The organism is Streptomyces sp. NPDC007088 (assembly GCF_042869355.1).
Taxonomy (GTDB): Bacteria; Actinomycetota; Actinomycetes; order Streptomycetales; family Streptomycetaceae; genus Streptomyces.
The window spans coordinates 1-45128 of record NZ_JBIAFO010000034.1; the positions used below are offsets into that span (position 1 = coordinate 1).

At 72.7% G+C, this 45128-nt stretch carries 41 protein-coding genes; 17 read left to right on the forward strand and 24 right to left on the reverse strand.

The features are described from left to right. Nucleotides 1-244: 244 nt before the first annotated feature. Nucleotides 245-1438, reverse strand: a complete 1194-nt coding sequence (locus ACFYMP_RS30830) for an RtcB family protein (protein ID WP_388863747.1) — start codon at nt 1436-1438, stop codon at nt 245-247. A gap of 334 nt (nt 1439-1772) precedes the next feature. On the opposite strand from ACFYMP_RS30830, the gene ACFYMP_RS30835 reads away from it, so the two are divergent. The 3 genes from ACFYMP_RS30835 to ACFYMP_RS30845 all read left to right on the forward strand — a co-directional run bounded on the left by ACFYMP_RS30835 (nt 1773) and on the right by ACFYMP_RS30845 (nt 5778). Beyond that, the gene (locus ACFYMP_RS30835; protein WP_388863749.1) at nt 1773-2771 is read left to right on the forward strand and encodes a DUF3558 domain-containing protein; all 999 of its coding nucleotides are present in this window, start codon (nt 1773-1775) and stop codon (nt 2769-2771) included. A 166-nt stretch (nt 2772-2937) separates the two neighbouring features. Continuing rightward, the gene (locus ACFYMP_RS30840; RefSeq protein WP_388863751.1) at nt 2938-3954 is read left to right on the forward strand and encodes a DUF3558 domain-containing protein; all 1017 of its coding nucleotides are present in this window, start codon (nt 2938-2940) and stop codon (nt 3952-3954) included. A gap of 195 nt (nt 3955-4149) precedes the next feature. Continuing rightward, entirely contained in the window at nt 4150-5778 is a 1629-nt protein-coding gene (locus tag ACFYMP_RS30845; protein ID WP_388863753.1) for a DUF2637 domain-containing protein, read from the forward strand. Nucleotides 5779-5858: 80 nt separating this feature from the next. Here ACFYMP_RS30845 and lysS read toward each other — a convergent pair whose 3' ends face one another. Further along, nucleotides 5859-7616, reverse strand: a complete 1758-nt coding sequence (gene lysS / locus ACFYMP_RS30850; RefSeq protein WP_388863755.1) for a lysine--tRNA ligase — start codon at nt 7614-7616, stop codon at nt 5859-5861. A 219-nt stretch (nt 7617-7835) separates the two neighbouring features. Here lysS and argS point away from each other — a divergent pair, with 219 nt between their 5' ends. After that, complete coding sequence (argS, locus tag ACFYMP_RS30855; RefSeq protein WP_388863757.1) at nt 7836-9620, forward strand: arginine--tRNA ligase; 1785 nt, start codon at nt 7836-7838, stop codon at nt 9618-9620. Nucleotides 9621-9959: 339 nt separating this feature from the next. Here argS and ACFYMP_RS30860 read toward each other — a convergent pair whose 3' ends face one another. Both ACFYMP_RS30860 and ACFYMP_RS30865 read right to left on the reverse strand, forming a co-directional pair. Then, the gene (locus tag ACFYMP_RS30860) at nt 9960-11222 is read right to left on the reverse strand and encodes a PLP-dependent aminotransferase family protein (RefSeq protein WP_388863759.1); all 1263 of its coding nucleotides are present in this window, start codon (nt 11220-11222) and stop codon (nt 9960-9962) included. Nucleotides 11223-11402: 180 nt separating this feature from the next. Beyond that, a complete protein-coding gene (locus ACFYMP_RS30865) occupies nt 11403-12968 on the reverse strand; it encodes a helix-turn-helix domain-containing protein (RefSeq protein WP_388863761.1) in 1566 nt (521 codons plus the stop codon). A 242-nt stretch (nt 12969-13210) separates the two neighbouring features. Between ACFYMP_RS30865 and ACFYMP_RS30870 the strand changes: the two genes are divergently transcribed. The 5 genes from ACFYMP_RS30870 (at nt 13211) to ACFYMP_RS30890 (ending at nt 16159) form a co-directional block, all read left to right on the forward strand. Further along, nucleotides 13211-14014 carry a DUF4232 domain-containing protein gene (locus tag ACFYMP_RS30870; RefSeq protein ID WP_388863763.1) on the forward strand — a complete coding sequence of 268 codons (804 nt, stop codon included), beginning with the start codon at nt 13211-13213 and terminating at the stop codon, nt 14012-14014. 266 nt (nt 14015-14280) lie between these two features. Next, on the forward strand, nt 14281-14979 hold the full coding sequence (locus ACFYMP_RS30875) for a DUF5753 domain-containing protein (RefSeq protein WP_388863765.1): 699 nt from the start codon (nt 14281-14283) through the stop codon (nt 14977-14979). Continuing rightward, entirely contained in the window at nt 14979-15176 is a 198-nt protein-coding gene (locus ACFYMP_RS30880) for a DUF397 domain-containing protein (RefSeq protein WP_388863767.1), read from the forward strand. Before ACFYMP_RS30875 ends, ACFYMP_RS30880 begins: the two co-directional genes overlap by 1 nt. 90 nt (nt 15177-15266) lie before the next feature. Next, the gene (locus tag ACFYMP_RS30885; RefSeq protein ID WP_388863769.1) at nt 15267-15782 is read left to right on the forward strand and encodes a cupin domain-containing protein; all 516 of its coding nucleotides are present in this window, start codon (nt 15267-15269) and stop codon (nt 15780-15782) included. 26 nt (nt 15783-15808) lie between these two features. Beyond that, nucleotides 15809-16159 (forward strand): VOC family protein, encoded by a 351-nt coding sequence (locus ACFYMP_RS30890; RefSeq protein WP_388863771.1) that lies wholly within the window; start codon nt 15809-15811, stop codon nt 16157-16159. A gap of 23 nt (nt 16160-16182) precedes the next feature. On the opposite strand, the gene ACFYMP_RS30895 is transcribed toward ACFYMP_RS30890, so the two are convergent. Next, nucleotides 16183-16506 (reverse strand): DUF4190 domain-containing protein, encoded by a 324-nt coding sequence (locus ACFYMP_RS30895; RefSeq protein ID WP_388863773.1) that lies wholly within the window; start codon nt 16504-16506, stop codon nt 16183-16185. A 187-nt stretch (nt 16507-16693) separates the two neighbouring features. Then, nucleotides 16694-18247, reverse strand: a complete 1554-nt coding sequence (locus ACFYMP_RS30900) for an MDR family MFS transporter (protein ID WP_388863775.1) — start codon at nt 18245-18247, stop codon at nt 16694-16696. Nucleotides 18248-18493: 246 nt separating this feature from the next. Between ACFYMP_RS30900 and ACFYMP_RS30905 the strand changes: the two genes are divergently transcribed. The 4 genes from ACFYMP_RS30905 to ACFYMP_RS30920 all read left to right on the forward strand — a co-directional run bounded on the left by ACFYMP_RS30905 (nt 18494) and on the right by ACFYMP_RS30920 (nt 22186). Further along, nucleotides 18494-19189: a TetR/AcrR family transcriptional regulator gene (locus tag ACFYMP_RS30905; protein WP_388863777.1), complete on the forward strand. Its 696-nt coding sequence runs from the start codon at nt 18494-18496 to the stop codon at nt 19187-19189. A 330-nt stretch (nt 19190-19519) separates the two neighbouring features. Then, a complete protein-coding gene (locus tag ACFYMP_RS30910) occupies nt 19520-20677 on the forward strand; it encodes an FAD-dependent oxidoreductase (protein WP_388863779.1) in 1158 nt (385 codons plus the stop codon). A gap of 69 nt (nt 20678-20746) precedes the next feature. Then, complete coding sequence (locus ACFYMP_RS30915; RefSeq protein WP_388863781.1) at nt 20747-21511, forward strand: alpha/beta fold hydrolase; 765 nt, start codon at nt 20747-20749, stop codon at nt 21509-21511. Nucleotides 21512-21616: 105 nt separating this feature from the next. Next, entirely contained in the window at nt 21617-22186 is a 570-nt protein-coding gene (locus tag ACFYMP_RS30920) for an NADPH-dependent FMN reductase (protein ID WP_388863783.1), read from the forward strand. 168 nt (nt 22187-22354) lie between these two features. Here ACFYMP_RS30920 and ACFYMP_RS30925 read toward each other — a convergent pair whose 3' ends face one another. Next, nucleotides 22355-22984, reverse strand: a complete 630-nt coding sequence (locus ACFYMP_RS30925; protein ID WP_388863785.1) for a histidine kinase — start codon at nt 22982-22984, stop codon at nt 22355-22357. Between the two features lie 179 nt (nt 22985-23163). Here ACFYMP_RS30925 and ACFYMP_RS30930 point away from each other — a divergent pair, with 179 nt between their 5' ends. Continuing rightward, complete coding sequence (locus ACFYMP_RS30930; protein ID WP_388863787.1) at nt 23164-24939, forward strand: BCCT family transporter; 1776 nt, start codon at nt 23164-23166, stop codon at nt 24937-24939. A gap of 34 nt (nt 24940-24973) precedes the next feature. Here ACFYMP_RS30930 and ACFYMP_RS30935 read toward each other — a convergent pair whose 3' ends face one another. From ACFYMP_RS30935 to ACFYMP_RS30975, 9 genes are all read right to left on the reverse strand, one after another. After that, on the reverse strand, nt 24974-25477 hold the full coding sequence (locus ACFYMP_RS30935; protein WP_388863790.1) for a GNAT family N-acetyltransferase: 504 nt from the start codon (nt 25475-25477) through the stop codon (nt 24974-24976). Between the two features lie 100 nt (nt 25478-25577). Next, a complete protein-coding gene (locus ACFYMP_RS30940) occupies nt 25578-26516 on the reverse strand; it encodes a hypothetical protein (protein ID WP_388863792.1) in 939 nt (312 codons plus the stop codon). A 41-nt stretch (nt 26517-26557) separates the two neighbouring features. Then, nucleotides 26558-27103 (reverse strand): DUF6932 family protein, encoded by a 546-nt coding sequence (locus tag ACFYMP_RS30945; protein WP_388863794.1) that lies wholly within the window; start codon nt 27101-27103, stop codon nt 26558-26560. Nucleotides 27104-27239: 136 nt separating this feature from the next. Beyond that, complete coding sequence (gene hemB / locus ACFYMP_RS30950; protein WP_388863796.1) at nt 27240-28232, reverse strand: porphobilinogen synthase; 993 nt, start codon at nt 28230-28232, stop codon at nt 27240-27242. Next, a complete protein-coding gene (locus tag ACFYMP_RS30955; RefSeq protein ID WP_388863798.1) occupies nt 28229-29893 on the reverse strand; it encodes a uroporphyrinogen-III synthase in 1665 nt (554 codons plus the stop codon). Before ACFYMP_RS30955 ends, hemB begins: the two co-directional genes overlap by 4 nt. After that, nucleotides 29890-30873, reverse strand: a complete 984-nt coding sequence (gene hemC / locus ACFYMP_RS30960) for a hydroxymethylbilane synthase (protein ID WP_388863800.1) — start codon at nt 30871-30873, stop codon at nt 29890-29892. The genes ACFYMP_RS30955 and hemC overlap by 4 nt, the downstream gene beginning before the upstream one ends. Beyond that, nucleotides 30870-32240 carry a glutamyl-tRNA reductase gene (locus ACFYMP_RS30965; protein ID WP_388863802.1) on the reverse strand — a complete coding sequence of 457 codons (1371 nt, stop codon included), beginning with the start codon at nt 32238-32240 and terminating at the stop codon, nt 30870-30872. The genes hemC and ACFYMP_RS30965 overlap by 4 nt, the downstream gene beginning before the upstream one ends. Next, on the reverse strand, nt 32237-33055 hold the full coding sequence (locus ACFYMP_RS30970; RefSeq protein ID WP_388863804.1) for a redox-sensing transcriptional repressor Rex: 819 nt from the start codon (nt 33053-33055) through the stop codon (nt 32237-32239). The genes ACFYMP_RS30965 and ACFYMP_RS30970 overlap by 4 nt, the downstream gene beginning before the upstream one ends. Before the next feature lie 390 nt (nt 33056-33445). Continuing rightward, nucleotides 33446-33727, reverse strand: coding sequence for a glutaredoxin family protein (locus ACFYMP_RS30975; protein WP_388863806.1), 282 nt, complete (start codon nt 33725-33727; stop codon nt 33446-33448). A gap of 84 nt (nt 33728-33811) precedes the next feature. Here ACFYMP_RS30975 and ACFYMP_RS30980 point away from each other — a divergent pair, with 84 nt between their 5' ends. The 3 genes from ACFYMP_RS30980 to ACFYMP_RS30990 all read left to right on the forward strand — a co-directional run bounded on the left by ACFYMP_RS30980 (nt 33812) and on the right by ACFYMP_RS30990 (nt 37578). Next, nucleotides 33812-34756, forward strand: coding sequence for an HAD family hydrolase (locus ACFYMP_RS30980; protein ID WP_388863808.1), 945 nt, complete (start codon nt 33812-33814; stop codon nt 34754-34756). A 452-nt stretch (nt 34757-35208) separates the two neighbouring features. Beyond that, nucleotides 35209-35982: an ECF subfamily RNA polymerase sigma factor, BldN family gene (locus ACFYMP_RS30985; protein WP_363146755.1), complete on the forward strand. Its 774-nt coding sequence runs from the start codon at nt 35209-35211 to the stop codon at nt 35980-35982. A 276-nt stretch (nt 35983-36258) separates the two neighbouring features. Beyond that, the gene (locus tag ACFYMP_RS30990; protein WP_388863811.1) at nt 36259-37578 is read left to right on the forward strand and encodes a DUF5667 domain-containing protein; all 1320 of its coding nucleotides are present in this window, start codon (nt 36259-36261) and stop codon (nt 37576-37578) included. A 90-nt stretch (nt 37579-37668) separates the two neighbouring features. On the opposite strand, the gene ACFYMP_RS30995 is transcribed toward ACFYMP_RS30990, so the two are convergent. From ACFYMP_RS30995 to ACFYMP_RS31030, 8 genes are all read right to left on the reverse strand, one after another. After that, entirely contained in the window at nt 37669-38721 is a 1053-nt protein-coding gene (locus ACFYMP_RS30995; RefSeq protein ID WP_388863813.1) for a lysophospholipid acyltransferase family protein, read from the reverse strand. Nucleotides 38722-38739: 18 nt separating this feature from the next. Further along, nucleotides 38740-39807: an NAD-dependent epimerase/dehydratase family protein gene (locus tag ACFYMP_RS31000; protein WP_388863815.1), complete on the reverse strand. Its 1068-nt coding sequence runs from the start codon at nt 39805-39807 to the stop codon at nt 38740-38742. Between the two features lie 254 nt (nt 39808-40061). Further along, entirely contained in the window at nt 40062-40160 is a 99-nt protein-coding gene (locus ACFYMP_RS31005) for a 30S ribosomal protein bS22 (RefSeq protein ID WP_003948845.1), read from the reverse strand. A 153-nt stretch (nt 40161-40313) separates the two neighbouring features. Next, nucleotides 40314-40526, reverse strand: a complete 213-nt coding sequence (locus ACFYMP_RS31010) for a helix-turn-helix domain-containing protein (protein WP_363146750.1) — start codon at nt 40524-40526, stop codon at nt 40314-40316. 128 nt (nt 40527-40654) lie between these two features. After that, nucleotides 40655-41530, reverse strand: coding sequence for a phosphatase (locus tag ACFYMP_RS31015; protein WP_388863818.1), 876 nt, complete (start codon nt 41528-41530; stop codon nt 40655-40657). Nucleotides 41531-41909: 379 nt separating this feature from the next. Then, nucleotides 41910-43082, reverse strand: a complete 1173-nt coding sequence (locus ACFYMP_RS31020; protein WP_388863820.1) for an acetoin utilization protein AcuC — start codon at nt 43080-43082, stop codon at nt 41910-41912. Continuing rightward, complete coding sequence (locus ACFYMP_RS31025; protein ID WP_388863822.1) at nt 43051-44268, reverse strand: MFS transporter; 1218 nt, start codon at nt 44266-44268, stop codon at nt 43051-43053. The genes ACFYMP_RS31020 and ACFYMP_RS31025 overlap by 32 nt, the downstream gene beginning before the upstream one ends. 41 nt (nt 44269-44309) lie before the next feature. After that, a complete protein-coding gene (locus ACFYMP_RS31030; RefSeq protein ID WP_388863824.1) occupies nt 44310-44954 on the reverse strand; it encodes an HAD family hydrolase in 645 nt (214 codons plus the stop codon). Between the last annotated feature and the right edge of the window lie 174 nt (nt 44955-45128).

A 45128-nucleotide genomic window follows, 5' to 3' on the forward strand; every position in this document is an offset into this window, starting at 1 on the left:
CCCGGCCCGCCCCGGGCCCCCCCCGGGGCCCCCCCCCCCCCCCCCCCCGGCCCGGCCCCCGGCCCCCGGGGGGCCCCCCGCCCGCCCCGCGGCGGGGGGGGGCCCCGCGCCCCCCCCCGCTCCGCCGGGCGTACGCACCGGAACCTCCCGGCCCGGCGCGCGCACCACACCACTCGGTCCGACGCGCACCGCACCCGAGGGGGCGCGCGCACCGCACCCGCCCGCCCCTCACCCCCCTGGCCCCTCACCCCTTCACACACACCACCTGCTTGAGCTTGGCGACGACCTCGACCAGATCGCGCTGGCGCTCCATGACCTGCTCGATCGGCTTGTAGGCGGCCGGGATCTCGTCGACGACGCCCGAGTCCTTGCGGCACTCGACGCCCCTGGTCTGCTCCTCCAGGTCCTTCGCGGAGTACCGCCGCTTCGCCGCGTTGCGGCTCATGCGGCGGCCCGCGCCGTGCGAGGCCGAGTTGAAGGCGGCGGAGTTGCCGAGACCCCTCACGATGTACGAGGCGGTGCCCATGGAGCCGGGGATGATGCCGAACTCCCCCGCGCCCGCCCGGATCGCGCCCTTACGGGTCACGAGCAGGTCCACACCGTCGTACCGCTCCTGCGCCACGTAGTTGTGGTGGCAGCTGATCTCCGCCTCGAAGGTGGGCTTCGCCTTCTTCAGCTCCTCGCGGACCGCGCCCTTGAACAGCGCCATCATCACGGCCCTGTTGTGCTTCGCGTACTCCTGCGCCCAGTACAGGTCGTTGCGGTACGCGGCCATCTGCGGGGTGTCCGCGACGAAGACCGCGAGGTCCCGGTCGACGAGCCCCTGGTTGTGCGGCAGCTTCTGCGCCACGCCGATGTGGTGCTCCGCCAGCTCCTTGCCGATGTTGCGCGAACCGGAGTGCAGGACGAGCCACACCGCGCCCGAGGTGTCGACGCAGACCTCGGCGAAGTGGTTGCCCGAACCGAGCGAGCCCATCTGCCTCATGGCCCGCTCCTCGCGGAAGCGCACGGCCTCGGCCACGCCGCCGAACCGGGACCAGAACGCGTCCCAGCCCGCCGTCGGGTAGCCGTGCAGCCGGCCGGGGTCGACCGGGGTGTCGTGCATCCCGCGCCCCACCGGGATGGCCCGCTCGACGCGGGCGCGCAGGCGGGACAGGTCGCCGGGCAGGTCGTTCCCGGTCAGCGAGGTGCGGACGGCCGACATCCCGCAGCCGATGTCCACCCCCACGGCCGCCGGGCACACCGCGTCACGCATCGCGATGACCGAGCCGACCGTGGCGCCCTTGCCGTAGTGCACGTCGGGCATCACAGCGAGGCCCTTGATCCACGGCAGCGTCGCGACGTTCTGGAGCTGACGCAGCGCCACGTCCTCGACCTGGGCCGGGTCGGCCCACATCCTGATGGGGACCTTCGCCCCCGGAATCTCCACGTACGACATACGTCCCCCCTGGGCTGGAAGTCGGCGACGGCCGGGCGGCGGGCGGACGCCGATTCCTCGTCCACCACCCGTTTCCGCACAAAAACGAAAGCGCAAATACCGGATCCATGGTCAACAAAGCGGACAGCGGACCAGCGTCCGGAGCGGCGCGTGCGGTACACATTGTCTGCATCGGCCGCATACCGGCGGCAACTGGATTACTGGACCGACGCACCACTGGACCTCCGGAGCACCGGACCACCCGGCCACCGGACCACCGGCGGGAGGACCCGGCGGCGCGGCCCGCGCACCGCGCCGGACGGCGGCGCGCGGCCACGAGGGGAGCCCTACCACCATGCGGCGAAAGGTCTACGTACCGGGCGCGGCGGCGCTCCTTGCCGCCGTCCTGTGCGGCTGCACCGGCGGGTCCGCCGACGGGGACGGCACCGCGGACGGCAAGCCCGGCACCCAGGGCACGACGGCCGCGGCCGCGCAGCCCGGGAAGTACGGAACGCTGCCGGAGCCCTGCGGGGTGCTCGACCACGGAACGCTGGACGCGCTGCTGCCCGGCCTCAAGGAGCTGGACGAGGACGAACGGGACGCGGCGTACCGGGGCACGATGGCGCTGACCTACGACAACGAGCGCCGGGTCGGCTGCCGCTGGAAGGCCGAGGACGCCGACAGCTCGGACGCGCTGCGGATCGGCTTCGAGCGGGTCGTGTCGTACGACGCCGACGTGAGCGACGACGATCGCGCCACCTCCGTCTACGAGAAGCTGGAGGACGCCGCGAAGCTGCCCGCGGCCCCCGGCACCGCCCCGGTCGTCACCCCCTCCCCGACCGGCGACGGCAAGAACACGGACACCGGCACGGACCCGGGCGCGAGCAAGGGCACGGACACGGACACGGACACCGACACGCGCCCCGGCAAGGACACCGGAGGGAACGGCGCCGCGCAGGGCACCGGCCCGGACGGCGCGCGGGGCGGCGAAAAGTCCCCGGGCACCCCCACCGGCTCCGGGACGAACGGGAACACAAGCCCCTCCTCCACCGTCAACCCCGACAACGGTGACGCCGGGGACAATACGGGTGATCCCGGCGCGCGGTCGCCCGAGCTGCGGCCCCGGCTGCTTACCGGACTGGGGAACTCCGCTTTCCTCGACGACCAGCTCGCGAAGGCCGGAGCGGCCACCGGGCGGCGCACGGTGACTGTGGTGTTCCGCACGTCGAACGTCGTGGTGAGCGTCGAGTACGAGCAGCAGCCGGCCCGCGCCGGGGAGCTGGCCGACAGCAAGGAAATGCAGGACAAGGCGCAGAAAGTGGCCCGGTCGGTCGCCGATTCCTTCGACGAGTGAGCGACCGGGCCGCCCCCGGGCCGGACCTTCGCGAGGACTCCGTCCCGCTCCGGTGGGCATCCGCTTCGGCGTACGGTGACTCACCGGACCTGTCGGCGGTGGCCCGCCGACACCTGCCCTGCCCGGGGCCCGTGGCCCCCGGCCGCACGACCTGAGCGAAGGAACCATGCACCGACCAGTACAGCGACTCTCCCGCATACTCGCCTGCGCGGCCGTTCCGGTGATCTTCGTGGCCGCCGGCTGCTCCTCGGACTCCGACGACTCCGCGTCCGCCTCGAAGAGCGGGAAGCAGAGCCCCTCCCCCTCCGCGAGCGCCGGCGCGAAGAGCGGCGGGGCCACCGTCAAGGAGGAGCGGACGCCGGAGGCGAAGTTCGCGAAGCTGCCCGAGGCGTGCAAGGCCCTGTCGAAGAAGACGGTGGAGGATCTGGTCCCCGCCGCCAAGGACAAGTCCGGCACGCCCGGCGCCTCGGACGAGGTCTCCACGCGCGGCACCTGCTCGTGGAACGGCCTCAAGAGCAACGGGGTCGACGGTTCGCAGTACCGCTGGCTGAGCGTGTCCCTCGTCCGGTTCGACTCGGACCCGACCCTCGGCACGGGCGAGAAGCGGGCCACCTCGTACCAGGAGAAGCAACTGCGCTCGACGCAGGCCACCGAGGGGGCCACCGGGCTCAAGACGTCGAGCGTCGCGGGCGTCGGGGACTCCGCGACGGCGGTGCGCTACGACCTGAAGAAGAAGGAGGGCTCCTTCAAGCAGCAGACGGTCCTGGCGCGCACGGCGAACGCCGTGATCACCGTGGACTACAACGGCGCCGGTCTGGCCGGGGACAAGGCCCCGGACGCCGACAAGCTGCTGAAGGACGCCGAGAACGCCGCGAAGGAGGTGGCCGCCTCGATCGCGGCCGCCAACGGTGCGGGTTCCGGCTCCACCGGCTCCGGTGAGGGCTCGGCCAAGGGCGGCGCCTCCGCCTCACCGAGCGGGAAGGCCGGCGACAAGCCGGACGACAAGTCCGGCGGTTCCGGGTCCGGCGACTCCAAGGGCGGCGACTCCAAGGGCGACGACGACAAGTCCGGCGACAAGCCCGGCGCGAAGCCCTCGGACGAGAAGTCCTCCGGCACCACGTCGGGCGGCGGCCCGGACGAGGGCAAGCCCTCGGCGAGCGCCTCCGCCGCCTCCGCCGAGTAGGCCCCCGGGCGCCCCGCGCCCGCCCCGCACCAGGCGTTTCCCGCCCGGTCCGGCTCTCCCACGGCCTCGCCGCGGACCGCCGGGCCGGGCTTCTCGCTGTCCGCCCGGCCCGTTCCCGTACGACCGCGTCCGTCACTCCCGTCCGCGTGTGCCAGTCTGGTGTCGCACGGAAATCGAACAGGGAGGGGATCGCGGGTGGCCGCGATGCAGTTGACACGGACTCACCGGATTCTGGTCGGTGTGGTCGTCGCGGGCGCGGTGGTCATCGCCGGTATCGGTTTCGCGGGGTCCTACGCGGCGGTGCGCGAGCTGGCGGTCGAGAAGGGCTTCGGGAACTTCAGCTACGTCCTGCCGATCGGCATCGACGCGGGCATCTGTGTCCTGCTCGCCCTGGACCTCCTGCTGACGTGGATTCGCATCCCCTTCCCGCTGCTGCGGCAGACGGCGTGGCTGCTGACGGCCGCCACGATCGCCTTCAACGGCGCGGCGGCCTGGCCCGACCCGCTGGGCGTCGGCATGCACGCCGTCATCCCGGTCCTGTTCGTGGTGTCCGTGGAGGCGGCGCGGCACGCGATCGGGCGGATCGCGGACATCACGGCCGACCGGCACATGGAGGGCGTGCGGCTGACCCGCTGGCTGCTGTCCCCGGTCCCCACCTTCGTCCTGTGGCGCCGGATGAAGCTGTGGGAGCTGCGCTCCTACGAGCAGGTGATCAAGCTGGAGCAGGAGCGGCTGGTGTACCGGGCGCGGCTGCGTTCCCGCTTCGGCCGGGCCTGGCGCCGCAAGGCCCCCGTCGAGTCGCTGATGCCGCTGCGGCTGGCCCGCTACGGGGTGCCGCTCGCCCAGACGGCCCCCTCGGGCCTCGCGGCGGCCGGTATCGAGCCGACGGTGATCCCGGGCCTGGGCGGCGCCCCCGGGCAGCCGGCGGACGGGGCGCGGCAGGAGGTTCCCGCGCGGGAGACCCGTCCCGAGCTGACCGGGCCCGCCGCCCCGCAGTCCGGGCCTCCCGCCCCCCGGCCCGCCGGGCAGCAGCCCCAGCCGCAGCCCCAGGCGCGGACGCAAGCGCAGTCCCAGGCGCGGGCGCAGGAGCCGCCGCACGCCGAGGTGCAGGACCCGGCGGCGCACACCAGCCCCTGGTTCGCGGCGCCGCTCCAGCCCGCCGAGGAGTACGCGGGCGGCTACGACCCGCAGTTCGAGCCGCCGTACGACCCGCGCGAGGAGCAGGGCGGCGAGGAGGACGGGGCCCGCTTCAACCCGCGCTTCGACGCCCCCTACCAGCCGCGCCAGTGGTACGAGCAGGAACCGCCGCAGGACCCGGCCGCCGAGGAGGAGCAGGCGGCGCGGGCCGACCGCGCCGGGGTCCGCGTCCCGGCGGGCCCGCACCGCACCCGTCCGCTCGGCGAGGTCGGCGCGCGGGGCCGTGTCCCCGGCCAGCGCGGCGAGCAGGACCCGGCGGAGCGGGCACAGCGGCCCGGGACCGGGCAGACCGCACAGCCGCTGCCCGAGGGGTACGGCGAGTACGGCGAGAACGAGGAGTTCCCCGGGCAGGACGAGGAGTCCGCGCCGGCCGGTGAGCAGACGGGCCGCACCGGGCTGCCGGAGGACATGTCGCGCGAGGAGGCGTACTACGGGGCGTTCCGGCAGTACCGCAAGGAGGTCGGCGAGTACCCGAACGCGCGTCAGTTCGGGCTCTACCTGATGGAGATGTACGGGGTGACGGGCCGCTCCGGCGACGGTCCGCTGTCGGAGTCCACGCTCGTCCCGCAGGTGAAGAAGTTCCGGCTGCGCCACCAGGAGGAGCTGGACACCGAGTTCTCGGCCTGAGCGCACCGCCGCACCGCACGCGTGGGGCCCGCCTCCCGGATCGCCGGGTGGCGGGCCCCACGTGTCGCGTACGTCCCCGGTCAGTGCCCCAGCAGGGCGCGGACCCGGTCGGCGCCCACGGCGAGCAGCAGGGTGGGCAGGCGCGGGCCGGTGTCGCGGCTGACGAGGAGCCGGTAGAGCAGCGCGAAGAACGTGCGCTGGGCGACCTTCAGCTCCGGGGTCGGCTTGGCGTCCGGTTCGAGTCCGGCCATGACCTTCGGGACGCCGTAGACGAGGGTCGTGAGCCCGTCGAGCGACCAGTGGTCGTCCAGTCCCTCCACGAGGCGGCGCAGCGACTCGCGGTCGGTCTCGCCGAGGGAGCCGAGGAGTGCGGCGTCGGGCTCGGCGCGGACGACGGTGCGCTGGTCGGCGGGGACGTACGTGCCGATCCACGCCTCGGCGCGGTCCAGGCGCGGCCGCACCTCGTCCAGGGAGTCCAGCGGGTGCGCCGGGTCCAGCTCGCTGAGGATGCGCAGGGTCTGGTCGTCGGCGCCCGCGGTGATGTCGGCGACGGAGGCCAGCGTGCGGTACGGCAGCGGGCGCGGGGTGCGCGGCAGCTCCCCGGCGGCGGTGGAGACGGCCCGGCTGTACGCGGCGGAGTCGGCGGGCAGCACGGAGCCCTCGGCGACCTTCGCGGCGAGCTTGTCCCACTCGTCGTAGAGCCGCTGGATCTCCTGGTCGAAGGCGATCTTGAAGGACTGGTTGGGGCGGCGGCGCGCGTACAGCCAGCGCAGCAGCGGGGCCTCCATGATCTTCAGCGCGTCGGCCGGGGTGGGCACCCCGCCCTTGCTGGAGGACATCTTGGCCATGCCGCTGATGCCGACGAAGGCGTACATGGGCCCGATGGGCTGCACCCCGTCGAAGATCTCGCGGACGATCTGCCCGCCGACCACGAAGGAGGAGCCCGGCGAGGAGTGGTCGACACCGGAGGGCTCGAAGACCACGCCCTCGTAGGCCCAGCGCATCGGCCAGTCGACCTTCCACACGAGCTTGCCGCGGTTGAACTCGCTGAGCTTCACGGTCTCCGCGAAACCGCAGGCGGCGCAGGTGTAGGCCAGCTCGGTGGTCTCGTCGTCGTACGCGGTGACGGTCGTGAGGTCCTTGCCGCAGTTCCCGCAGTACGGCTTGTACGGGTAGTAGCCGCCGGCGCCGCCGCCGTCGTCCTCGGCGGCCGCCCCGGAGCCCTCGGCGGCCTCCAGCTCGGCCTCGTCGACGGGCTTCTGCGACTTCTTCGCCTGCTGCGCGGGGTCCTTCTTGGTGCGGTACTGGTCGAGGATCGCGTCGATGTCCTTGCGGTGCCGCATCGCGTGCAGGATCTGCTCGCGGTAGGCGCCGGAGGTGTACTGCGCGGTCTGGCTGATCCCGTCGAACTCGACGCCCAGCTCGGCGAGCGCCGCGGTCATCGCGGCCTTGAAGTGCTCGGCCCAGTTCGGGTACGCGGAACCGGCCGGCGCGGGCACGCCGGTCAGCGGCTTGCCGATGTGCTCGGCCCAGCTCTCGTCCACCCCGGGGACGCCGCCCGGCACCTTGCGGTAGCGGTCGTAGTCGTCCCAGGAGATGAGGTGGCGCACGGTGTACCCGCGCCGCCGGATCTCGTCGGCGACCAGATGCGGGGTCATGACCTCGCGCAGGTTGCCGAGGTGGATGGGCCCGGACGGGGACAGCCCCGAGGCCACCACGACGGGGGCGCCCGGCTCCGTTTTCGCGCCCTTGGCACGACGCTCCGACTCGGCGATGACCTCGTCCGCGTAACGGGAGACCCAGTCGGTGGTCTCTGTGCTCTGAGCCACGATCGGCACGTCCTTCTTCCGGGGTGGGGTGTGGTTACCGTCCCCCCATTCTCCCAGTTCCGTAAGGAACTACGAAAACGGGTTTGAGCGGGCCGGGGGGAGGGAGCCCGCACACCGGCACCCCACCGAGGAAGCCCGCCCGCCGGATATCCGTTTCACGGGCGCCCCGTGCCTGATGGGATACTGGACGGAGTATCTGCACCCACGAGGAGAACGGCTCCCACCCCTATGGCCTCGGTCACGTCCCTCACCGCTTCCGTCGAGCAGCAGCTCAAGAACGCCCTCGTGGCCGCCCTGCCGGGCGCCGAGGGGGCGGACCCGCTGCTGCGCCGAAGCGACCGGGCCGACTTCCAGGCCAACGGGGTCCTCGCGCTCGCGAAGAAGGCCAAGGCCAACCCGAGGGAGCTGGCCGCGAAGGTCGTCGAGGCGCTGCCGGACGGCGAGGTGATCAAGGACATCGAGGTCTCGGGCCCCGGCTTCCTCAACATCACGCTGTCCGACCGGTCGATCCTGGCCAACCTCGCGGCCCGCGCCGAGGACGGCGCGCGGCTCGGCGTCGGCCACACCGAGCACCCCGGTACGACGGTCATCGACTACGCCCAGCCGAACGTGGCGAAGGAGATGCACGTCGGTCACCTGCGGTCCGCCGTCATCGGGGACGCCGTGATGCGGCTCATGGAGTTCACCGGCGAGACCGTCGTGCGGCGCCACCACATCGGGGACTGGGGCACGCAGTTCGGCATGCTCATCCAGTACCTGATCGAGCACCCCGACGAGCTGTCCGGCGGCCACGGCGACGTGTCCGAGGAACAGGCCGGCGAGGAGGCCATGTCGAGCCTCAACCGGATCTACAAGACCTCGAAGCGGGCCTTCGACGAGGACCCGGAGTTCAAGGAGCGGGCCCGGCGGCGGGTCGTGGACCTCCAGGCCGGGGACGAGGAGACGCTGCGCTACTGGCACCGGTTCGTGGACGAGTCGAAGATCTACTTCAACTCGGTGTTCGGCAAGCTCGACATGGACATCCGGGACGAGGACATCGTCGGCGAGTCCGGCTACAACGAGATGCTGGAGGAGACCTGCCGGCTCCTGGAGGAGTCCGGGGTGGCCGTGCGGTCCGAGGGCGCGCTGTGCGTGTTCTTCGACGACGTGCTGGGCCCCGACGGCAATCAGGTCCCGCTGATCGTCAAGAAGTCCAACGGCGGTTACGGCTACGCGGCGACCGACCTGTCCGCGATCCGGGACCGGGTCTTCCACCTGAAGGCCGACACCCTGCTGTACGTCGTGGACGCGCGGCAGGCCCTGCACTTCAAGATGGTCTTCGAGACGGCCCGGCGGGCCGGCTGGCTCAACGACGACGTCAGGGCCGTGCAGCTCGCCTTCGGCACGGTGCTCGGCGCCGACGGCAAGCCGTTCAAGACCCGGTCCGGCGAGACGGTCCGGCTGGTCGACCTCCTGGACGAGGCCGTGGAGCGGGCCACCGCCGTGGTCCGCGAGAAGGACGTCCGGGGGCAGCTCGGCGAGGCCGAGATCGTGGAGCGGGGCGCCCAGGTGGGCATCGGCGCGGTCAAGTACGCCGACCTGTCGACCTCCGCGAACCGGGACTACAAGTTCGACCTCGACCAGATGGTGTCCCTCAACGGCGACACCAGCGTCTACATCCAGTACGCCTACGCCCGTATCCAGTCGATCCTGCGGCGCGCCGGGGGCCAGTTCACGCCCGCCGCCCACCCCGGACTCGAACTCGCCCCCGCCGAACGGGCCCTGGGCCTGCACGCGGACGCGTTCGGCGCGACGGTCCAGGAGGCCGCCGAGGAGTACGCCCCGCACAAACTGGCCGCGTACCTCTACCAGTTGGCCTCGCTGTACACGACGTTCTACGACCAGTGCCATGTCCTGAGCGAGGACAACCCCCAGGCCGTGGTCGAGAACCGGCTTTTCCTGTGCGACGTCACGGCCCGGACGCTGGCGAAGGGCCTGTCCCTGCTGGGGATCAGGGCGCCGAAGTCGCTGTAACGGAAGCGGAAGCGGAAAGCGGAAAGCGTGCTGGTGGGGCGCCGCGAACACGGCGGCGCCCCACCGGCGTGACCTGGCGTCAGGCGGCGCCACCTTGCCCAGCCGGCGACCTGACGACCTGGCGACCTGGCGACCTGGCGACCTGCCCAGCCCACGCCCCGGCCCCCATCCAGCCCGTCCGGCGCTTGAGGACATCGGTAATCCGCGCCGCCCCACAACGGCCCAGGTCCCCCGGCTCCCGCTACCCAACCCGCACCCGGCCCCCATCCAGCCCGTCCGGCGCTTGAGGACATCGGTAATCCGCGCCACCCCACAACGGCCCAGGTCCCCCCGCTCCCGCTACCCAGCCCGTCCGGCGCTTGAGGACACTTCCACCGCCGAGAACCCGGCGGCGAGCCTCCGCAGCCCCTCCCCGATCACCTCTTCGTCCTGCGTGACAAAACACATCCGCAACGTCCGCCGGTCCCCCTCCCCCGCGAAGAACGGCACACCCGGCACATAGGCGACATCGTGCCGCACCACCTCCGGCAGCACCCGCCCCGCGTCCCAGCCCTCCGGGAGCCGGACCCACACGAACATCCCGCCCTCGGGCCGCGTCCACCGCGAGCCGGCCGGGAGCGCCCCGGGCAGACCGGCCAGCATCGCGTCGCGCCGCGCCCCGTACACCCGCGCCACCGAGGCGACCCGCGCGTCCAGGTCCTGGTCCGCGAGGTACCTCGCGGCGGCGAGCTGCGTCACCGTCGGCGTGTGCAGATCCGTGGACTGCTTGACCACCGCGCAGGCCCGCCGCAGCGCGGCGGGGGCCCGCAGCCATCCCAGCCGCAGCCCGGGTGCCAGCACCTTGGAGAAGCTGCCGAGCAGCACGGTGCGGTCCCGGGCCCCCGGGCAGGACGCGATCCACGGCACCCGTTCCCCTTCGTAGCGCAGCTCCCCGTACGGGTCGTCCTCCACGATCCACAGCCCGCGCCGCGCCGCGATCTCCGCGAGGGCCGCGCGCCGCGCCCCCGGCAGGGTCCGCCCGGTCGGGTTCTGGAACGTCGGCACGGTGTACAGCAGTTTGGGCCGCTCACGGACGACGGCCTCGTCGAGCGCCCCGGGCACGATGCCGTCCTCGTCGCACTCCACCGGCACGACGCGCGCCCCGGTGAACGCGAACACCTGGAGGGCCGCGAGATAGCAGGGGTCCTCGACCACGACGACGTCCCCCGGCTCCAGCAGCGCCGTGGCGACGAGGTGCAGCGCCTGCTGCGAACCGGTGGTCACGAGCAGGTCCTCGGCCGAGGTCGGCAGTCCGCGCGCGGTGGCCCGGTCGGCGAGCGCGGCGCGCAGCAGCGGCTCACCCTCGGTGGTGGAGTACTGGAGCGCCTGGGCGCCGCTGTCGCGCAGTACGGCGGCGAACGCCCCGGCGACCCCTTCCGCGTCGAGGAGTTCGGGCGCCGGCAGCCCTCCCGCGAAGGAGATCACCTCGGGCCGCGCGGTGAGCGCGAGGATGTCCCGTACGGGCGAGGACTCCACGGAACCGGCGCGTCCGGACAGCGGCGGCAAGGGCGCGGCCTGGGACGCCGGGAGAGGCGCGGGCGAGGACGGGACGGCTGACGACACGGCAGCGGCTCCTGACCGGCCGCCGTGCGCCACCGCCCCGGGGGTGTGCCGACGGCGCATCGGTTGAGACGGGGACCCGGGCAGCGTATTCCGGCGGCCCGCGCCGAAGACAGGGGTTTCACGGTGCGGACAACCGGGGCGGGGACACCGGTACCGCCCCGGTACGCGCCGCCGGGCCGCTCAGTAGGTCTCGGGCTTGCCCCACCCGCTGTCACCGGGCGGCCACTGCCACTGCGGCCGTCCTCTCGACCCGCTCGTACGGAACGGGGTCCCGGCGTTGTCGACGGTGAGCGTGCCGTGCCGGCCGCCGCTGGACCAGTCGAGTTCGAGGTACCAGAGGACGTCGTGGGAGCGCGCGTGCGCGGTGACGTACAAGACCTCGGGGTCGCTCTCGCTCACCTTGTACGGGAAGTCCCGCTGCCCGGACAGGGGCGTGGTCCGGGGCCGGGCCGCGTCGAGGTCCACGTCGAAGGACGCGGCCGGCACACCGCCCCCGCAACCGACGCCCATGGTGTACGAGTTCCAGGCGAGCGGCGCACTCGTACCGACGGTCCGCACGTGCAGCCCCTCCAGGACGACGGTGTCGTCGGTCAGCCCCTGCACGGTGACGGCGACCCGCTCGTAGTCGGCCGAGACGGCCCCCATGGAGCGCACCCACCCGGCGGCGTCCTGCTCGGTCGGCGGCGGCGACACCTTGTCCGGCCCGGCCTGGACGAGGTAGTGCTGCGTGCAGGGGTCGTCCCACACGTAGGGCCGGACGTTGACGGAGAGCGGGTCACCGGCGGGCGCGGGGCCGAGGTGCGCGCCACCGCTCCCGACGGCTGCGGGGGGACGGGCACCACCGGACCCGCTGGGGCCGGCCTTCGCGGAGGGGCTCGCGCTCCGTGAGGCGGAGCGGGAGGGCGAGGCGGAGCCGGAGGGCGAGGCGGAGGGCTTCGGGCGCGCGTCCGGCGCCGCCTCGCCGGACCCGGACGGCTCCACCGCCCGGGAGTGCGTCGCCTCCACCGCACGGGAGGAAGGCCGGTCCTCCGCACCCGCGAACCGGGTCAGACCGACCGCGCCCCCGGCGACCAGGACGACGGCGACCGCGGCGGCGAGCAGCGTACGGCGCCGAGGCGGCCGGGAGGACCGGGCGTCGGTATCGGCGTCCGGCGCGAGTCCGGAACCGGAATCAGGACCGGAACCGGAACCGGAATCAGGACCGGGACCCGGACCGGGACTGGGACCGGGACTGGGACCGGGGCCGGGTTCCTGGTCGGGCGCGGGTCCTGGGGCCGGGGACGGGCCGGGACCCGGACCGGGAACGGAAGCGGAGACGGCGACGGAGACGGAGACGGAGGCCGGGTCGACGACGGAAGCCGTACCCGGGTGGGACCCCGGCGCGGGGTTCGAGGCCGCACCCGGAGGCGAGTCCGAGGCCGCGTCCGGGGCCGCGTCGGAGGCCGCCCCCGGGTGCGCGTCCGGGACGGCGGCCGACCGCCCCCTATCCCCCCGCCCCCGGGCGGCGTCCGCGAGGAGCCAGCGCCGGTGCAGGTCCATCAGCTCCTCGGGCCGGGCCTTGCAGAGCCGGGCGAGGCGGTCGACGGGCGCGAACTCGGCGGGTACGGCGTCCCCGTTGCAGTACCGGTGCAGCGTCGAGGTACTGAGGTGGAGCCGCTTGGCGAGCACCCCGTAGCTGAGCCCCGACCGCTCCTTCAGCTCCCGCAAACGCTCCGCGAACGCGGCGGTCTCAGGTCCCGCAGCCACCCGTTTCTCCCCCTCCGTACCTCTCCGGACATGTCCGGGCGCTCTCGTGATGTCCCGGGCGGGCGTTCCAGGCTCCCCTTGTTCTCACAGGTCAGAGGTGGTGGAACCGTTCCAGCGTCCCGACCTGGCCGTGTCCGCTACCGCCTGGGACGCGCACCGGCACAAGCTTGGTTCATCCAAGCACGCCGCCCCGGCACCCCGCCGGGCGGTCGGCCCGCACCGCTGAGTGAAGGAAGACCCTGATGCGCCGTCACCCCACCTCCCGCCGCCTCGCCCTCCGTACGGCGGCGGCCGCGCTCACCGCCCTCGCCGGTCTCTCCCTCACGGCCTGCTCGGGGGCCGAGGACACCGTCGGCAAGGTCAAGGACAGTACGTACAGCGCCCCCGTGGACACGAAGACGAAGCAGGAGACGGGGACGAAGACGGCGACCCGCGGCGACGACCAGCCGGCCGGTGCGCCGGAGAACACCGGGGCGCGGCAGACCGGAGCGAAGGGGACCGCGGCGAAGGCGGCCGAACCGGAGGCCGCCTCGGGCAGCCACGCGCGGCCCGTCTCCGCGAAGCCGGTGAACGCGGCCCGTCAGGCGAAGGCAGCGGCCGCCGCCGCCCCGCCGAAGAAGCCCGCCGCGGCCGTCACCTGCACCGTGGCCAACAGCAAGATCCGCATGTCCGTTCCCTCCCGCCCCATCAACCACCTGCTCCTGACGCTGACGAACGAGTCCGGCAAGCGCTGCTACGCGTACGGCGCCCCGTACCTCGGATTCGACGGCGACCAGAGCAGCGCGCCGTGGATCGAGGACAGCCGGCCGCAGGCGGTCGTGACGCTGGAGCCGGGCGAGCACGCGTACGCCTCGGTCCTCCTGTCGGGCGACGGCGACCACGGCCGCAAGGCCAAGGAGATGAAGCTGGCCATGTCGGGCCGGGCCATGGCGGGCAGCGTCGGGGGCCTCGCGACCACCCCGGTCCCCGGCGGCAGCGTCTACGTGGACGACGACCTCGCGGTCTCCTTCTGGCAGACGGACGCGGCGACCGCGCTGATCTGGTAACCGCTGACCTGACCACCACGGTCGCGGACACGACGGGCGGGCCCCCAGCGGAGGAGGGGCCCGCCTCGTCGCGGTCCGCGCCGTCAGAGCGGCAACCGCCGGCTCGTCACGTCGAAGTACGCCACAGCGCGGGGAGTTCGTCACCCTGCCTCCACGGGACCGCCGTCCCAAGAACGGCTCCGCCATGAAGACGCTCGGCGCGCAGATCGCCACTCTCCGCATCGCCGCCGGACACACCCAGGAACGACTGGCCCGCCGAAGTCCCGATGGGCGCGGACCTGTTGGCGTCGATCGAGCAGGGCAGACGCGCACTGAAGCCGGAGCACGCGGCGCGGCTGGACGAGCTGCCGCACACCAACGGAGTCCTGTCGGCGGCGCTCGGACATCTGCCGGAGGTGGACCGCACACCGGCATGGGTCGCCGAGTACCTTGGGCTGGAGGCTACTGCGGTCTCCCTCTCCTGGTATGAGAACGGCGTACTGCCCGGCCTGCTCCAGACGACGGATTACGCGCGGGCGATCCTCAGCAATCGTGTCCCGCCCTTCGACTCGGACGAAATCAACGAACAGACGGATTTGCGGATCGAACGTCAGGCAGTGTTCAACCGGAAGCCGCCGCCCGCCTTGTCCTTCGTCGTCTGGGAACCCGTACTGACCCTCCGGCTGGGCACCTTGGCGCAACATCGTGAGCAGATCCAACACCTACGAACGATGGCGGATCACCCAGGTGTGACCATTCAGATCCTGCCACGAACAGCCACGGAGCACGCAGGGCTGGACGGTCCTTTCATTCTTGTGGAAACACCCGACTTCCAACACATCGGCTACACGGAAATTCAGGACAGCAGCCGGATCATCGTCGACCCCAATATGGTCAGCATCCTCACTCGGAGGTATGCCATGCTGCGCACGCAGGCCCTCAACGCCAAGGACACAAGGGGCCTGCTGGAGCGCCTGGGAGAGTAATGCGCACGGGACTACAGTGGTTCAAGTCGAGCTACAGCGGCAGCAGTGGCGGTGCCTGCCTCGAAGTCGCCCATGAACCGGCTGCGCACGGTGTGCGGTCCCCGGTACACGTCCGCGACTCGAAGAACCCCACCGGTCCGGTCCTCGCCTTCGCTCCCACCGCCTGGACCGCCTTCACCGCCACCACCAGTCGCTAGGCACGGAGTCAGGGAGTAACGGAGTCCAGGAAGTCCAGGGAGTCACGAAGTCTCGGAGTCACGGAGTCACGGAGTCAGGAAGGTACGGAGATGTCCCCGGCGCCCCGCCCCCTCGCGCACCTCCCCCAGGCCCTCTCCGAGAGCGACCCGGCCGAGGGCGGCGCGGTATGGCGACTGGCCGAGGCCGGGCGGGAGTTGGACGCCAATCTCGTACGGCTGCCGGCGGGTGAACAGGTCGGCGAACACCGCGAGGACACCCTCGACGTCCTCCTCCTGGCGGTGGACGGTACGGGCACGGCGGGGCCCGGGGCCGCCGGCCCCGGCGAACCGGCGGAACTCACCCCCGGCACCCTCCTCTGGCTCCCGCGCGGAGCGCCCCGCACGCTGGAGGCCGGACCGCGGGGCCTCGCCTACCTGACGGTGCACCGCCGCCGTCCGGGGATGTCGGTGGGAGGAACGGCGCCGGTGGCCGCCCCGGACCCCGCCGGAGGCGAACCCGCCTGCCTGCTCCCCCTGGTGTGCGAAGCGTGCGGACGCGTTTCCGCCGACCCCCGCCCGAGGTACTGCTCCCAGTGCGGGGAACCGTTCCCGGGCGCAGAGGCATGACCACGAGAGGGAAGAGGTAACCACCGATGTCCGTCCGCAGAATCGTCCCCGTACTGCCGTCGTCCTCACTCCCGCAGAGCCGCGCGTTCTACGAACTACTGGGCCTGGAACAGGTGATGGACCACGGCTGGATCGCGACCTTCGCGGAGCCGGGAAGTCCTTCGGTACAGCTCAGCGCGATGACGCGGGACCGCACGGCGCCGGTGTCCCCGGACGTCAGCATCGAGGTGGACGACGTGGAGGCGGCGTACGAGGCGATGCGCGAGTCAGGGGCGGAGATCCTGGTACCGCTGCGGGACGAGGAGTGGGGCGTGCGCCGCTTCTTCGTACGGGAGCCCGGCGGCAAGGTCGTCAACGTCCTTGGCCACCGGGCCTGAGAGCTTCCGTACGGGAGGCGGCGTCAGCCACCGACGTACCAGTGGAACCCGCCGTTGCTGGCCGCGAAGGCGAGCATCGCGCCGAACAGCAGCAGGTCGAGGACGCCGAGCACGATGGCGGCGGTGGACAGGCCCTTGCCGCCCTTGGCGGGGACGGCGCGCCGGCTGACCGCACCGAAGATGATCGCGAGCGGCCCGAGGACGATGTTGAAGACGAGAATCCCGACGATGCCGCAGACGAGCCCGGCCACCGCCAGCCCGTTGGTCCCGGTACGCGTCCCCGGCTGGGCCGAGTAGCCCTGCGGGGCCGGGTGGGACTTGTGCGTGGAGTCCTGGTAGCTCGACATGACTTCTCCCCAATGAGCCGATGTAGCGGGCTTGTGATGACATGCCGGTGCCCGCGAGGAGACCTCGTACGCCCGTTCCAGGGGGAGAGGAAGCGGAAGAACATCCTCCGTGGCACGGCCGGCTCCCGCCTCACCGGCACCTGGGTGAGCGGTGGTCCGGACGCGCGCCGAGCCCCCACCGCGCGGCTCAGCTCGCGGGCGCGTCCTCGGTCTTCGGGGCGGGTTCGTCGGCGGGGGCGGGGCCGGGCCTACCGCGCAGGGGGGTTTCCCTGAGGAACACGGCGGCGAGAAGGGCGGCCAGGGCGATCAGCGCTCCGGTGAGGAAGATGAGATGGGTCGCGTGCGCGACACCGGCGACGTAGGCGGCGGAGTGCGGTACGGCCGTACCGCCGCCGGATTCTTCACCGGACGCGTGGGCGGCCCCGGCGAAGAGGGAGGCGAACACGGCGACGCCGAGAGAACCGCCGAGGTTGCGGAACAGGTTGGTGGCGGCGGAGGCGGAGCCGATGTCGCGCAGGCCGACGGCGTTCTGGGCGATGGTGTTGGACATCTGCTGGGTGAAGCCGGTGCCCGCGCCGACGACGGCCATGTACGCGGCGGTCGCGAGGCGTGAGGTGTCGGTGCCCATCGTGGACAGGAGGCCCATGCCGGTCACGAGGAGCGCGGAGCCGAGTACGGGGAAGACCTTGTACCGGCCGGTGGCGGTCATGACCTTGCCCGCGATGTTCGACGTGATCAGCGTGGCGGTCATCATCGGCAGCAGGAGCAGCCCCGAGTGGGACGCGGAGGCCGACTGGACGTCCTGCTGGTACAGAGGCAGGTAGAGGGTGGCGCCGAACATGGCCACACCGGTGACGGTGATCAGGACGGCCGCGAGCGGGAAGTTGCGGTGGCCCCGGTAGATGCGCGGGGGCATCAGCGGCTCGGCGACGCGGCGCTCGGTGGCGACGAACGCGGCGAGCAGGCCGGTGGCGACGGCGGCCAGGGCGACGATCTGCCACGAGCCCCAGGCGTACGTGCTGCCCGCCCAGGTCGCGGCGGTGACGAACGCGGAGATCGCGCCGGTGAGGAAGGCGATGCCCCACCAGTCGATGACGGCCCTGCCCTGCCGCGCGGGCCCGGGTACGCGCAGCATGACCCAGCACCAGACGACGCACACCAGACCGACGGGCACGTTGACGTAGAAGGCCCAGCGCCAGCCGAGGTGGCCGGTGACGAAGCCGCCGACCAGGGGCCCGCCGAGCTGGCCGACAGCCATGACCGCCGCGACCATGCCCTGGTAGCGGCCTCGCTCGCGCGGGGGCAGCAGGACGCCGATGAGAGCGAACGCACCGGCCCCCATCCCTCCGGCGCCCAGGCCCTGGAGGACACGGAAGACGATGAGCCCGTCCATGGAGACGGCCGTGCCGCACAGCACCGAGGCCACCAGGAACAGCGCGATCGAGACCAGGAACATCGTCTTGCGGTGGAAGAGGTCACCGAGCTTGCCCCACACGGGGGTGGAACAGGCGGTGGCCAGGGTGTAGCCGGTGACGACCCACGACATGTGGTCGAGGCCGCCCAGGTCCGCGACGACGGTGGGCATCGCCGTGCCGACGATCAGCCCGTCCAGCATCGACAGGAGCAGAGCCAGCAGGACGCCGAGCAGGACCCAGCGGATGTTCCTGGGCACCTCGGCGGGGGCGGGGGCGGGCTTCGGGAGAGGAGCGGGCTTCGGGGCAGGGGCGGAGGGGCGCGGCATGCGGGTCACCCCTTTCAGGGCGGCGGGAGGGGAGGAGTTCCCCGCCACCGTAACGAACATGTTCGCCGCGAACAAGTTCGTTCACGCCCGGAGCCTCCCCCCGGAGCCTCCCCCTGGAGCCTTCGCCGGGGACTTGGCCGGGGCCTTCGCCGGAGCCTTGGCCGCCCACGCCCCTGGAACGAGCGGCCCCGCCCCGCGTGGAAACGGCGTACGACCGCGGCGAACGCGTTCGTTACGATCGGGGGCATGACTACCAGACGAGAGCCGCTGAGCCGCCGGGACCGCCCGGCGAAACCCGCCCTGTCCCGGCAGTGGATCGTGGAGACCGCCCTCCGGATCATGCGGGAGGAGGGGCTGGAGAAGGTCACGATGCGCCGCCTCGCCCAGGAGCTGGACACCGGCCCGGCCTCGCTCTACGTCTACGTGGCCAACACCGCGGCCCTGCACGCGGCGGTCCTGGACGCCCTGCTGGGCGAGGTCGACCTGTCGGGGGACGAGGGCGGCGAGGACTGGCGGGAGCAGCTGCGCGCGGTGATGAGGTCGTACACCCTGGTGCTGTTCGCGTACCCGCAGCTCGCGCGCTCCGCGCTCGTCGCCCGCCCGAGCGGGGAGAACTACCTGCGCCTGGTGGAACGCGTCCTCGGCCTGCTGTCCCGCGGCGGGGCCGCCCGCGAACAGGCCGCCTGGGGGGTGGACAAGCTGCTCCAGAGCGCGACGGCCACCGCCGCCGAGCAGTCGACGCGCGAGCGCGACCCGGCCTCCGCGGACGACTGGAACGCCACCGTGCACGCCCTGGCCACCGCGAGCGAGACCACGCATCCGGCGATCGCCGCGCATATGCCCGCGCTGATCGGGGGCACCCCGGAAGAGAGATTCCGCTGGGGCTTCGACGTCCTCGTCAACGGCATCACCCACACGCCGGCACCCCCCGTCGAGGGCTAGCGCCCCGGCGACCCCGCCGTCGCCGCCCCGGCGCGGGGAGCGGGCCCGCTTCCCGCCCCCGCCCCTGCCCCCGCCCCCCGGCCCCCCGCCACGGAGAGCGGTTCCACCTCCACCCCGCCCCCCGCGCACCGCGTGGACCGCGCAGACCGCGACGCTCCCTCCGAAGAACTTGTTCGTGACGAACGTGTTCGTTACAGTGGAGACGTCACCGTGGCCGCCGACCGGTCTCCCCGGTGTTCACGCCCCCGCCGAGCGCACTCGCGCCTTCCGGGCGGGCCCGCGGCGTTCGGCGAGCCTGTAGTCCCCCACGTTCTCTTCCGGAGGCACCCCATGACCACCACCAGCCATTTCCCCGTCGCGATCGTCGGCGGCGGTCTGGGCGGCCTGACCGCCGCCCGTGTCCTGCACGTCAACGGCGTCGAGTCGGCCGTCTTCGAACTGGAGGACTCGCCCGAGGCCCGTACCCAGGGCGGCATGCTCGACATCCACGAGGCGAACGGGCAGAAGGCTCTGCACGCCGCCCACCTGCACGAGGAGTTCCGCGCGATCGTCCACCCGGGCGGCGAGGCGATGCGGCTGCTCGGCCCCGACGGCACCGTGTGGGTGGAGGAGGAGGACGACGGCACCGGCGACCGGCCCGAGGTGGATCGCGGCGAGCTGCGCGACCTGCTGCTCGGTTCCCTGCCCGCCGGCACGGTCCACTGGGGGCGGCGGGTCACCGGCGTCCGGGCGCTCGGGGACGGCCGTCACGAGGTGGCGTTCTCCGACGGTTCCGCCATCACGACCGGTCTGCTGATCGGCGCGGACGGCGCCTGGTCCCGCGTCCGGCCGCTGCTCTCGGACGCCCGGCCGGTGTACACCGGTATCTCCCTCGCCGAAACCGACCTGTTCGAGGCCGACACCCGCCACCCGGACAGCGCGGCGGTCGTCGGCGACGGCTTCTTCATGGCGCTGGGCGACGAGCGCGGAATCCTCGCGCACCGCGAGAGCGACGGCAGCCTGCACGCCTACACGGCGCTCAAGGCCGACGAGGGCTGGGTGGACACCGTCGACTTCTCGGACCCCGTCGCCGCCAAGGCCGCGGTCCTCGCCCACTTCGACGGCTGGGACGAGGGGCTGCGCAGGCTGATCGCCGACGCGGACGCCATCACCCCGCGCCGTGTCCACGCGCTGCCCGTGGGACACCGCTGGGAGCGCGTACCCGGCGTGACCCTGCTCGGTGACGCCGCGCACGTGATGTCGCCGTTCGCGGGCGAGGGCGCCAACCTCGCCATGCTCGACGGCGCGCGCCTCGCCCTGGCCGTCGCCTCCCACCCCGGCGACACCGAGGCCGCGCTCGGCGCCTACGAGAAGGAGCTCTTCCCGCGCAGCGAGGAGACCGCCCTCGACTCCGCGACCAGCCTGGACACGATGTTCGGCGAGCGGGGCCTCCAGGAAATGGTCGCGTTCTTCACCTCGGGCCCGGCCGGGAACGCGGACCGCTCCTGAGGCGTGGGGCCCCCTCGGCGCCCCACCGGAACCGCCCGAAACCCGACCCACCAGAAGGAGGCGGCGACCATGCTCACGCCCCGCTCCGTTCCCGTACGCCCGGGACTCCACCTCGACGTACGCGAAGCCGGCCACGGCAGCCCGGTCCTCGTCCTGCACGGCGGCCCCGGGCCCGCCGGCATCGCACCCCTCGCCGACCACCTCGCACGGGACCACGCGGTCGTGGCGCCCACCCACCCGGGCTGGGAGGGCTCGGTACGGCCCGACGACCTGGACTCCGTGCCCGCGCTCGCCGCCGCCTACCTGGACCTGCTCGGCCACCTCGCCCTGGACGACGTCACGGTCATCGGCACGTCCTTCGGCGGCTGGGTCGCCGCCCAGGCCGTCCTGGACGACCACGAGGGCCGTGTCTCGCGGCTCGTCCTCGTGGACGCCATCGGCCCCGTGGTGCCGGGCGAGCAGGTCACCATGCCGACCGGGCCACCGCCCTCGACCACCCCCTCCGCCCCCGCCCCGGGGCCCGGCCCGGCACCGCGCCGCGGGCCCTCGCCCGCGGCGACGGCCGCCCTGCTCACGTACACGGGACCGGCCATGGCCGACGCCGGTCTGCTGCCCCGCCTCGCGCACGTCACCTGCCCGGTGCTGGTCCTCTGGGGCGGGAACGACACCGTCGTCAGCCCCGGCTTCGGCCGTGCCTACGCCGCGGCCTTCCCCCACGCGCGGTTCGAACTCATCCCCGACGCGGGACACCAGCCTTTGCGGGAGAGGCCCGGGGCGGTCTACGCGGCCATCGACGACTTCCTCGCGCCCCAGGACCGGGCCGCCCGCCCCTGACCAGGCCCGTGTCCATGCCCAGCGGGCGGTGCGGTCCGCACGCCTCACCCGCCACAGCCCCCCTCGCCCCATCCGCCGGCCACCCTTCCAGCCACCGGAGACGTCATGACGAAGATCGCGGTCGTACTCGGCAGCACCCGCACCGGACGAGCCGGCGAACGCGTCGCGCGATGGGTCGTGGACCAGGCACGACAGCGCGGCGACGCCGACTACGATCTGGTCGACCTCGCCCAGGTCGACTTGCCACAGATCGACCAGCCGTCCCCGCCCGCCCGGGGCCACTACGCCGATCCCGACACCCAGCGGTGGGCCCGCACCGTCGCCGCCTACGACGGATACGTGATAGTCACCCCGGAGTACAACCACTCCTTCCCCGGCGTCCTGAAGAACGCCCTCGACCGCGTCTACGCAGAGTGGAACAACAAGGCAGCCGCCCTCGTCTCCTACGGCATGAACGGCGGCGTACGGGCCGTCGAAGCGCTGCGGCCGGTCCTCGGCGCCCTCCAGCTCGCGGACGTCGCCGCGCAGGTCACCTTGGACATGCGTACCGATTTCACCGGCTTCGGCGCCGAGTTCACCCCCGGCGAGCACCAGGGCGCCGCGCTGGAGGCGATGCTCGACCAGCTAGTGTCCTGGAGCGACGCCCTCGCGCAGACCCGCCCCGCCAACGCGTGACCGGCGGCCGGGCGCCCCGTACCGGCCCGGCCCGCAACCCCGGTGCCGGCACCAGCACCGGCACCGGCACCGGCACCCACGGAAAGCTGACCGCCAGGCGGCGCCCCCGACAGGGAACGCCGCCCGCACCCGCGGCACACGCGTCACGGGTGCGGGCGGTGCCCGCGCTCAGGTGGGCTGCCCGCCGGCCCTCTCGCCGTGCCGGCGCCCCCCGAAGAACTCCGACACCCGCTCCCTGAAGTCCTCCGCCTTCTCCCGCACCTCGTCCCCGCGTTCCGCCCGGACCCTGGCGCGGGCCTCGCGGGTCGCCTCCTCGGCGGCCTCCTGGGCCGAACGGACCTCCTCCCGCACCACCCCGGCCGGGACCCGCAGGACGGAACCGCCGTACTTGGCGGCGAGCGCGTCGGCGGTGGCCGGGTCCTTCTCCTCGTTGACGGCGACGATGAGGACGTTGCCGCCGTCGGGGACGCCCCGGCTCAGGACGGTCAGCGCGTCCACGTCGCCCGCCTCCTCCTCGCCCTGCGCCGCGAGGCCGAACAGCGTGCCCGCCGTCCAGCCGAAGAGCACGCCCACCGGGCCGGCCAGGACGCCGAGCAGCGCGCCCACCGCGCCGCCCGCGCCGAGGGTGAGTCCGCTCTCCGGCACGTAGGTCTCGGTCACCGAGAGGGTCCCGTCGCCCGCGCGCTCCAGGACCGCCGCCCGGCTGGTCTGCTCCGTCTCCTCCGCGTCGTGGAAGGCCGCGTAGGTGTCGCTCGGGTCGGGGAAGCTGAAGAACAGGACGTTCGCGTTCCATGCCATGGCCTGGGGCTCCGTTTCGTTCCGCTCGGCGGCCGCTCCCCCTCGACGGTAGTCAGCCCGCGCCCCGGCCGCCCCCGGAGCGGTCCCGCGTGAGCGCCCCCGCCACACGCCCGCGCCCGGCGTGGCGGAAGACGACAGGTCCGGGCATCGGCGGATAGACCCGTCCATAGTGGGACTTCATGAGCACCGAAACGCCCCCCGCCGCGGACCAGTCCGCCCCCGAACCCCCGGAACCGGGGCTGGACTCCTCCCCCGACCGGGTGGTCGTGGCGATCGGGGCGGCCGGAATCCTCGCGGTCGTCCTGTGGGCCTCGCTCGCCCAGGGCTCCTTCGAGTCCACCTCGGACGCGGCCCTGCCCTGGGTCCTCGACAACTTCGCCTGGCTCTTCGTGATCGCCGCCGACGTGTTCCTCGTCCTGTGCGTGATGATCGCGTTCAGCCGCTACGGCCACATCAGGCTCAGCCGGGACGACTCCCCGCCCGAGTTCCGCAACTTCTCGTGGATCGCGATGATGTTCAGCGCGGGCATGGGCATCGGGCTGATCTTCTACGGCGTCGGCGAACCCGTCGCGCACTACCTGAGCCCGCCGCCGTCCAGCGGGGCGCGGGCGCAGAGCGACGCGGCGGCCTCGGCCGCGATGCAGTACTCCTTCTTCCACTGGACGCTCACCCCGTGGGCGATCTACGGCATCGCGGGCCTCGCGCTGGCCTACGCGAGCTTCCGCAAGGGCCGCGGCAACCGCCTCAGCGCCGTGTTCGTCCCGCTCATCGGGCAACGCGCCGCGAACGGGGTCCTCGGCAAGCTCCTCGACCTGCTCGCCGTCTTCGCGACCGTCTTCGGCACCGCGACGAGCCTGGGCATCGGCGCGCTCCAGATCGCCAAGGGCCTCGACCTGACCGCCGGGGTGGACGACTCAACGGCCGTGGAACTCCTCATCGTCACCGTGCTGAGCGCGGCCTTCGTCGTCTCCGCCTTCACGGGGCTGCACGGCGGCGTCAAGTGGCTCAGCTCGGTCAACCTCGTCATCGCCGCCGTCCTCATGGTCTTCGTGTTCTGCGCGGGGCCCACGGTGTACCTCCTCGACGCGCTCCCCTCCTCCGTCGGCGGCTACCTCGACCAGCTCGTCCCGATGGCCTCGCGCACCGGCGCCTTCGGGGACGAGGCGTGGCTCGGCACCTGGACGATCTTCTACTGGGCGTGGTGGCTGTCCTGGGCCCCGTTCGTCGGCACCTTCATCGCGCGCATCTCCCGGGGCCGTACGATCCGCGAGTTCCTGCTCGCCGTCCTGCTGGTACCGAGCGGGGCGACCGCCGTGTGGTTCGTGGTGCTCGGCGGCACCGGCATCCGCCAGGCGCGGACCGGGGCGGTCGACATGGCCGCGAAGGCGAAGGAGGGCACCGAGGCCACGCTGTTCGCGATGCTCGACGGACTGCCGGCCGGGACGGTCACGGCCTGGGTCGCGATGGTCCTGATCATGATGTACTTCGTGACGAGCGCCGACTCGGCGTCCCTGGTCATGGGGTCCCTGACCAGCCGGGGCGCCCTGCATCCGCGCCGCTGGCTCGTGGTGACCTGGGGCATCCTCATGGCGGCGGTCGCGGCGGCCCTGCTGGTGGCGGGCGGCCTCGAATCGCTCCAGAGCGCGACGATCCTGGTCGCGCTCCCCTTCGTCGTCGTGATGGTCTTCCTGTGCTGGTCGCTCCTGCGCGAACTGCGCACCGACCCGGGGGCCGGGCCCAGACGCAGCGAGGGCCTGCACGGCATGCGCGACGCCGTCCGCGTCATGATCGGCCAGGAACTGGACAACCGCCCGGCCCCGCGCCACCGCCACCCGCGCCGCGCGGCACAGGGCGGGACGAGGACGGACGAGCCCGAGGAGAGGGGCGGGAGGGGGAGGGACGGGACCACCGGGCCGGGGCACAGCGGAAAGGGCGACGCCCGCGACGCGACGTGACCCCCGGCCACCGCGCGCCGAAACCCCCGCGCCCTCAGTCCACCAGCGGCGCCCGGTAGAACCGCAACGCCCCCTCCTCGCGGTCGAAGACGAACCCGGCGGCCAGCAGCACCCGCTGCGAGGCCACGTTCGACAGGTCCGTGTCGGCCCGCACCCCGGCCGCCCCGCGCTCGCGCGCGAACACCAGCAGCCCGCGTACGGCCTCCGAGGCGAAGCCCTGCCCGCGCACCGACTCGATCAGGTCGTACCCCAGCTCGACCCACCCCTCGGGGTCGGCCGGCCCGTGGAACCCGATCCCGCCCACGGCGGCCCCGTCGGTGCGCCGCCGTATCTCGTACGCCGGGAAGTCCGGCGGGTACCCGTACTTGTCCAGCGCCGTCAGATAGTGCCGCGCCCCGACCCTCGACCCCGGCGCCGGATACCCCTCGGCCCACGGCACCGCCGAGGGCCCCTCCCCCGGCACCCCGGCCGCGATCCGCTCCGCCTCGGCCACCGACAACGGATGCAGCAGCAAGCGCTCCGTCACAAGATCATCCATGGGTATGGCTTATCAGAGGCACGAGGCGAGCGCGCCCCCCTTTCCCCTATCGCAACAGCAGGGTGACCACGGAAAAGGAGGCCGCACCGCGCAGCACGCCTCAGACCCCTTGTTCCGCCTCCCGCAGCGAAAGCACCGTGTAGACCCGCCTCTCCCGGCCTGCCGACAACACCCGAGTGACCTCGGTCTGCGCCTCCACGCGTCTGCCGAGAAACTCGGGCAGGCGTTGGGACCACTCCTCGTCGACGCCGGCACGCACCCGCTCGGCAGCCTCCGTCACGATCTCCACAGAGCCTCGCAGCATATCGGCAGCGGCAAGCCTGCCGGTCACCGTCATCTGTTCCGCCTCGGCGAACTCGCTCTGCTCACAGATCAGTCGTACTCGCTGCATGGCACCCGGCGACCACTCGGTGAGGCGGGTCTGCCCCTCACGCGGACGCCACGAAAGACGCAGCCCCAGCCCCTCGTCCGACAGCGCACCGGTCAGCGAACCGAGATGCTTGAGCGCACGCCGCCCGAGGCCCACCAGTTCCTCCGCCAGATCATCGTCCAGCGCCCTCGGGCTCTCGGAGAGTTCCGCCAGGTCGAGGAGCACCCCTAAAGCGTCGTCCAGGGTCACCTCGGCCCGGGGGAACAGGGTCTGCTGTTCGGGCGCGGCCTCGCGTTCCCCGGGCCCGTACAAGGTCAGCCCGAACGACGAGGGGAACACAGCGGCGGCGCTCAGGGCCGTCTCCTCTTTGATCCACCGCGGCACGGAGGCAAAGCTGGTCGGACGCCCGGTGAGAGCTTGGGCGACCGCTTGTACGGATTCCTGAAGGTTCTCCAGGAAAGGGCCCAGTACGCCGATTCTCACCGTGTGCGTCTCGGTCGCCGTCCCGGTGAGGGCCACGTCAAGACGCTGCACGGGAACGTCGTCGACCTCCACGCCGAAGCCGCGCAGCAGCTTCGCTCGCTGAGCGGCCGCGAACTCGGCCGCACTCGCGGGAACAGGCCGGTCCTCGCTGCGCTCACCACGTCGAGCGCGCAGCCAGGCCCGCACCGCTTCCCGGTCCCCCCTCTCCGGGAAGGGGGTAGCAGCTGTCATCGCAGTACCTCCACGTAGCCTCGGCGTCCCTCGGAAACCGGACCCAGGGACCGGCGCGGACGCTGCCACACCTCGTCGTACAGACCGATACCCCGCAACGAGTCTTCCTCAGCGGCGGACAGCGCGCCTTTCGTCATCCGGTCGTAGGGCGTGCCGTCCAGCAAGGGAACCAGATAGGCATCCACCCGCATCCCGTTCGAGCGGCACCACGCGACCTCGGTGAACTCCACGAGGTCCGCGACGTCCGCCCGGCTCAGCTCGTTGTACCTGCCCAGACCGATGAAGTAGGTGACGTCGATGTCCCGGGGATCGAGCTCCGCGCTGACGAAACTGCCCGCCAGCCAGATCCGGTCCACTCCCCCCGCGGTCAGCTCGATGACGGCACGGTGGCTTTCCCACTCCGCCCACAGATCCCGTCGCGTACGAGACGCGTCGAACACCTCAGCATGAACGAACTCGTCCGCCAGCTCCTCCAGGCTCGCGCCGTAACGCCCTGGTGGAAGCAGGCCCGTCCGCTGGTCCAGGCAGTCAAGTAGCCGCATCCCCGTCCCTCCCGAACGGCATCGTAGGGACTGGATCACCACCGCGACAGCCGCTTCACCCCATCCAGTGACCACCTCATGGCCAAAGGGCCCGGCCCCCCGAAGGGAACCGGGCCCGGCGCTCAGTACGGGAGGGTCACCTCAGGTTCCGGGCGACCTCCACCGCCCAGTACGTGAGGATGTTGCGCGCCCCGGCGCGCTTGATGCCGAGCAGCGCCTCGTGGATCGCGCTGTCGCGGTCGATCCAGCCCTTCTCGGCGGCGGCCTCGATCATCGCGTACTCGCCGGAGATCTGGTACGCGAGGACCGGTACGTCGCTGGCCTCGGCGACCTTCGCGAGGATGTCGAGGTAGGGGCCGGCCGGCTTGACCATGACCATGTCGGCGCCCTCCTGGAGGTCGAGCGCCAGCTCCCGCAGGGACTCCGAGGCGTTCGCCGGGTCCTGCTGGTACGTCTTGCGGTCACCCCGGAGGGAGGAGCCGACGGCCTCGCGGAAGGGGCCGAAGAAGGCCGAGGAGTACTTCACGGTGTACGCGAGGACCGACACGTCCTCGTGGCCGGTCTGGTCCAGCGCGTCCCGGATGACGCCGACCTGGCCGTCCATCATGCCGCTCGGGCCCACCACGTGGGCCCCCGCGTCCGCCTGGACCTGCGCCATCTCCGCGTACCGTTCCAGGGTCGCGTCGTTGTCGACCCGGCCCTTCGCGTCGAGGACCCCGCAGTGGCCGTGGTCGGTGAACTCGTCCAGGCACAGGTCGGACATGACGAGCAGCTCGTCACCGACCTCCGCGCGCACGTCCCGCAGCGCCTGCTGGAGGATGCCGTCCGGGTCGGTACCGGCCGAGCCCGTCGCGTCCTTCTTCGACTCCTCCGGCACCCCGAACAGCATGATCCCGGAGACGCCCGCCTCGACCGCCTCGACGGCGGCCTTGCGCAGGGTGTCGCGGGTGTGCTGGACGACGCCCGGCATCGCCGCGATCGGCACCGGCGCGTCGATGCCCTCGCGGACGAAGGCCGGCAGGATCAGGTCCGCCGGGTGCAGCCGCGTCTGCGCGACCATACGGCGCATCGTCGGCGTCGTCCGCAGCCGGCGCGGCCGCACCCCGGGGAAACTTCCGTACTCACTCATGACGTGCTGCGCCTCCTACGTGAACCCGGGCGCCGCTCGCTCGGGCGAGTGACCGTTTCGCCGGCCTCGACGGCGGCGAGTCTGCGCCGCGCCCCGAAGTCCGCGAGCGCCGCCGCCAGCTTGGCCACCGAGGGCTCCGGCGCCATGACGTCGACCCGCAGCCCGTGCTCCTCCGCCGTCTTCGCGGTGGCCGGGCCGATACAGGCGATGACGGTGACGTTGTGCGGCTTGCCCGCGATCCCGACCAGATTGCGCACGGTGCTCGACGAGGTGAACAGCACCGCGTCGAAACCGCCGCCCTTGATCGCCTCCCGCGTGTCGGCCGGCGGCGGCGAGGCGCGCACGGTGCGGTACGCGGTCACGTCGTCGACCTCCCAGCCCAGCTCGATGAGCCCGGCCACCAGCGTCTCCGTGGCGATGTCGGCGCGCGGCAGGAACACCCGGTCGATCGGGTCGAAGACCGCGTCGTAGGGCGGCCAGTCCTCCAGCAGCCCCGCGGCCGACTGCTCGCCGCTCGGCGTCAGGTCCGGCTTCACGCCGAAGGCGATGAGCGCGTTCGCGGTCTGCTCGCCGACCGCCGCGACCTTGATCCCGGCGAAGGCCCGCGCGTCGAGCCCGTACTCCTCGAACTTCTCCCGCACCGCCTTCACCGCGTTGACGGAGGTGAAGGCGATCCACTCGTAGCGCCCGGTGACCAGGCCCTTGACGGCCCGCTCCATCTGCTGCGGGGTACGCGGCGGCTCGACCGCGATGGTCGGCACCTCGTGCGGCACCGCGCCGTAGGAACGCAACTGGCCGGACAGCGACTGCGACTGCTCCTTGGTGCGCGGCACCAGGACCTTCCAGCCGAACAGCGGCTTCGACTCGAACCACGACAGCTGATCGCGCTGCGCGGGCGCCGAACGCTCCCCGACGACGGCTATCACCGGCTGGCCGCCGTCCGGGGAGGGCAGCACCTTCGCCTGCTTGAGGACCTGCGCGACCGAACCGAGCGTCGCCGTCCAGGTCCGCTGCCGCGTCGTCGTACCGGCGATGGTCAGCGACATGGGGGTGTCCGGCTTGCGGCCGGCCGCCACCAGCTCCCCGGCGGCCCGCGCCGCCGAGTCCAGCGTGGTCGAGACGACGACGGTGCCGTCGCTCGCGCCGACCTCGGTCCAGCAGCGGTCCGAGGCGGAGGCGGCGTCCACGAACCGGACGTCGGTGCCCTGCGCGTCACGCAGCGGCACCCCGGCGTAGGCCGGGACCCCGACGGCGGCCGCGATGCCCGGCACCACCTCGAAGGGGATGCCCTCGGCGGCGCAGGCCAGCATCTCGTCGGCGGCGTTCGTGTCCAGCCCCGGGTCCCCGGCGACCGCGCGCACCACCCGCCTGCCGCCGCGGGCGGCCTGCATGACAAGATTGGCGGCGTCACCGATACCGGGCACACCGGCGGCGGTTGACGCCTCGTCGGACAGGTGCGGTGCGTCCGCGTCGCCGCGCGCGTGCGCCCGTACGACATCGAGTACCCGCGGCTCGGCGATCAGTACGTCGGCCGCGGCCAGCGCCTCCACGGCGCGCAGTGTCAGCAGTCCCGGGTCCCCGGGACCGGCACCGAGGAAGGTGACGTGCCCGGATGCCGCCTGCACGGAGGCGACCGGAAGTGCGGAGGTGGTGGGGCTCAAAGTGCTCGCTCCCCCATCAGGCCGGCCGCGCCCTTCGCCAGCATCTCGGCGGCGAGTTCCGCGCCGAGCGCCGTCGCCTCCTGATGCGTGCGGGGGACGGGACCGGTGGTGGTCAGCTGCACCAGCTCGGAGCCGTCGGTCGTGCCGACGACGCCGCGCAGGCGCATTTCGGTGGCAGTGGTGGTGGATTGCTGCCCGTCGGCCAGCAGGTCGGCCAGCGCGCCCACGGGGGCGCTGCAACCGGCCTCCAGGGCGGCGAGCAGAGCGCGTTCGGCGGTCACGGCGGCCCGCGTGAACGGGTCGTCGAGCCGCGCCAGCGCGTCGGGGAGCGAGAGGCCGTCCACGGTGTGTCCGGCGGCGCACTCCACCGCGAGGGCCCCCTGGCCGGGGGCGGGCAGGACGGTGTCGGCCGGCAGGTACCCGGTCACGTCCCCGGACCTGCCGATCCGGTTGAGCCCGGAGGCGGCGAGTACCACCGCGTCCAGCTCCCCGTTGCGGACGAACCCGATGCGCGTGTCGATGTTGCCGCGGATCGGGACCGTCTCGATGGTGAGGCCGTGGCTGCGCGCGTACGCGTTCAGCTGGGCCATGCGGCGCGGCGAACCGGTCCCGATCCGGGCGCCGCGCGGCAGCTCGTCGAGGCGGAGTCCGTCGCGGGCGACCAGCGCGTCACGCGGGTCCTCCCGCTTCGGCGTCGCCGCCAGGACCAGATGGCCGGGCTGGGCCGTCGGCAGGTCCTTCAGCGAGTGCACGGCGAAGTCCACGTCACCGCGCAGCAGCGCGTCGCGCAGCGCGGTGACGAAGACCCCCGTACCGCCGATCTGCGCGAGGTGCTCGCGCGAGGTGTCGCCGTACGTCGTGATCTCCACGAGTTCGACGGGCCTGCCCGTCACCTCGCGCACGGCATCGGCCACGAGTCCGGACTGCGCCATGGCGAGTTTGCTCCGCCTGGTGCCGAGCCGGAGTGGCTTGTCGGTCATGACCGCCCTCGATTCGGGTCGTCTGTACTGCTCGCGTCGGCCCTGCTGACGGCGGCCACCGTCTGCGGGTCGAGGTCGAAGAGCGTGCGCAGCGCGTCCGCGTACCCGGCGCCGCCGGGTTCGCTCGCGAGCTGCTTCACCCGCACGGTGGGTGCGTGCAGGAGCTTGTCGACGACGCGGCGCACGGTCTGCGTGATCTCCGCGCGCTCCTTGTCGTCGAGTCCGGGCAACCGGCCGCGCAGACGCGCCATTTCGGCGTCCACGAGATCGGCGGCCATGGTGCGCAGCGCCACCACGGTGGGCGTGATGTGCGCGGCTCGCTGGGCGGCGCCGAAGGCGTCCACCTCGTGCGAGACGATCGAGCGGACCTGTTCCACGTCGGCGGCCATCGGGGCGTCGGCGCTCGCCGCGGCGAGCGACTCGATGTCCACGAGGCGGACGTGGTCGAGGCGGTGGGCGGCGGCGTCGATGTCCCGGGGCATGGCCAGGTCGAGCAGGGCGAGGGGCCGCGTGGCGCGGCCGGCCGTCGCGGCCTCGATGGCCTGCGCGGGCAGGACGAGCCCGGTGGCCCCGGTGCAGGAGACCACCACGTCGACCCGGGAGAGTTCGTCGACCGCCTCGGCGATGGGCACCGCGCGGGCCAGGACCCCGGTGGAGCCCGGCTCGGTGAGGATCGCGACGAGCCGTTCGGCGCGCCCCGGCGTCCGGTTGGCCACGACGACCTCGTCGACCCCGGCGCGGGCCAGGGTCGCGGCGGCCAGCGAGGACATCGACCCGGCGCCGATGACCAGTGCCCGCTTGCCCTTCGCCCAGTCGGCCACGGAGACGCCCCGCGGGTCCCCGGCCGCCAGCTGTTCGAGGCCGAAGGTCACGAGGGACTGCCCGGCCCGGTCGATCCCGGTCTCGCTGTGGGCCCGCTTGCCGACCCTGAGTGCCTTCTGGAACAGGTCGTTGAGCAGCCGGCCCGCGGTGTGCGTCTCCTGGGCGCGCGCGAGGGCGTCCTTGATCTGCCCGAGGATCTGCCCCTCGCCGACGACCATCGAGTCGAGCCCGCAGGCCACCGAGAACAGGTGGTGGACGGCCCGGTCCTCGTAGTGCACGTAAAGATAAGGAGTCAGCTCGTCCAGGCCCACGCCGCAGTGCTGCGCGAGCAGCGTCGACATCTCGGCGACGCCCGCGTGGAACTTGTCCACGTCGGTGTACAGCTCGATGCGGTTGCAGGTGGCCAGGACGGCGGCCTCGGCGGCCGGTTCGGCGGCGAGCGCGTCCTGGAGCAGCTTGGACTGGGACTCCGCGTTGAGCGAGGCGCGTTCCAGCACGCTGACCGGGGCGCTGCGGTGGCTCAGTCCGACGACGAGGAGGCTCATGCCGGCATCACGGCGGGTACGTCCCCGTCGGGTCCCTTGCGGTCGGCGTCCTCGTCCGCTCCGGCGGACGGGGCGCGGGTCTCCTTGGCGGCGACCCCGCTGACCGCGGTGGTGGCACCGTTCTGCACGGCGGCCTCGACGTCGGCGTGCTCCTCACCGGCCTTGCGCTGCTCGTGGAAGGCGAGGATCTGCAACTCGATGGAGAGGTCGACCTTGCGTACGTCGACGCCCTCGGGGACGGCGAGCACGGTGGGCGCGAAGTTGAGGATGGAGGTCACTCCGGCGGCGACGAGCCGGTCGCACACCTGCTGGGCCGCGCCGGCCGGGGTGGCGATGACACCGATCGAGACGCTCTGGTCCCGGACGATGGACTCCAGTTCGTCGATGTGCTGCACCGGCATCCCGGCGACCGGCCTGCCGACCAGGGCGGCGTCGGCGTCGACCAGGGCGGCGACGCGGAACCCGCGCGAGGCGAAACCGCCGTAGTTGGCGAGCGCGGCGCCGAGGTTGCCGATACCGACCATCACGATCGGCCAGTCCTGGGTGAGCCCCAGCTCACGGGAGATCTGGTACACGAGGTACTCGACGTCGTAGCCGACCCCGCGGGTGCCGTAGGAGCCGAGGTACGAGAAGTCCTTGCGCAGCTTCGCGGAGTTGACCCCCGCGGCCGCGGCCAGTTCCTCGGAGGAGACCGTGGGTACCGAGCGTTCCGACAGTGCGTTGAGCGCTCGGAGGTACAGCGGAAGCCTGGCGACGGTGGCCTCGGGAATTCCTCGGCTGCGGGTCGCCGGTCGGTGAGTTCGGCCAGTTGCCACGGTGCTCCTGCGGGTAGAGCGGGGCTCTGGGCGGTCAGATGTCCCAGGACCGCCCCGTCGAAAGCAGGCTATGTCTTTGTGAACGCGTGCACAAAGATGGTGTCCGTTTTGTCCACCCAAAGTGATGGGGGTCACGCACCGATTCCGCCCACGCGGGGAACCGGCGGAGCGCGGGCTCACCAGGGGACCGAGGGGGGCCACGACCGACACCTTTCCGAAGGATTCGCGCGTTTTGCACCCCCGAGCCAAACGTATCCATGGTACCGGCATCGCCTGTGCCTCCAGCCCGTCGCGCGGCCGCGGACGGGCTGGAGGCGGCCCCGTCGAGTACGTCCGCGCACGGGGACAGCGCCCGGCGCGCCCCGCGCCCGCGCCCCCCGTGCCCGTGCCCTACCCCAGCGCCCGCCGCAGCCGCTCCGCGTCCACCTTCCAGAACGTGTGCTGCTCCCCGTCCACCAGCACCACCGGGATCTGCTCCCAGTACTTCCGGTACAGCTTCTCGTCCTGAGAGATGTCCCACGTCTCCCACCGTGCCCCACTCTCCGCGCACACCTCCGAGACGACCGCCTCCGCGTCGTCGCACAGATGGCACCCCGGCTTCCGTACGAGGGTGACCACGTGCTCGGCGGCGGCGGGACGGGACGGGCGGGAACGGCCGAAGAGAGGACTCATGCCGTCCATTCTGACCGCGGGCCCCGGCGGCCCCCGCTTCTCCCCGTCGGCGCGACACCCCCGCGACTGGCTATGCTCGACCGCATGGCCGCTTTCGGATGGCTCACCCATCGCAGGCGCCCCGCCACGGCCCGCAGCGTACTGGCAGGCGAGGCCGCGGCCGAGGCGGCCCGCAAGAACGAGCAGGCCGCCGGACAGGCCGCCCGCGGGACGGCGCCCGAACCCGCCGCGGACGAACCCGTCTTCCCGGTCGTCGGGGACGAGAGGGCCGCCGCGTTCTTCGACCTCGACAACACGGTGATGCAGGGCGCGACGCTCTTCCACTTCGGCAAGGGCCTCTACAAGCGCCGCTTCTTCGAGCGCCGCGAACTCGTCCGCTTCGCCTGGCAGCAGGCGTGGTTCCGGATCGCCGGCGTCGAGGACGCGGGCCACATGCAGGACGCCCAGGACAGCGCGCTCTCCATCGTCAAGGGGCGCCGGGTGGCCGAACTCACCTCCATCGGCGAGGAGATCTACGACGAGTACCTCGCGGACCGCATCTGGCCGGGCACCCGGGCGCTCGCGCAGGCCCATCTCGACGCGGGCCAGAAGGTGTGGCTCGTGACGGCCGCCCCGGTCGAGACCGCCACGATCATCGCGCGCCGCCTAGGACTGACCGGCGCCCTCGGCACCGTCGCGGAGTCCGTGGACGGCGTGTACACCGGGCGCCTGGTCGGCGAGCCCCTGCACGGCCCCGCGAAGGCCGAGGCGGTGCGCGCGCTGTCCGCCGCCGAGAACCTCGACCTCGACCGCTGCGCCGCGTACAGCGACTCGTACAACGACGTCCCGATGCTCTCCCTCGTCGGACATCCGTATGCGATCAATCCTGATGCGAAACTGCGCAGGTACGCCCGCGAGCACGAGTGGCGACTGCGTGATTACCGCACCGGCCGCAAGGCCGTCCGGGTGGGCATTCCGGCGGCCGCCGGAGTCGGCGCGGTGGCCGGCGGAACGGCCGCCGCGATCGCCCTGCACCGCCGCCGCGCCTGACCCGGAACGCCGGCCGGGGCGCCCGGAACCCTCTCCCGCACCAACGGCCCCGCACGTCAGGGGCCGTTTTCCGGGTCCGCTCCCGGTCTCGTCACGGAGCGTGAAGCCCGCCCCGGAGCAGGCCAATCGGACGTCATACCCCCGCCCGCCGCCGGCCAGTCGCCGCACGCCGACTCGGCCACAACACGAACCCGGGGCTGACCGAAAACGCACTGATCCTGTCAACATCCGTGCAGTTCATGGCCATTGACTGGTGCCCACTCGGTAAGAGAAACGACGTAACCGGTGATTTGAGCAACTCGGTGTAGCGCTGCCTGTACGAAGCGTTATTCTCCTCAGACGCAAACCGGGCCCCTGCCATCAGCACGCTGAGTGAAGAGACTGAGTGACGGATGACGCTGACGACAGAGCCCCGGACTGCACGTGTTGGAAGCTCTGCCTCTGGGAGTCCCGTGTACCCACACGTCGGGGTTGACGCCTCGGGCCTGGCTACGCTCCGCGCCTCGGTCGTCGACCGTCTGCGCGGTTTCGTCCCCACCGCGTTCGCCGCGCCCGTCTTCGCCACCCCAGCGCCCGCCCGCCCGTGCTACGCCCTGGCCGAGGGGAGCACCGCCGTCGGGAGACGAGGCCGGTCCGCCGCCCCGAGCGCCACCGCCAGGCGCCCCGCGGCCGACAGCGACAGTGCCCGCATGATGGAGCTGGTGGAGCGCGCCCAGGGAGGGGAGGCCGACGCCTTCGGACGCCTCTACGACCAGTACAGCGACACCGTCTACCGCTACATCTACTACCGCGTCGGCGGCAAGGCGACCGCCGAGGACCTGACGAGCGAGACCTTCCTGCGCGCCCTGCGCAGGATCGGCACCTTCACCTGGCAGGGCCGCGACTTCGGCGCCTGGCTCGTGACGATCGCCCGCAATCTGGTCGCCGACCACTTCAAGTCCAGCCGCTTCCGCCTGGAAGTGACGACGGGCGAGATGCTCGACGCCAACGAGGTGGAGCGCAGCCCCGAGGACTCGGTCCTGGAGTCGCTCTCCAACGCCGCCCTCCTGGACGCCGTGCGCCGCCTCAACCCGCAACAGCAGGAGTGCGTGACCCTGCGCTTCCTCCAGGGCCTCTCGGTCGCCGAGACCGCCCGGGTCATGGGCAAGAACGAGGGCGCGATCAAGACGCTCCAGTACCGTGCCGTGCGCACCCTCGCCCGGCTGCTCCCCGAAGACGCCCGCTGACCCGGCCCCCCGGGCCGTCCCCAGGACCGTGATCCCTCACCCCCGGCGGTCCGGCGGCCCCGCCGGACGCGCACCCACGGCGACCGTTCCGGCACGTTCGGTGACGCTCACCGATTCGGGGCCGCAGGTTCGCGCTCCGTCCGTAACCCATGTGCCGAGACCGTCGTTGTCCGGGATGCAGGCTCCCCGCGGTCACGCCGCCTCCGCACCCGCGGGGGCAGCCCCCACCAGGACCTCCTGGGGAGCCGATCGTCATGACGAGAGGAGGTGCCGCCAGTGATCGCGAACGTATCGGCGCATCGGCGGGCGAACGCCTTCGCCCAGGCTCTGGACGAGCGGCCCGACCCGGGCCTCGCGGCACAGCAGGGCACCGATCCGGCCGAGACGGGCGAGCGGAGCCGGATGCTCACGCTCGCCACCGGACTCGGCGAGCTGCCGTCCCCCGAGATGGACCCGGAGGTCAAGGTCGTCCAGCGAGCGCAGCTCGTGGCCGCGATGGAGGCCATGCTGCGCGAGGGCACCGTCCCCGAGGCCCGGAGCGCGAGCCCCGCGGTCCCCGGGCAGCGTTCCCGCAAGGGCGCCCACCGGGCCAACCCGCTCAGCAAGCTCAAGCCCCGCACCCGGCTCTCCAAGCGGCTCGCCGCCGGCGGGCTCACGGTCGGGGTGGCCGCGGGTGCCTTCGGCGGGGTGGCCGCGGCGAGCGGTGACGCCCTGCCCGGTGACTCGCTCTACGGGCTCAAACGCGGCATGGAGGACCTCCAGCTCGGACTCGCGGGGGACGACGCCCGGCGCGGCGAGCTGCTGCTCGGCCAGGCCTCCACCCGCCTGTCCGAGGCGCGCAGACTCATGGAGCGCGACCGGGCGGGCCGCCTCGACCACGAGCAGCTGAGCGAGGTCAGACGCGCCCTGTCGGGGGTGAGGTTCGACGCCGGTGAGGGCCACCGGCTGCTCAGCAGGGCCTACGCCGAGGACAAGTCGATCGGCCACATGCAGGCCCTGTCCTCGTTCACCCGCTCCCACCGCGAGGCGTGGAGCGCGCTGCGCGACCGGCTGCCCCCGCAACTGCTCGACGTCAGCGACGAGGTCACCTCGGTCTTCGCCGCCATAGACGATGCGGTCGACCCCCTGCGTTCACTGCTCCCGCAGTCCCCCGACGAGAAGCGCGGCACCCCCGAGCAGCCGCGCTCCCCGTCCGGCCGGGGCAGCGGCGGCGGCCCCGAGGAGTCCCGGCGCGGACCGTCCTCCCCCGAGGAGTCCGGCAAGGACGAGGCGGAGTCGGGCGGCGGGCCCTCGGGCTCGGCGGACGCCTCCGAGCCCTCCGACGGCTCCCGCAAGGACAAGGACGGCGGCCTGCTGGGCGGCGGCGGTCTGCTCGACCCGCTCGGCAAGGACCCGCACGCGTCCAAGGAGTCCCCCTCGAAGGGCTCCGAGGGCTCCGGCGGCGAGAACACCGGCCAGGGCGCGGAGGGCGGCGGCTCGGGCAAGGGGACCGGCCCGCTCGACAGGGCCCCCTCGGTCCCGGAGGTCACCCTCCCGCCGTTGCTGCCCGGGATACTGCCGGGGCTGGGCGTCAGCGCCGAGGACGAGGACTCCTAGGTCTCCGCTCAGCGGTTCCGTACCCCGGCGAGGGCCGCACCGATCCACTCGGTGCGGCCCTCGTCCGCGTACCCGCCCCCACAAGGCGGGTCAGAAGAACACCGAGCGGCGTCGCACGAGCAGCTCGTACAGCGTGTGCTGGATGCGTTCGCGAACCTGATCGGTGAGGTTGAACATGAGCATCGGGTCGTCGGCGGCCTCGGGCGCGTAGCCGCTGGTGGGGATCGGCTCCCCGAACTGGATCGTCCACTTCGTGGGCAGCGGTACGGCGCCGAGCGGCCCGAGCCAGGGGAAGGTGGGCGTGAGCGGGAAGTAGGGGAAGCCGAGCAGCCGGGCCACGGTCCGCGCGTTGCCGACCATGGGGTAGATCTCCTCGGCGCCGACGATCGAGCAGGGCACGATGGGCGCCCCGGCCCGCAGCGCCGTGGACACGAAGCCGCCCCGGCCGAAGCGCTGGAGTTTGTACCGCTCCGAGAAGGGCTTGCCGAGCCCCTTGAAGCCCTCGGGCATCACCCCGACCAACTCGCCGGCGTCCAGGAGCCGTTCCGCGTCCTCGGCGCAGGCGAGGGTGTGCCCGGCCTTGCGGGCCAGTTCGTTGACGACGGGCAGCATGAAGACGAGGTCGGCGGCGAGCAGCCGCAGGTGCCGGGCGGCGGGGTGCTCGTCGTGGACCGCGACCTGGAGCATCAGCCCGTCCAGCGGCAGCGTCCCGGAGTGGTTGGCGACGATGAGCGCGCCGCCCTCGGCCGGGATGTTCTCGATGCCCTTGACCTCGACCCGGAAGTACTTCTCGTACACCGGGCGCAGCAGCGACATCAGGACCTGATCGGTGAGTTCGGCGTCGTAGCCGAAGGCGTCGACCTCGTACTCCCCGGTGAGGCGCCGGCGCAGGAAGGCGAGCGAGCCCGCGAGTCTCCGCTCCCAGCCCCCGGGCTCCCCCGCCTCCCCGTCCTGCCGGGCGGGTCCGGGCTCCGGCGCGGGCCCCGCCTGCCGCGGGGGCAGGACGGTGGCCGGGCGCGCCACCGCGTCCTGGCGGGGCTCGGCGGCGGACGCGGGCCGCCGGGGGCCGCTCCTGCGCCGCCCCGGGCGGGCCGGGCCGCGCGAGCGGTCGTCGTCGAAGGGGATGACCTTGGCGTCCGCCATCGTGCTGCGCTCCTCAGCTCAGGTGTTCTCGCGGCCGGCCGGGCCCCGGCCGCGTACGAGCCGGCCGCCCACGGCCGCCATCCCGTCCACGGCCCGGCCCACGGCCTCCGGCGGCAGCAGCCCCGGGCCCCGCACCCGTACGTAGTCCAGGAAGGTCTCCAGGGAGGAGTACGCCGGGGCGAACCCCAGTGTCTCGCGCATCAGCGCGGTCGCGGCGACCCGGCCGTGCGTGAGCAGCCTGATCTGCTCGGGCGAGAAGTCCGTCACGCCCACGGTACGCAGCGCGGAACCCACCCAGTTCACGGCGGGCAGCAGGACCGGCACGGTGGGCCGCCCCAGGCGCCGCGCGCACTGCGAGAGCAGCACCACGCCGTCGCCCGCGATGTTGAAGGTGCCGCTGCCGCGCGCCGAGCGCTGCGGTTCCCGGCTCACCAGGCGCAGTACGGCGACGACGTCGTCCTCGTGCACGAACTGGAGGCGCGGGTCGTAGCCGAGGACGGTGGGCAGCACGGGCAGCGCGAAGTAGCCGGCCAGCGGGGAGTCGGCGCTCGGGCCGAGGATGTTCGCGAAGCGCAGCACGCACACGGCGACGTCGGGGCGGCGCCGCGCGAAACCGCGCACGTAGTTCTCGACCTCCACGACGTCCTTCGCGAAGCCGCCGCTGGGCAGCGACTTGGGCGGGGTCGACTCGCTGAACACGGCCGGGTCGCGGGGCGCCGCCCCGTACACGGTGGTCGAGGACTTCACGACGAGCCGCCGCACCGTCGGCGACTTCTGGCACGCGCCGAGCAGCTGCATGGTGCCGATGACGTTGGTCTCCTTGACCCCGGCCCGGCTGCCGCCGCCGAGCGCCGTCCCCGTCACGTCCATGTGCACGACGGTGTCCACGCCGTGCTCGGCCAGCACCCGGCCGATGGAGGGGCGCCGCAGGTCGGCCCGGACGAACTCGGCCCTGCCGAGCGGGTGCTCGGGCTCCACCGCGTCGACCGCGACGACCCGCTCCACCGCCGGATCGCGCTGTATCCCGCGCACGAACCGCCCGCCCAGCCGCCGGGCCGCCCCCGTCACGAGCACGACCTTGCCCACCTTGAGCCCGCCTGCCTTCCCGCGCCGCCGAAAAGCCTGTGGGCGCCACCGTAGCGGGTGGGGCCGGGGAGACGGAGCCGCGAGCGGACACACCACGGCACCCGGGCCGCCGCCACGGCGTGCGGACACACCACGGCCCTCCCGCCGCCGGAACGGTGGGAGGGCCGGGTTCACGCTTCGGCGCGTGCCGCCTCAAGTGACGGGAGCCGCCGCGCGGGCGGCCCCCGGACGTTCCCCGCTCACGCGGGGCACGCTCACTTCTTGTTGCGACGCTGAACGCGCGTGCGCTTCAGCAGCTTGCGGTGCTTCTTCTTCGCCATCCGCTTGCGCCGCTTCTTGATAACAGAGCCCACGACAACCCTCGCTCACTTCTCGGATCACCCCCGCAGAGGGCGGGGGCACTTGGTGCGGGGCTGCATGGGCCCACACGACCTACGTCGGCCTAGCCTACCCGTACCGGCTCCGAGGCCGTAATCGAGGCTGCCGGGACCGCCCTCAGGCGGTCCTCAGGCTGTCTCCACCCCCACATAGGACTCGCGAAGGTACTCGTGGACCGCCTGCTCGGGGACCCGGAAGGACCTCCCGACCCGGATGGCGGGCAGATGACCGCTGTGCACCAGGCGGTACACGGTCATCTTCGACACTCGCATCACCGAGGCGACCTCGGCGACCGTCAGGAACTGGACCTCGTTCAGAGGCCGCTCGTCAGCAGGAGCCATCACTCACCTGAACCTTCCGCACGGGACGGGCACCGGCTTCCCCTCCGGTGACTCCTCGTCGCTATGCGCTCACTCCCCAGACTAGGGGCGGGTGATGCGAGTGAGGAAGAGGAGATGTCATCCGCCGTTTACTGTGACAGACACGCTTGATTGAGTACATAGCGCGTCAGCGGCCGGTAGTAAGCGGACCGCACGGCGTCGTCGAGGGGCACGGCCACGGACACCAGCCCCTCGGCCTCCCCGACGAACAGCGCGGGGTCGTCGGCGTCCGCCGGGCCCATCGCCTCACACCCCAGCTGACCTGCGCCGCACACCCATCCGTGGTCACCGATCACCAGCCCGGGAGGCGGCCCGCCGGCCTCGGCGAGCGCCGCCAGAGCCGTCCGTACGGGCAGTGGGGAATGGGTGTGTACGCCCGGCTCACCACCGGCGCGCGGGCTGGTCGCCTCCCGTAGCGTCGCGACGCCCCGGACGTAGTCGAGGTTGTGGGTGCGTAGACCGAACCGGGTCGTCATGTCGACACGTCTCCCCCGCGCCGGGGTGAGGACTTCACATCCCGCCGCCGACAGGGCACTCGCCAAAGTGACGTAGAACTCCAGCAACCGGTGCGGGTGCCCGGTCCCGATGAGTACCGGAATCCGCCGGTCTGCGGCTTCCCGCAGCCGCCCGGCGAAGGCCCGCAACGCGGCGAGCGTACGGTCCGGGTCGATGGTGTCGGTGCCCTCGGTGTACGAGGGGTCGGCGCGTACCCCGCACCGTTCGGCCATCAGCTCCAGGATCTCCGGTACTCCCCACCGCCCCCGCGGATCGAGCCCGAGCAGCGCCCGCGGGTCCCTGGCGGCGAACTGCCGGTACCGCCGCAGACTCCCCTCCCGCCCGGTGGCCACCGCCCCGGCCAGCCGCACCCGCATCAGGTACTCCCGCAGCCACTCCTCCTCCGCGGGCCCTCCCGCACGCGGCAACTGCCGCGGAATGAACGGCTTTCCGGGACACGACGACGCCATCGACACCCTCCGATGCTCCCGCAGGCCCCCACCCCCCGCCGGGCATACGGCAGGCGGTCCCCCGCATGGCCCAACGGAACACCGCCTGCCTGCCGGGAGAGCAAGCCCCTCGGCTTCAGGTACGGGGCCCAGATCCAGCTCGTACGGCGCTTGAGGAGCGGGGCCCAGATCCAGTCCCTCGGCTTCAGGTACGGGGCCCAAAATCCAGCCCGTCCGGCGTTCGAGGAGCGGGACTTTCAAGTACGGGGCCCAAAATGCAGCCCCTCCGGCGTTTGAGGAGCGGGGCCCGGGGCGGAGCCCCGAGACGCCGGCCCCGACGACCCGCACCCGCGCACGGCCTCGGCCCGGCCCCCGGCCCGGCCCCCGCCTCGGCCCCGCCTCACGCCAACAGCCCCCGCAGGGGAAACACCGCCCCCCGCACAGCCCGTACCGCCTGGTCGATCCGGTCGGCCGGGTCGTACCCCTCCTCCCACGGCCGCCACCGCACCGGCCACCTCCCGTCCGTCATCCGCCCCGGCCCGGCCTGCCGCGTCGCCGCGTACACCTGATGCCGCCACTCCTCCGGCACCAGCTCCGCCGGGTCCACCGGCCGCCCCGCCGCGATCGCCGTGAGATGGGCCCAGGAGCGCGGTACGACGTCCACGACCGAGTAGCCGCCCCCGCCCAGCGCGACCCACTTCCCGTCCGCGTGGGTGTGCGCCAGATCGTGGCAGGCCACCTGGACGGCGCGCTGCGCGTCGAGGGAGACCGCGAGGTGCCCCAGCGGGTCCTCGAAGTGCGTGTCGGCCCCGTGCTGCGAGACGAGGACCTGGGGCCGGAAGTCGGCGAGCAGCTCCGGTACGACCGCGTGGAAGGCCCGCAGCCAGCCCGCGTCCCCGGTACCCGCGGGCAGCGCCACGTTCACGGCGGACCCCTCGGCCTCGGCCGCCCCGGTCTCCTCGGGCCAGCCGGTGTGCGGGAACAGGGTGCGCGGATGTTCGTGCAGCGAGATCGTCAGGACCCGCGGGTCCTCCCAGAACGCCGCCTGCACCCCGTCCCCGTGGTGCACGTCTACATCGACGTACGCGACCCGTTCGGCGCCGAGTTCCAGCAGCCGGGCCACGGCGAGCGCCGCGTCGTTGTACACGCAGAACCCGGAGGCCGCGCCCGGCATGGCGTGGTGGAGCCCCCCGGCGAAGTTCACCGCGTGCAGCGCCTGCCCGCCCCACACCGCCTCGGCGGCGCCCACCGACTGCCCGGCGATGAGCGCCGACACCTCGTGCATCCCGGCGAAGGCCGGGTCGTCGAGGGTGCCGAGACCGTACTCACCCCGCGCCGAACCCGGGTCTGCCGAGGCGGCCCTGACCGCGTCGAGGTAGTCCTGCCGGTGCACGAGCCGCAGCGTGGACTCCCCGGCGGCCTTCGCAGCGACGACGTCGAGTCCGCTGTCGACTCCCAGGGCGGAGACCAGCCCCCGGGTCAGCGCGAGCCGTACGGGGTCCATCGGGTGGTCCCGCCCGAAGTCGTATCCCGTGACTGCGTCATCCCACATCAACTGCGCGCGGCCGCTCATGCCCGTCACCGTACCGGGCGGGCCCCGGCGCGAAGGAACGGGCGTAGCCCAGCGTCAGCAGCACCAGGACGAGCGGCACGAGCATGGCGCCGCGGTAGCTCCACGCGTCACCGAGCGCCCCGACGAGCGGGGAACCCACCAGGAAACCGACGTAGTTGAAGATGTTGAGCCGGGCCACGGCCGCGTCCGAGGCGTGCGGGAACATCCGTCCCGCGGCCGCGAAGGTCTGCGGGACCAGGACGCACAGGCCGAGGCCCAGCAGAGTGAACCCGGCCATCCCCGTCCAGGCGCCGGGCGCGAGCGCGACCACCCCGAAGCCGCAGGCGGCGAGCAGCGTGCCGGCCCGCACCACGAAGACGGGCCCGAACCGCCGCACCCCGAAGTCCCCGAGCGCCCGCCCGATCAGCGTCGTGACCATGTACACGTTGTACGGGACGGTGGAGAGCTGCTCGGAGCTGCCGAGCACGTCCTGTAGGTACTTGGCACTCCAGTTGGAGACGGTGGAGTCACCGATGTAGGCGAAGGACATGACGAGGCACAGCGGAAGCAGCGTCCGGAACACCACGGCCTGCCCGCCGGCTCCCGCCGCCTCCGCCCCGTCCGGGAGCGCGGCCTTCCCGGGCTCGCGCGCGTCCCGGTACCAGCGGCTCCCGGTCAGCACGGCGGGCACGGCGGCCGCGACGAGCGGCAGGTAGGACACGGCGAGACTCAGGTGCCAGTGCGCCCCCACCCAGGCCAGCGAGGCCCCGAGGATGCCGCCGAGGCTGTAGACGGCGTGGAAGCCGAGCATGATGCTGCGCCCGTACTCCCGCTGGAGACTCACCCCGAGCATGTTCATGGACGCGTCGAGAGCACCGACGCTCAGCCCGAACGCGGCCAGGCACACGGCGACTTCGGCCATGGAATCGCCGAGGCCGACACCGAGCAGGGCGAGCAGGGCGGCCGGCTGGGACCAGCGCAGGACCCCGCTGGGCCGTACGCGCTTGACGAGCTGTTCCGTCGCGACACTGCCGAGGCCCGCGAGGACGGGCACGGCGGCGAGGAACACCGGCAGCAGCCCGTCGGAGATCCCGTAGCGGTCCTGCACGGCGGGTATTCGTGTCACGAGAAGAGCGAAGGCGGCGCCTTGCGTGAAGAAACTGAACGCGAGCGAGGCCCTGCCGTACCGCATCCCTGCATCCGTCATGGCGGGAGCGTAGGCGGCTGGGCTACCCGCCGGTAGACGGATCAGCCGAGCAATCCGGGAAGTTCTTCCATCCGCGAGAACAGCCCGGTGACTCCGGGCAGTTGACTGCCGGGAGTCATCGCCGTAAATCCGTATACGTCCATTCCGGCGGCCCGCGCGGCCTGGACGCCCAGGGGGCTGTCCTCGATGACGACGCAGCGGCCGGGGGCGACGGAGCTGCGTGCGGCGGCGTGCAGGAAGAGATCGGGGGCGGGTTTGCCGCGGCCGACGTCCTGGGCGCTGAACACGCGCTCGTCGGGGAACCACCGGTCGAGCCCGGTCTTGCGGTGCCCGACCCGGATGCGCTCGTGGCTCCCGGAGGAGGCGACGCAGTAGGGCACTCCTTCCTCGGTGAGCGTCTTCAGTACGCCGACGACTCCGGGGACGGGTCGCAGTTCGCGACGGAACGCCTCGAAGACACGGGCGTGGTACTCGTCGTCGAACCCGGCGGGCAGTCGCCGGCCCGTGCGCTCGTACACGAGGTCGTGGACGCGGTGGACGGCGCCGCCCAGATAGTCCCGCAGGGAGTCCTCGTAGCTCGTGGGATGCCCGAGTTCGGTGAGGTAGCCGGCGAGGACGGTGTTGGACAGCGGCTCGCTGTCGACGAGTACGCCGTCGTTGTCGAAGACGATCAGGTCGTAACGCATTCCGCCACCTTAAAGGGGAGCCCGCTACCCCGCTGCCCGGATTTCCCTCCGGGACGCGGGCCCCGGAATCCTCCGGCAAGGTATGGCCCCGGAACGCGGAAAAGCCCCGCACCATAAGGTGCGGGGCTCTCCCAGCAAAAAATTGTTCGGCGGCGTCCTACTCTCCCACAGGGT

Bases quoted from the DNA above. Each gene is read 5' to 3' on its own strand.
- ACFYMP_RS30830 (WP_388863747.1), bottom strand. From the start codon at position 1,438: ATGTCGTACGTGGAGATTCCGGGGGCGAAGGTCCCCATCAGGATGTGG.
- ACFYMP_RS30835 (WP_388863749.1), top strand. From the start codon at position 1,773: ATGCGGCGAAAGGTCTACGTACCGGGCGCGGCGGCGCTCCTTGCCGCC.
- ACFYMP_RS30840 (WP_388863751.1), top strand. From the start codon at position 2,938: ATGCACCGACCAGTACAGCGACTCTCCCGCATACTCGCCTGCGCGGCC.
- argS (WP_388863757.1), top strand. From the start codon at position 7,836: ATGGCCTCGGTCACGTCCCTCACCGCTTCCGTCGAGCAGCAGCTCAAG.
- ACFYMP_RS30870 (WP_388863763.1), top strand. From the start codon at position 13,211: ATGCGCCGTCACCCCACCTCCCGCCGCCTCGCCCTCCGTACGGCGGCG.
- ACFYMP_RS30875 (WP_388863765.1), top strand. From the start codon at position 14,281: ATGGGCGCGGACCTGTTGGCGTCGATCGAGCAGGGCAGACGCGCACTG.
- ACFYMP_RS30880 (WP_388863767.1), top strand. From the start codon at position 14,979: ATGCGCACGGGACTACAGTGGTTCAAGTCGAGCTACAGCGGCAGCAGT.
- ACFYMP_RS30885 (WP_388863769.1), top strand. From the start codon at position 15,267: ATGTCCCCGGCGCCCCGCCCCCTCGCGCACCTCCCCCAGGCCCTCTCC.
- ACFYMP_RS30890 (WP_388863771.1), top strand. From the start codon at position 15,809: ATGTCCGTCCGCAGAATCGTCCCCGTACTGCCGTCGTCCTCACTCCCG.
- ACFYMP_RS30895 (WP_388863773.1), bottom strand. From the start codon at position 16,506: ATGTCGAGCTACCAGGACTCCACGCACAAGTCCCACCCGGCCCCGCAG.
- ACFYMP_RS30900 (WP_388863775.1), bottom strand. From the start codon at position 18,247: ATGCCGCGCCCCTCCGCCCCTGCCCCGAAGCCCGCTCCTCTCCCGAAG.
- ACFYMP_RS30905 (WP_388863777.1), top strand. From the start codon at position 18,494: ATGACTACCAGACGAGAGCCGCTGAGCCGCCGGGACCGCCCGGCGAAA.
- ACFYMP_RS30910 (WP_388863779.1), top strand. From the start codon at position 19,520: ATGACCACCACCAGCCATTTCCCCGTCGCGATCGTCGGCGGCGGTCTG.
- ACFYMP_RS30915 (WP_388863781.1), top strand. From the start codon at position 20,747: ATGCTCACGCCCCGCTCCGTTCCCGTACGCCCGGGACTCCACCTCGAC.
- ACFYMP_RS30920 (WP_388863783.1), top strand. From the start codon at position 21,617: ATGACGAAGATCGCGGTCGTACTCGGCAGCACCCGCACCGGACGAGCC.
- ACFYMP_RS30925 (WP_388863785.1), bottom strand. From the start codon at position 22,984: ATGGCATGGAACGCGAACGTCCTGTTCTTCAGCTTCCCCGACCCGAGC.
- ACFYMP_RS30930 (WP_388863787.1), top strand. From the start codon at position 23,164: ATGAGCACCGAAACGCCCCCCGCCGCGGACCAGTCCGCCCCCGAACCC.
- ACFYMP_RS30935 (WP_388863790.1), bottom strand. From the start codon at position 25,477: ATGGATGATCTTGTGACGGAGCGCTTGCTGCTGCATCCGTTGTCGGTG.
- ACFYMP_RS30945 (WP_388863794.1), bottom strand. From the start codon at position 27,103: ATGCGGCTACTTGACTGCCTGGACCAGCGGACGGGCCTGCTTCCACCA.
- hemB (WP_388863796.1), bottom strand. From the start codon at position 28,232: ATGAGTGAGTACGGAAGTTTCCCCGGGGTGCGGCCGCGCCGGCTGCGG.
- hemC (WP_388863800.1), bottom strand. From the start codon at position 30,873: ATGACCGACAAGCCACTCCGGCTCGGCACCAGGCGGAGCAAACTCGCC.
- ACFYMP_RS30965 (WP_388863802.1), bottom strand. From the start codon at position 32,240: ATGAGCCTCCTCGTCGTCGGACTGAGCCACCGCAGCGCCCCGGTCAGC.
- ACFYMP_RS30975 (WP_388863806.1), bottom strand. From the start codon at position 33,727: ATGAGTCCTCTCTTCGGCCGTTCCCGCCCGTCCCGTCCCGCCGCCGCC.
- ACFYMP_RS30980 (WP_388863808.1), top strand. From the start codon at position 33,812: ATGGCCGCTTTCGGATGGCTCACCCATCGCAGGCGCCCCGCCACGGCC.
- ACFYMP_RS30995 (WP_388863813.1), bottom strand. From the start codon at position 38,721: ATGGCGGACGCCAAGGTCATCCCCTTCGACGACGACCGCTCGCGCGGC.
- ACFYMP_RS31010 (WP_363146750.1), bottom strand. From the start codon at position 40,526: ATGGCTCCTGCTGACGAGCGGCCTCTGAACGAGGTCCAGTTCCTGACG.
- ACFYMP_RS31015 (WP_388863818.1), bottom strand. From the start codon at position 41,530: ATGGCGTCGTCGTGTCCCGGAAAGCCGTTCATTCCGCGGCAGTTGCCG.
- ACFYMP_RS31020 (WP_388863820.1), bottom strand. From the start codon at position 43,082: ATGAGCGGCCGCGCGCAGTTGATGTGGGATGACGCAGTCACGGGATAC.
- ACFYMP_RS31025 (WP_388863822.1), bottom strand. From the start codon at position 44,268: ATGACGGATGCAGGGATGCGGTACGGCAGGGCCTCGCTCGCGTTCAGT.
- ACFYMP_RS31030 (WP_388863824.1), bottom strand. From the start codon at position 44,954: ATGCGTTACGACCTGATCGTCTTCGACAACGACGGCGTACTCGTCGAC.